General features: G+C 41.1%; 55 protein-coding genes (2 of these 55 cut by a window edge). 13 read left to right on the top strand and 42 right to left on the bottom strand.

All coding sequences use genetic code 11. The annotated features are described in order from the left end of the window. The 15 genes in view from AN391_RS06340 to AN391_RS06270 are tightly spaced (at most 19 nt apart) and all read right to left on the bottom strand, a layout consistent with a single transcriptional unit that may run on beyond the window. Window positions 1-41: the beginning of a hypothetical protein gene (locus AN391_RS06340; protein WP_055014623.1), read on the bottom strand. The gene continues 445 nt to the left of window position 1, outside the view; the window shows 41 of its 486 coding nt (coding positions 1-41); its start codon is at window positions 39-41; the stop codon falls past the left edge of the window. After that, window positions 31-870: a type II secretion system protein gene (locus tag AN391_RS06335; RefSeq protein WP_055014622.1), complete on the bottom strand. Its 840-nt coding sequence runs from the start codon at window positions 868-870 to the stop codon at window positions 31-33. The genes AN391_RS06340 and AN391_RS06335 overlap by 11 nt, the downstream gene beginning before the upstream one ends. Then, complete coding sequence (locus AN391_RS06330; RefSeq protein ID WP_055014621.1) at window positions 870-1,412, bottom strand: type II secretion system protein; 543 nt, start codon at window positions 1,410-1,412, stop codon at window positions 870-872. Before AN391_RS06330 ends, AN391_RS06335 begins: the two co-directional genes overlap by 1 nt. Continuing rightward, window positions 1,399-1,890, bottom strand: coding sequence for a Tfp pilus assembly protein FimT/FimU (locus AN391_RS06325; protein ID WP_055014620.1), 492 nt, complete (start codon window positions 1,888-1,890; stop codon window positions 1,399-1,401). Before AN391_RS06325 ends, AN391_RS06330 begins: the two co-directional genes overlap by 14 nt. A gap of 9 nt (window positions 1,891-1,899) precedes the next feature. Next, window positions 1,900-2,427, bottom strand: coding sequence for a prepilin-type N-terminal cleavage/methylation domain-containing protein (locus tag AN391_RS06320; RefSeq protein ID WP_055014619.1), 528 nt, complete (start codon window positions 2,425-2,427; stop codon window positions 1,900-1,902). 19 nt (window positions 2,428-2,446) lie between these two features. Beyond that, complete coding sequence (locus AN391_RS06315; protein WP_055014618.1) at window positions 2,447-3,031, bottom strand: prepilin-type N-terminal cleavage/methylation domain-containing protein; 585 nt, start codon at window positions 3,029-3,031, stop codon at window positions 2,447-2,449. Between the two features lie 5 nt (window positions 3,032-3,036). Next, on the bottom strand, window positions 3,037-4,254 hold the full coding sequence (locus AN391_RS06310; protein WP_055014617.1) for a type II secretion system F family protein: 1,218 nt from the start codon (window positions 4,252-4,254) through the stop codon (window positions 3,037-3,039). Then, on the bottom strand, window positions 4,241-5,968 hold the full coding sequence (locus tag AN391_RS06305) for a GspE/PulE family protein (RefSeq protein WP_055014616.1): 1,728 nt from the start codon (window positions 5,966-5,968) through the stop codon (window positions 4,241-4,243). Before AN391_RS06305 ends, AN391_RS06310 begins: the two co-directional genes overlap by 14 nt. Then, window positions 5,965-7,155 (bottom strand): M48 family metallopeptidase, encoded by a 1,191-nt coding sequence (locus tag AN391_RS06300; protein WP_055014615.1) that lies wholly within the window; start codon window positions 7,153-7,155, stop codon window positions 5,965-5,967. The genes AN391_RS06305 and AN391_RS06300 overlap by 4 nt, the downstream gene beginning before the upstream one ends. Further along, on the bottom strand, window positions 7,152-8,054 hold the full coding sequence (locus AN391_RS06295; protein WP_055014614.1) for an ExeA family protein: 903 nt from the start codon (window positions 8,052-8,054) through the stop codon (window positions 7,152-7,154). The genes AN391_RS06300 and AN391_RS06295 overlap by 4 nt, the downstream gene beginning before the upstream one ends. 2 nt (window positions 8,055-8,056) lie before the next feature. Continuing rightward, the gene (gene mshL / locus AN391_RS06290; RefSeq protein ID WP_055014613.1) at window positions 8,057-9,715 is read right to left on the bottom strand and encodes a pilus (MSHA type) biogenesis protein MshL; all 1,659 of its coding nucleotides are present in this window, start codon (window positions 9,713-9,715) and stop codon (window positions 8,057-8,059) included. Next, window positions 9,699-10,025, bottom strand: a complete 327-nt coding sequence (locus tag AN391_RS06285) for a hypothetical protein (protein ID WP_055014612.1) — start codon at window positions 10,023-10,025, stop codon at window positions 9,699-9,701. The genes mshL and AN391_RS06285 overlap by 17 nt, the downstream gene beginning before the upstream one ends. Then, entirely contained in the window at window positions 10,003-10,683 is a 681-nt protein-coding gene (locus AN391_RS06280) for a hypothetical protein (protein ID WP_055014611.1), read from the bottom strand. The genes AN391_RS06285 and AN391_RS06280 overlap by 23 nt, the downstream gene beginning before the upstream one ends. Then, window positions 10,680-11,279, bottom strand: coding sequence for a PilN domain-containing protein (locus AN391_RS06275; RefSeq protein ID WP_055014610.1), 600 nt, complete (start codon window positions 11,277-11,279; stop codon window positions 10,680-10,682). The genes AN391_RS06280 and AN391_RS06275 overlap by 4 nt, the downstream gene beginning before the upstream one ends. After that, window positions 11,276-12,208 (bottom strand): hypothetical protein, encoded by a 933-nt coding sequence (locus AN391_RS06270; RefSeq protein WP_055014609.1) that lies wholly within the window; start codon window positions 12,206-12,208, stop codon window positions 11,276-11,278. The genes AN391_RS06275 and AN391_RS06270 overlap by 4 nt, the downstream gene beginning before the upstream one ends. A gap of 77 nt (window positions 12,209-12,285) precedes the next feature. Between AN391_RS06270 and AN391_RS06265 the strand changes: the two genes are divergently transcribed. After that, window positions 12,286-13,194 (top strand): 1-aminocyclopropane-1-carboxylate deaminase/D-cysteine desulfhydrase, encoded by a 909-nt coding sequence (locus AN391_RS06265; protein ID WP_055014608.1) that lies wholly within the window; start codon window positions 12,286-12,288, stop codon window positions 13,192-13,194. Window positions 13,195-13,203: 9 nt separating this feature from the next. Here AN391_RS06265 and AN391_RS06260 read toward each other — a convergent pair whose 3' ends face one another. The 6 genes from AN391_RS06260 to AN391_RS06235 all read right to left on the bottom strand — a co-directional run bounded on the left by AN391_RS06260 (window position 13,204) and on the right by AN391_RS06235 (window position 19,713). Continuing rightward, on the bottom strand, window positions 13,204-14,928 hold the full coding sequence (locus AN391_RS06260; RefSeq protein WP_235576473.1) for an EAL domain-containing protein: 1,725 nt from the start codon (window positions 14,926-14,928) through the stop codon (window positions 13,204-13,206). Window positions 14,929-15,016: 88 nt separating this feature from the next. After that, window positions 15,017-15,439: an arsenate reductase (glutaredoxin) gene (arsC, locus tag AN391_RS06255; RefSeq protein WP_055014607.1), complete on the bottom strand. Its 423-nt coding sequence runs from the start codon at window positions 15,437-15,439 to the stop codon at window positions 15,017-15,019. A 9-nt stretch (window positions 15,440-15,448) separates the two neighbouring features. Continuing rightward, complete coding sequence (arsB, locus tag AN391_RS06250) at window positions 15,449-16,465, bottom strand: ACR3 family arsenite efflux transporter (RefSeq protein ID WP_055014606.1); 1,017 nt, start codon at window positions 16,463-16,465, stop codon at window positions 15,449-15,451. 9 nt (window positions 16,466-16,474) lie between these two features. After that, window positions 16,475-17,197: an arsenical resistance protein ArsH gene (arsH, locus tag AN391_RS06245; protein WP_055014605.1), complete on the bottom strand. Its 723-nt coding sequence runs from the start codon at window positions 17,195-17,197 to the stop codon at window positions 16,475-16,477. 429 nt (window positions 17,198-17,626) lie between these two features. Next, entirely contained in the window at window positions 17,627-18,325 is a 699-nt protein-coding gene (gene ssb / locus AN391_RS06240; protein WP_055014604.1) for a single-stranded DNA-binding protein, read from the bottom strand. A gap of 20 nt (window positions 18,326-18,345) precedes the next feature. Next, a complete protein-coding gene (locus AN391_RS06235; protein ID WP_055014603.1) occupies window positions 18,346-19,713 on the bottom strand; it encodes an MFS transporter in 1,368 nt (455 codons plus the stop codon). 163 nt (window positions 19,714-19,876) lie between these two features. Here AN391_RS06235 and uvrA point away from each other — a divergent pair, with 163 nt between their 5' ends. After that, window positions 19,877-22,696, top strand: coding sequence for an excinuclease ABC subunit UvrA (gene uvrA, locus AN391_RS06230; protein WP_055014647.1), 2,820 nt, complete (start codon window positions 19,877-19,879; stop codon window positions 22,694-22,696). Between the two features lie 85 nt (window positions 22,697-22,781). Here uvrA and trpS read toward each other — a convergent pair whose 3' ends face one another. The 3 genes from trpS to rpe are packed head-to-tail and all read right to left on the bottom strand — an operon-like array spanning window position 22,782 to window position 25,171. Continuing rightward, window positions 22,782-23,786 (bottom strand): tryptophan--tRNA ligase, encoded by a 1,005-nt coding sequence (trpS, locus tag AN391_RS06225; RefSeq protein WP_029771853.1) that lies wholly within the window; start codon window positions 23,784-23,786, stop codon window positions 22,782-22,784. A gap of 36 nt (window positions 23,787-23,822) precedes the next feature. Next, window positions 23,823-24,488 carry a phosphoglycolate phosphatase gene (locus AN391_RS06220; RefSeq protein ID WP_055014602.1) on the bottom strand — a complete coding sequence of 222 codons (666 nt, stop codon included), beginning with the start codon at window positions 24,486-24,488 and terminating at the stop codon, window positions 23,823-23,825. Beyond that, entirely contained in the window at window positions 24,488-25,171 is a 684-nt protein-coding gene (gene rpe, locus AN391_RS06215) for a ribulose-phosphate 3-epimerase (RefSeq protein WP_055014601.1), read from the bottom strand. Before rpe ends, AN391_RS06220 begins: the two co-directional genes overlap by 1 nt. A gap of 213 nt (window positions 25,172-25,384) precedes the next feature. Here rpe and AN391_RS06210 point away from each other — a divergent pair, with 213 nt between their 5' ends. Next, window positions 25,385-25,681: a hypothetical protein gene (locus tag AN391_RS06210; protein WP_055014600.1), complete on the top strand. Its 297-nt coding sequence runs from the start codon at window positions 25,385-25,387 to the stop codon at window positions 25,679-25,681. A gap of 3 nt (window positions 25,682-25,684) precedes the next feature. Beyond that, a complete protein-coding gene (locus tag AN391_RS20355) occupies window positions 25,685-25,870 on the top strand; it encodes a DUF2970 domain-containing protein (RefSeq protein ID WP_024032525.1) in 186 nt (61 codons plus the stop codon). On the opposite strand, the gene AN391_RS06205 is transcribed toward AN391_RS20355, so the two are convergent. From AN391_RS06205 to AN391_RS06165, 9 genes are all read right to left on the bottom strand, one after another. Continuing rightward, window positions 25,818-26,684, bottom strand: a complete 867-nt coding sequence (locus AN391_RS06205; protein WP_055014599.1) for a Dam family site-specific DNA-(adenine-N6)-methyltransferase — start codon at window positions 26,682-26,684, stop codon at window positions 25,818-25,820. The genes AN391_RS20355 and AN391_RS06205 overlap by 53 nt on opposite strands. Before the next feature lie 53 nt (window positions 26,685-26,737). Then, entirely contained in the window at window positions 26,738-28,108 is a 1,371-nt protein-coding gene (locus tag AN391_RS06200) for an AAA family ATPase (protein ID WP_055014598.1), read from the bottom strand. After that, the gene (gene aroB, locus AN391_RS06195; RefSeq protein ID WP_055014597.1) at window positions 28,108-29,178 is read right to left on the bottom strand and encodes a 3-dehydroquinate synthase; all 1,071 of its coding nucleotides are present in this window, start codon (window positions 29,176-29,178) and stop codon (window positions 28,108-28,110) included. Before aroB ends, AN391_RS06200 begins: the two co-directional genes overlap by 1 nt. 28 nt (window positions 29,179-29,206) lie before the next feature. Then, window positions 29,207-29,725: a shikimate kinase AroK gene (aroK, locus tag AN391_RS06190; protein ID WP_004589350.1), complete on the bottom strand. Its 519-nt coding sequence runs from the start codon at window positions 29,723-29,725 to the stop codon at window positions 29,207-29,209. A gap of 184 nt (window positions 29,726-29,909) precedes the next feature. Next, entirely contained in the window at window positions 29,910-32,000 is a 2,091-nt protein-coding gene (locus tag AN391_RS06185) for a type IV pilus secretin PilQ (protein WP_055014596.1), read from the bottom strand. After that, on the bottom strand, window positions 31,987-32,523 hold the full coding sequence (locus tag AN391_RS06180; protein ID WP_055014595.1) for a pilus assembly protein PilP: 537 nt from the start codon (window positions 32,521-32,523) through the stop codon (window positions 31,987-31,989). Before AN391_RS06180 ends, AN391_RS06185 begins: the two co-directional genes overlap by 14 nt. After that, on the bottom strand, window positions 32,520-33,125 hold the full coding sequence (locus tag AN391_RS06175; protein ID WP_055014594.1) for a type 4a pilus biogenesis protein PilO: 606 nt from the start codon (window positions 33,123-33,125) through the stop codon (window positions 32,520-32,522). The genes AN391_RS06180 and AN391_RS06175 overlap by 4 nt, the downstream gene beginning before the upstream one ends. Beyond that, the gene (locus AN391_RS06170; protein ID WP_055014593.1) at window positions 33,115-33,687 is read right to left on the bottom strand and encodes a PilN domain-containing protein; all 573 of its coding nucleotides are present in this window, start codon (window positions 33,685-33,687) and stop codon (window positions 33,115-33,117) included. Before AN391_RS06170 ends, AN391_RS06175 begins: the two co-directional genes overlap by 11 nt. Continuing rightward, entirely contained in the window at window positions 33,675-34,754 is a 1,080-nt protein-coding gene (locus tag AN391_RS06165) for a pilus assembly protein PilM (protein WP_055014592.1), read from the bottom strand. Before AN391_RS06165 ends, AN391_RS06170 begins: the two co-directional genes overlap by 13 nt. Before the next feature lie 131 nt (window positions 34,755-34,885). Between AN391_RS06165 and AN391_RS06160 the strand changes: the two genes are divergently transcribed. After that, window positions 34,886-37,402 (top strand): penicillin-binding protein 1A, encoded by a 2,517-nt coding sequence (locus tag AN391_RS06160; protein WP_055014591.1) that lies wholly within the window; start codon window positions 34,886-34,888, stop codon window positions 37,400-37,402. A 220-nt stretch (window positions 37,403-37,622) separates the two neighbouring features. On the opposite strand, the gene metL is transcribed toward AN391_RS06160, so the two are convergent. After that, window positions 37,623-39,968 carry a bifunctional aspartate kinase/homoserine dehydrogenase II gene (gene metL / locus AN391_RS06155; protein WP_055014590.1) on the bottom strand — a complete coding sequence of 782 codons (2,346 nt, stop codon included), beginning with the start codon at window positions 39,966-39,968 and terminating at the stop codon, window positions 37,623-37,625. A 6-nt stretch (window positions 39,969-39,974) separates the two neighbouring features. Then, on the bottom strand, window positions 39,975-41,222 hold the full coding sequence (gene metB, locus AN391_RS06150) for a cystathionine gamma-synthase (RefSeq protein ID WP_055014589.1): 1,248 nt from the start codon (window positions 41,220-41,222) through the stop codon (window positions 39,975-39,977). 268 nt (window positions 41,223-41,490) lie between these two features. Here metB and metJ point away from each other — a divergent pair, with 268 nt between their 5' ends. After that, window positions 41,491-41,811, top strand: a complete 321-nt coding sequence (gene metJ / locus AN391_RS06145; RefSeq protein WP_004589341.1) for a met regulon transcriptional regulator MetJ — start codon at window positions 41,491-41,493, stop codon at window positions 41,809-41,811. A 61-nt stretch (window positions 41,812-41,872) separates the two neighbouring features. Here the strand turns inward: metJ and AN391_RS06140 are convergent, their stop codons facing one another. Both AN391_RS06140 and rpmE read right to left on the bottom strand, forming a co-directional pair. Further along, complete coding sequence (locus AN391_RS06140; RefSeq protein WP_029771819.1) at window positions 41,873-43,114, bottom strand: malic enzyme-like NAD(P)-binding protein; 1,242 nt, start codon at window positions 43,112-43,114, stop codon at window positions 41,873-41,875. Between the two features lie 520 nt (window positions 43,115-43,634). Next, window positions 43,635-43,850, bottom strand: coding sequence for a 50S ribosomal protein L31 (gene rpmE, locus AN391_RS06135; protein ID WP_008115018.1), 216 nt, complete (start codon window positions 43,848-43,850; stop codon window positions 43,635-43,637). A 232-nt stretch (window positions 43,851-44,082) separates the two neighbouring features. Here rpmE and priA point away from each other — a divergent pair, with 232 nt between their 5' ends. From priA to AN391_RS06110, 5 genes are all read left to right on the top strand, one after another. Then, window positions 44,083-46,269, top strand: coding sequence for a primosomal protein N' (priA, locus tag AN391_RS06130; RefSeq protein ID WP_055014588.1), 2,187 nt, complete (start codon window positions 44,083-44,085; stop codon window positions 46,267-46,269). Between the two features lie 11 nt (window positions 46,270-46,280). Continuing rightward, complete coding sequence (locus AN391_RS06125) at window positions 46,281-46,808, top strand: SPOR domain-containing protein (RefSeq protein WP_055014587.1); 528 nt, start codon at window positions 46,281-46,283, stop codon at window positions 46,806-46,808. A 79-nt stretch (window positions 46,809-46,887) separates the two neighbouring features. Further along, window positions 46,888-47,406 carry an ATP-dependent protease subunit HslV gene (gene hslV, locus AN391_RS06120; RefSeq protein ID WP_004589336.1) on the top strand — a complete coding sequence of 173 codons (519 nt, stop codon included), beginning with the start codon at window positions 46,888-46,890 and terminating at the stop codon, window positions 47,404-47,406. Window positions 47,407-47,417: 11 nt separating this feature from the next. Beyond that, entirely contained in the window at window positions 47,418-48,746 is a 1,329-nt protein-coding gene (gene hslU, locus AN391_RS06115) for an HslU--HslV peptidase ATPase subunit (protein ID WP_055014586.1), read from the top strand. A 62-nt stretch (window positions 48,747-48,808) separates the two neighbouring features. After that, entirely contained in the window at window positions 48,809-49,183 is a 375-nt protein-coding gene (locus AN391_RS06110; protein WP_055014585.1) for a gamma-butyrobetaine hydroxylase-like domain-containing protein, read from the top strand. 31 nt (window positions 49,184-49,214) lie between these two features. Here the strand turns inward: AN391_RS06110 and AN391_RS06105 are convergent, their stop codons facing one another. From AN391_RS06105 to AN391_RS06095, 3 genes are all read right to left on the bottom strand, one after another. Then, window positions 49,215-51,095 carry a methyl-accepting chemotaxis protein gene (locus tag AN391_RS06105; RefSeq protein ID WP_055014584.1) on the bottom strand — a complete coding sequence of 627 codons (1,881 nt, stop codon included), beginning with the start codon at window positions 51,093-51,095 and terminating at the stop codon, window positions 49,215-49,217. An 88-nt stretch (window positions 51,096-51,183) separates the two neighbouring features. Further along, window positions 51,184-52,221: an MJ1255/VC2487 family glycosyltransferase gene (locus AN391_RS06100; RefSeq protein ID WP_055014583.1), complete on the bottom strand. Its 1,038-nt coding sequence runs from the start codon at window positions 52,219-52,221 to the stop codon at window positions 51,184-51,186. Further along, window positions 52,218-52,757, bottom strand: a complete 540-nt coding sequence (locus AN391_RS06095; protein WP_055014582.1) for a phosphatase PAP2 family protein — start codon at window positions 52,755-52,757, stop codon at window positions 52,218-52,220. The genes AN391_RS06100 and AN391_RS06095 overlap by 4 nt, the downstream gene beginning before the upstream one ends. A gap of 202 nt (window positions 52,758-52,959) precedes the next feature. Here AN391_RS06095 and rraA point away from each other — a divergent pair, with 202 nt between their 5' ends. Together rraA and AN391_RS06085 are read left to right on the top strand one after the other, a co-directional pair. Beyond that, window positions 52,960-53,457, top strand: a complete 498-nt coding sequence (gene rraA, locus AN391_RS06090) for a ribonuclease E activity regulator RraA (RefSeq protein ID WP_004589330.1) — start codon at window positions 52,960-52,962, stop codon at window positions 53,455-53,457. Window positions 53,458-53,532: 75 nt separating this feature from the next. Continuing rightward, entirely contained in the window at window positions 53,533-54,588 is a 1,056-nt protein-coding gene (locus tag AN391_RS06085; protein ID WP_055014581.1) for a formimidoylglutamase, read from the top strand. Window positions 54,589-54,677: 89 nt separating this feature from the next. Here AN391_RS06085 and AN391_RS06080 read toward each other — a convergent pair whose 3' ends face one another. Together AN391_RS06080 and hutI are read right to left on the bottom strand one after the other, a co-directional pair. Next, complete coding sequence (locus AN391_RS06080) at window positions 54,678-56,342, bottom strand: GGDEF domain-containing phosphodiesterase (RefSeq protein ID WP_055014646.1); 1,665 nt, start codon at window positions 56,340-56,342, stop codon at window positions 54,678-54,680. Window positions 56,343-56,464: 122 nt separating this feature from the next. Next, window positions 56,465-57,671, bottom strand: partial view of an imidazolonepropionase gene (gene hutI / locus AN391_RS06075; protein WP_055014580.1) — the 3' portion only. Its footprint extends 41 nt past the window's final position; 1,207 of the gene's 1,248 nt are visible here — the last part of the coding sequence; its start codon lies beyond the right edge, outside the window; it ends in the stop codon at window positions 56,465-56,467.

Here is a 57,671-nt window from a genome sequence, read left to right as displayed (position 1 = left end):
TGTTTTTTAGCTAAAGTGATGTTTTTTATCTTAGGGAACATTAGGCACATGCACCTCATGGCTAATACTTATTTGTTCGGTGTCGTTAAACCCCATTTGCGCAAACACATTAACAACCGCGCTGCGCTGCAGTGTAACCTCACTCAATATAAAAAAGGCGCTGCTCGTTAAGTCATTTGAAATATAATTACTCATTAAATCGCGTTTAACGCCGGAGCTAACCTGTAAGCTGGCAGCGTTTAATTGGCTTGTAGTAAAGCCGTAATTGCTATAGCGATACAGTGAATTGCCCTCTACACAAAAGCTAACGGGCTGATCTAATAAGTAAAGGCGCTTACTCGGTGACTCTTGAGCAAATGCTTTGCTAAATTGCCATGTATCGAGCTCACCTGTAACAGCGCTATAGCCGATGACTTTTAAACGCTTGTTTTGACTTTCATCGTATATATCGCTGCTATTTAATGGGTAGACACTTGCCCAATCGTTTATTTGTGGCTCAGTTAAATTATTAAGTGCAAAATTCACGGCGGTAATCTCAAAAGGAGCGCTAGTGGGTAAATAACCGGTATAGTGAGTGGCAGATAAAAATGGTGTAAATTCTAAACATTGCTGCGTGCTACACGCTCCATTGCTGGCGTTGTCGCAATTTAAGCGCAACGAATTAGGGGTTGCGTGGCGAAGCTCTTTACTTAATCGGGTTAAAATAAAGCGACTTTGCGCCACCGCTTCTTGGCGCTTTACACCTTGGCTATAAATATTAAATCCAGCGCTGATAAACGAAAATGACGCCACGGCTAAAATGCCAATAATTACTATGACAAGTAATAGCTCAACTAAGGTAAAACCCTGTTTTTGCTCTGCTCTATTCATTAATAATTACCTTTGTATGCACTAAAGCCGTACACTTGCCCCAAGGGTGAGGTTACTTCAATGGTAATTCGTTTAAAGGCAACGCCATCGTTATTGGTTGCCTCGTTTAGGTCGCTGTCGTATTGCACCTTCACAGCTAGTGAAAAATCGCTGTATTGCGCTAATGTATTCCCTAAACTATCACTAATAGGCTGCCCGGTGAGCGCAATATAATCATCAACATCGTTAAAATTTGTCCGTGTTTCTCCACTGTCTGCACCCAGTTCAGAGCTAGTACTACAAGGCTGTGCACCTAAGCTGGTCTCAGAGCAGCGCCTAAATGGTGGCGAACGTTCGCTATGTTCATCAAATGATTTAGCTAATATTTCGTTCATTAATGCTTGCCCAAGCTCTGACGCTCTCAGCGCGACAATAGGCTCAGCGCTTTGCTTTGCTTGCGGTGCTATAAGCGCTGTAATAATGCTTAGCGCAATAGCAAACATGACAATGGCTATAATCAGTTCTATTAAGGTAAAGCCTATTTGCTTTTTAGGGGCAGGCATAAATAAGCCCTTCACCGCTAATGCATACAGCTGCAAGGCCGAGATCAATTTTACAAAACACTGCGCAATTTTGATCAGCCCTTCCAAGTGGATCAAAGTTTATTTGCGAAAACGTATTGCCATTGCTATCTAAAGCATTAAAACGTACGTCACTACGCCCAGTGTTTATTTCGACAACTAAATGCTCGCTATTTTTGGTACTTGGGCCGCCCGCACAGGTTCCTGGCTCTGGCCCCGCAACCAAGGTAGGTGAAATATACAGTTTGTGGCAGCTGCTTGTTGCAGTATTTTGCATTGCACGTAATTGTACGGTGCGCAGGGCATTTAATACCCTATCTCTGTATGAGTATGCTTGCTCTGTTGAACTGCCCAGAAACTTGGGCACTGCCGTTACCGACAGTATGCCCAAAATAACTAAGGTAATAATTAGTTCAACAAGGGTGAAGCCACGCAATCGTTGATTACTACTGCTATTCATTTATATAAATTAACACCCACTCGTGATAAGCGTAACAGTAGGAGGCGTTACAGATACTGGCGGCGTGCCGCTGTTTGCATCTGCAGCTTGTGTATATTCAATACGGCAATCATCAGTTTGCACGTAGCTATTAGGGAAAATAATTGCTTTTTCATCAGCGGCAACCTCTACAAGGTTAAAATCAGCTGAGTCGTCAGATGCAAATGTAACATCTAAAAAAGCCTCAAAGGCTGCTTCTGTTGCCGCAGGGTAGCCATAAACAGTCGCTACTGCATCACCAGTATCAACGGTCACCGTGGCTGTCGCTTTTTTATGATCGCTTGCGATAATGGATTTACCATTAACGATGTTCATGCCGCTTCGAATTGAGCCTTGTAAACCTTCGAGTGTAGAAGCATTAGCATCACCTTGCAGGTTTAAAAAACGAGGGGCAGCGGTCACCGCTAAAATACCTAAAATCACGATTACAATTATTAGTTCAACAAGCGTGAAACCTGCTTGCTTATTCATTGGTTGTTTTAATGACTGCATTTTCATAAGTAAGCCTCTTTATTACTTAGTTTTTAAAAATTTGCACTTTGCCTGTAGTTGGAAAGTACGAAAACCCTACGTTTTTTGCTATCACAGCGCCATCGGTAGGTAAGTTGTTAGTGTTTAAATTATGTGTTAAATAATAAATACACTGGTTGTTTTTAGCGTTATAACGCACTAAATAACTCACCTCGGTTATTGCAGAAACCTCGGTACTTAATGTGCTTGTAGGCGCATCTTGTAAAATTACCTTTAATACTTTTTGGCATTTCAGTGCAGTCATTGCGCTGGCCCGCGTATCAGTATTAGTCGTTTTATCACCCGTTGGTGTGCCCCTATTTCCATCGACACCAACAATGACACCTCCGTAGTTAATATGTGTTGTATTATTAACGCCTTTCGGGCGCCCCGATAATTCCCAGTGACTTCTTATCATCGTTACCGCTGAAGCAAACCCACCAGCGACTACATCGACACTCGCGTTATGAGCCTGATTTTTAACCCCTATGTATTGAGGTATAGCAAAAGCCATAATAACTGCCAGTAAAACAACTACTAAAATCAACTCAAACAATGAGAAACCTGTTTCATGAGCGCGCCAGTTATTCACAATGGCTACCCTTTAATAGCCGACATCATGTTCCACATCGGCATAAATATGCCCAGCGCTAAAATAAGCACCATAATGGCAACAAACACGGTCAAAATAGGTTCTATTTTCGCGGTTAAACTGCGTAAATCGTAATCAACTTCTCGCTCATAAAAGTCGGCCGCCTCTTGCAGTAATTCATCTACTCGGCCCGTTTCTTCACCCACAGCCACCATTTGCAGTACCAGTTGTGAAAATAGCTCACTACTTCGCGAAGCACGCAGCAAACTGTCGCCTTTTTCGATATCTTGGCGCATAGTGATAATGGCTTTCTCCATGTAGCTGTTATCAACTGCATGGGCCGTTAACGACAGCCCTGTCGTCATAGGGACGCCGGAGCGAAGCACCATAGCTAAACTTTGGCTATAACGTCCAAGCAAGGTGCGCTTTAAAATATCGCCGACAAAAGGAATTTTTAGTTTGTGGTGATCCCACTTAAAACGTCCAGCCGAGGTATTTATATAGCGACGCCAAGCAAAGACTCCACCAATTAACATCAGCGCCAGCAGCCACCAATAATTGACAAAAAAGTTACTGGTACCGATGAGAACTTGGGTCATTAAAGGCAGCTCTGCATCAAATTTTTCGAACATGCTGGCAAAGGTTGGGATCACAAAAATATTTAAAATGATCATCGCGACTAAAAGCGCCAAAATAACAAACGTGGGGTAACGCATAGCGGCTTTTATTCGTTTACGCGTCTCTTGTTCTTTTTCAAAGTAAATAGCCAGTTGATAAAACGCATCTTCTAATCGCCCTGACCCTTCACCAACCTTAACCATAGAAATAGTTAAGCGGCTAAACACCTTATTGTGTATGGCCAAAGCACTCGATAATTCGCGGCCTTGCTCAAGTTGCCGGGTGACTTCAAGTAATACACTTTTAAACTCTTTATTTTGCGTGGTATCAGCCAAGCCTATCATTGCTCTAATGATAGGAATACCCGCTTTAAGTAATGAATACATTTGCCGTGAAAACATGATCATGTCATCAAGGGTTATTTTTTCACTAAACAAATTATCGAATAACTTAATATTGTTTTTTGTTTCAACCAATGAAATTGATATGGGTATGTATTGACGCTTTAGTAAGCTATCGGCTACACCAGCCTCGTTATTTGCCTCAACACGCCCCTTAACCAGCACGCCTTTGGTGTCTTTGGCTTTGTAACTATATAGCTGCATCGTCACCACCTACTACTTCAGGCACATATTCAGCCACTTTAAACACCTCATCTAACGAGGTAATTCCTTGCTTTGCATACGTTAAAGCCATATAAGATAGCGGTGCAAAATTAGCGCTACATTTAGCCGCTTCGGCAAAACGTTGCGTGTCGTTAATACGCAGAGCATCCATCATAGCGTCGTTCATTTCTAGCAGTTCAAAAATCCCCACCCGGCCTTTATAGCCACTATGGCTACAGGCAGTGCAGCCTTCACCTCGCCAAAACTGTGTGCTGTTAGCATCTTCACCTAAGTAGGTAAGCCAACTTTGTTCTTGTTTATCTGGATGGTATGGTGTTTTACACTCATTGCAGATGCGCCTAACTAAGCGCTGAGCAATAATAGCCCGTAGTGAACTGGCGACTAAATAAGCTGGCGCCCCCATATCAATTAAGCGCATTGCACTTGATATGGCATCGTTGGTATGAAGTGTAGAAAGCACTAAGTGACCCGTTAATGCAGCTCTTAGCCCTATATCTACGGTTTCTTGGTCACGCATTTCGCCAACCATAATAATATCGGGGTCTTGGCGTAGCGTGGTTCTTAGTACACTGGCAAAACTTAAACCAATTTTGTTGTTTATTTGCACCTGATTTACCCGCCCAATGCGGTATTCAACCGGATCTTCTACGGTAATAATTTTACTTTCTTGTTGGTTAAGTTCACTTAAAGCGCCGTACAAAGTGGTGGTTTTACCTGAGCCTGTAGGCCCAGTGACTAACACCATGCCATGCGGGCGTTTTATAATGCTGCGCAAGCGTTTTAAAATATGCACCGGCATGCCTGTTTCATCTAACGATAAAAGCCCTGCAGATTGGTCGAGCAACCGCATCACAACTGACTCACCATATTGCACAGGCATTGTCGATAAACGCACATCAATGCTGTGCGCGTGTACTTTTATATTAAAACGGCCATCTTGCGGTAAACGCTTTTCCGATATATCTAACCCCGACATAAGCTTGAGCCTAAGCACTAAGGCTGAGGCTATTTTTACTTGATTTAGTATGTGCTCTTGTAATACACCATCAACGCGTTGACGAATGCGTAATAGCCTTTCATCGGGCTCTATGTGGATATCTGAGGCGCGTACTTGCACTGCATCTTCAAATATAGATTGCAGTAGTTTTACCACGGTGGCATCAGAGGTTTCATCTGCTAAGGAATTAAGATCAAACTCTTCTACGTCTTCGTATTCTTCGTGTAGCTTTTCAGCAAAGTTAGTAATATCTTCTGTTCGGCGGTACACATTATCAAACGCAGCCATAAGTTGGCTTTCTTGCACTACAGCCAACTCAACTCGCTTAGGGGCTAGCATTGGCGCTAGCTGATCCAACGCTCTCAAATCTGCGGGGTCACTCATCCCGACTAAAACTGAGTCACCATTGTCCTCTATGACTAATGCTCGGTAACGCCTAGCATAAACCTCAGAAAGTAGCTTAGATACATCTGAAGATATTTTCCGCTGCGAAATATCTAAAAATGGTATTTGTAATTGTTGAGCTAAAAAGCGTAATAATTGCGGCTCACTTATAAATTCAAGCGCAATTAATGTAGCCCCTAACTTACGCCCTGACGCGGCTTGCACATTAAGTGCTTCACTTAGCTGCGCTTCGGTGATCATTTGCTCATGAACGAGTAAATCCCCTAAACGCATTTTTAAACTGGGTCTCATAACGCCTCCTTCAATGCAACTAAACGCTGTAGTGCATGTTGCGTCATTGCGGCATTTAAACCGCCTAAATCGAGTGCAACTTTATAAAGGTGCTTTGCATCAGCAAACTCTCCCAACGCATCTTTTGAAGTTGCTAACGCCAGCCACCATTTAGCCTGCTGAGGCTGAAGCTGTGTAAGTTGTGTAAAACACGCAAGCGCTATTTGATGTTGCTGCGTATTTTGTGCTGCAGTGCCTTTTAATACCCAAAACTCCAAGTTTGCTTGCGGCTCAAGTTTGGTTATAAGCAGTTTAAGCACGCCTTCGTACTCTTGTTGCATAATTAAAATTTTACTGAGCATTACGCGCCACTGCACAACCTCAGGGTTTATTTTTATGCCAGCAACTAATAACTGCTGAGCCATAAGTACATCTTGTTGCTGAAAGTAGGTTGCCGCGAGTAAGTTTCGCGCTTCTACATGCTCAGGTTGTGTTTGTAAAATAGCGGTTAAATCGTTAATCGCATCATCATATAAAGCAAATTCCAACGCTTGTTTAGCACGCTTTAATTGCTGTGCTATGCGCTGGGCTTTGCTTTGCTTAACACTGGCAGTTTTTACTAATTTATTTTCAACGGGTGGCTGCTCAGCCTGTGTAATACTTTTTACTGGTGCACTGCTTTTTGCTTCAAGTGGGGCATTTATCTCTGTACTAGCGGCTACTTTTACGCTTGTCTCTGTGGGGCTGTTTTTTTTGCTTAGTAGCGTGTCTTTCTCTACAGCGTGTTGCTGTATTACTTCGTCTTTTGCCTGCTTAAGCAACGCGTTATTGCTTTGCTCCTGCGCCAGTTTTTTTTGCGCAACTGCAGGAGTGTAAGCCGCTTCAGCAGCTGTTCTCTCTTCGCTTAATGGTTTTAAAGGCTTAATTACTGGGGTAATTTTAGCTTGAGCAATTTCAACCGGCTGGCTGCTATTATTAACAGCATGGGCTTTTTCAGCTGTGTCGCTACTCGTTTGAGGGGCTTGTGCAAAAGGCAAATAAAGGTAGGCTGTAAAAATAATTACAATCGCGAGTAACACACTCAATACTTTAAATAATACATCATGGTAGTCGCGTACGGGGGGAATAGCGACCCCAGCAATTTGCTGCTTACGCTGAGCATTTTGGCGCTGGTCGATGTTTTTGAGCATGTTATTAATCACACTCATAGCCATTGCCTCCATAACCACATAACTGCAATAGCAAACACACTAATAGCTAATAAGCTGTAAGTTAAGTAATGGTTAGCATGGTGCTTTTTGCAATCTTCGGTGTCTGCAATGGCAAGATGTACATGGCGCGGTGTTACTTTATTAAGGCCTTCGCCGTATGCTTGCAGTAAAGCTTTGTGGCATAAAATATTGACCAACCGTGGAATGCCTCGACTTGCACGCGCTATTTTTAATCCTAATCGATTAGTAAATAGTAGTGGCTGATTAAAACCCGCCACCTGTAAACGGTGATTAATATAATAAATAACCTCACTGGCGGTCATTGCACGCAATGAGTATGAAAAACTAATACGCTGGCGTAACTGCCTCACCTTACTATTAGCTAGCTTTTCATCTAATTCTGGCTGGCCAAATAGCACCACCTGAATAAGCTTTTCGGTTTCGGTTTCTAGGTTTGTAAATAATCGAAGTGCTTCAAGTGTATCCCAACTCAGGCACTGTGCTTCATCTATTAATAACACAACCCGTTCGTTATCTTCTTGTAGCTCAAGTAAGTAATGATTTATTTGCTGACTTAACGATTGCTGATCTAGCGTTTTATCTACCTCCATACCAAGCTCTACAGCAATAGCCCAGCGTAACTCTTCAGGGCTTAAATAAGAATTAGGTAAATAAGCCACGAAATAGTCTTCTTCAATTTGATTTAAAAGTTTTCTGCATAGTAAGGTTTTGCCTGTCCCTACTTCCCCTGTTACTTTTATAAACCCTTCACCCATTTCTAGCGCAGTGGTCAGCACTTGCATGGCTTCGTGGTGTGGTTCAAGCGCACAAAAAAACTCAGTGTTTGGGGTTAAGGTGAAAGGCATTTCACTTAAATTAAAAAAGCTTAAATACATAGTTAGTTCTCATACCATGTATTTAATAGCGCGCGACTATGAGCCTGTTGCTTTTTCCATGTGTCGGGCATCACCACCGTTGGCTTGATTAAAATAACGAGCTCTTTTTTCTCTTGGCGCTTACTAATACTTTTAAACAAGTTACCTAATATTGGCACATCGCCCAAAATCGGTGTTTTCGACTCTTCATCTTCCGTCGTGGTTTGCATTAACCCACCTATTACGACTATTTCACCACTTTGAGCGCGGATCACCGTATCAGATTCACGAATATTGCTTTGTGCAAGCGGCAACTCAAAACGCTGATCATCTAATGTAATCACCTTTAGCTGCTCTTCTGTTTCGGTTACCGAAGGATGAACATGTAAAATAACTGAGCCATATTTATCAATTTGCGGTGTGACATCGAGCGCAATGCCCGAAAAAAACGGCGTTAGGTCTATTTCTGGTGACGTAGTCGTTGAGGTACCCGTTACCGTTGTGCTCGAAACATTAGTAACAAAGTACTCATCTTGTCCTACTTTAATCACGGCTTTTTGATTGTTTGTAGCCGTTACACGGGGGTTAGAAAGCATTTGTAGGTCACCCTGGGTTTCAAGCAAGCTAATTACGCCGCTAAAGTCGCCTTTTTCAATCGTTAACGAGGAGACCCCTCCTAAAGTAGCTGAAATAGAATTACCTATGCTGCCTGCTGTTGTTGCAAACGACACCCCACCTTCTAACCCTCTAGAAATTCGCTCCCAGTTAACTCCTTGTTGGTACTCATCTTTTAGAGTTATTTCGACAATTTTAGCTTCAAGAATAACTTGTCGCTGAAGGTTTTCTTGGCTTTGGCGTAAAAAATCTTTTAACTGGTTTATTTCACTTGGCAAGGCATTAACCGTAACTAAGCTTGCCTGCGGGCTGGCAACTACATAACGTCCATCGTTTGAGCCAATAAGCGATTTAAGAGCAAGTTCAAGCTCCTTCCAAAAGTCGTTTTGATTAATTGTTTGGATGCGAGAGCCATTTAACTCAGTATTCTGATTATCGCTGCCAAACTGATTATTTTGGCTCGAATTATTGCTGCTGTATGAGTTTGAGTTTGAACTTGAGTTGTTTTGTGAGAACTGGCTTACCCCACCTGCAACAACACTTACCGTTGATTGCCCATGGCGCTGCATCATTAAATAATTAACCGGTATAGTTTCTGTGCGCATAATTGCAGGTAGCACCTGTACAATACGCCCTTCTTGAACAATATCTAATGGGTACATGCGTTTAATAACCGCTATCACTTCTTCAAAGGTTACGTTTTTTAAATTTAAAGAAATAACACCGCTTACCTGTGGGTGTACTGCAACGCTGTATGGCGTATCAGCCGTTAAGCCATTAAAAAATGAGCTTATTTCTACCTCTTTTGCGGCTACATCAAAACGTTTTACAGCTAACTCATTGGTTAGGCTTTGCTCACTATTAAGTGATGAAAGTAGGCTTTGTGTTAGCGCACTACTTACCTCTACCGGTGCCACACTTTTTGCTTTGTTACTGACAGGCGCAAGCTCTTGAGCAATATGTGGCTGAATCTCTTTTCCGGGCTTAAAACTATGGCACGCCGTTAAAAAAGGCGGTATTAAAATAAGCGCAAGCCATGGCTTTGTTGTATTATTTTTTAATTTCATAGTCGTATAATTCTAATTTTATTTGCTTATCATCATTTGCTAACAGCACTGAATTAGCGTTTATTGTTAGCACCCGAAACTCACCTACTACATCTCCTGGCTTATATACCTGCTTAGAAATAATCGCTTTGTATTGCTTTTCGGTTTTAATAATTGACTGTAACAACAGCGCTGTATTACTTACTGCTGCGCCATTTATTATTGGTGTTTTGCTAGGTTGTGTAGGGTCGCGCAGTATTTCAGCTGAACTAATAACAGGGAAAAAACATATGCAAATCACACACAAACTATAAAGCAATAAATTTTTCATTGGCGCTCACCGTGGCTATTTGTAATGTTAACTCTGCATTAGGGTATGTTTTCACTTGATAATTAAATTGCTGTATAAGCAGCTTTTGTTGGCTTGCTTTAAGGCCTTCTAAGTATCCTTGTAAACTAAAATAACGTCCCTGCAATGTAACCACCATTTGGTGCTCAAAAAACAGCGTTTGCGTATCGTGTTCACCCAGTTTTTCTACATCAATTGCTTTTGCTGGGTTTACCCTAAAGCTAACAACACGCACATCCGGTGTGTTTACGAATAGATCCCTTAATACAGCGGGTACTTTGTTAGCCGAAATAAAACCTTGGCTAAACATACTTAGCTTATTATTTATCTCTTCTAACTCGCGCTGTGTTTGCCCAACCTGATTTCTTAGTACTTTTGTGTAGTCATGCTCTAATGCCTGTGTAAGCATAGAAAGCTGTGCTTCATTTTGGTTTATTTTTTGCCACAATTCATTTTGCTTAATGCGTAAATTGTTTACTGCATCTTGCTGTGGGAACACTACAAACCATAATCCCAAGTAAACAATCAGAAATAAGCCAACAAATAGCACTGAATACTTTTCGCGCTGCTGCAACGTTGCGAATCTTGTTTGGTATTTAACAAATAATGGCCAGCCTTTTTTTTCACTTTGCTCACTCATTGCGTTACCTCACTTGAACTAAGTTCTGTAGCCACATTAAACTCGCTCACGCCATCTCTGCTCGACAGTTCCAGCACTGAAAACTCCTTCCCTTTGAAAAAGCTCGAATGCTTGAGATTAGCAAGCCAAATAGGTAAAAATTTGGCTTGCTGAGTACGCCCTTTGAGCATTACTTTTTGACCTTCAAACTTTATCTGATCGAGCCAAATTTGCGGCTCGTGGTACGCGGCCAAATCATGCATCACATCTGCGTAATCTGTTTTGGTATGCATAGATGTGTTTTCTAAATAATCAAACACCTGTTGTTTATGCAATATCTCTTGTTGCAGTACTTTTAGTTCATCAATCAAATGCGATTTATTTTGTTTATCAGCTAAGCGCTGCTTTACCACACTTAATTGCTGTTGTGTGTGTGTTAAATAGGCCTCGCTTTGTGTTACTAATTGCAGACTTTTATGCTCTTCGTATAAATAAAAAAGCCAAGTTAATGCAACTACACATAAGGTAGCTAGCCAAAGTACTAGCATGCCTTTAAAAGGAACGGGGTCGCGCCTAACCCTAATCGCTTTTTGGTAAAAGTTAATCCGTGTTTTCATAGCACCGAATCCGGACTGGTTAATTGATACGCGGCCCCCAATGCGTAATAGAAGCTTGGCTCAAGATCTTGGGCTAGATCGATATTAGGTTTGAAATCAACAACTTTTACTTGTAAAAATTCTGCAAGGCCAGCCCTTAAAGTCAAAGACGACAGGTCATCACAGTGCAGCTGAATACTTCTAATAGGAGGCTGCTTTAATTGGCTTTCAAAAAAGTCCATTGATCTTTGAATCTCAAGACCAAGGGCTTCTACTAGCCCGTGTGTACGCTCTTTATCCGAAATACCTAAAAACCCGTTCAATCGTCTAGCTAATAAAAGCTGACCATCGCGAATAATTAAAATACGTGGCTCGTGCCCTGCGTGTTGCACTATAAGCATGTGTGCACTTTTATCTTCACCAAACAAGGTTACTAAAATCATCTCTTCCGAGGTCATTGCCCTGAGGACAGGCTTTATTTTTGAAAAGCTATCGATAAAAGGCAGTAACTGAAGTTTATTGGTAATAAACACATTCATTTTACTGCTTTGCATAGGCTGAACGATTGGGTAATCGATAAAATCGGCAACAATGTTCTCTGGCGGAATATCAACTAAATCTTTTGTTGTCCAAGGTAAGGATTGAATGATTTCTTCGTCACTCAACATGGGTTTATCCATTTGCACTATTTGATAAAAATAGTGAGGCACCACTAAATTTACTGGGCACACCTCTGCACAAACTTCATTTGTGCAAGTTGCAATAGCAGCTGTATAATCTGTGAGGTCTTCAACATTCACGCTATATGAGTTATGAACGTACCACTGCCCTTGATTTTTTTTTAAACACACTGCTTTTACAGTATCTGCATAAGTAGCAATACCAATTGATGTGCTAGAGTCTAAACTGCGATTTAACCAAGATAACAACGAAAACAGCTTTTTTTTCATACAGCTACTATTGTTAATAAGAGATTAACTAAGTGTCGTACAAGATTGTTGGTTTGCAAGTATAAACACGAGAAATAATGCTTAATTTATTTAATATTGAAAAAGAAAGCCCAATACAACAAATAGATAGCAATTGTCTAAAAAAAAGAAACATACGCTTAAGCATTAAAAGAGATGACCTGCTCCACCCACTTATTAGTGGTAACAAATGGCGTAAACTAAAATATAATTTACAGCACATGCAAGCCACCAATAAAACACAGTTACTCACTTTTGGAGGCGCGTTTTCTAATCATATTCATGCCTGCGCTGGGGCGGGTAAATTATTTAATATAAAAACCCACGCCATCATTAGAGGACCCCATTTAGACACCCAAAACCCCACAGTGCGCTTTGCTAAACAATGTGCAATGGACTTACATGTGGTTACGCGTATTGAATATAAGCAGCGCCATGACCCAGATTACTTAGCTCAGCTGCAAGCACAATTCCCCTATGCATACATAATTCCAGAGGGTGGAAGTAATACACATGCCTTGCCAGGGTGTGCTGAGCTTGCTAAAAGCTTACCTAAGCATGATTACTTAATCTGTCCCACAGGCAGTGGCGGGACACTTGCAGGTTTAATTGAAGGCAGCTTTGAGGACACACAGCTGCTAGGAATTGCGGTATTAAAGCAAGCCGAATACCTTAACAAAGAAATTACAATACTTAGTAAAAAAGCCGCCCAGCAATCAAATTGGCAACTACTTACAGAGTTTCATGGTGGCGGTTATGGTAAGTTTACCAATGAATTGTGGCAGTTTTGCCAACGCATGCAGCAGCGCCATAACTTACCCCTTGAACCTATATACAGTGGTAAAATGATGTATGCATTATGGCAGCTGATCGAACAAGACTACTTTGCTGCTGGTAGTCATATAATGGCTATTCATACAGGCGGTTTACAGGGGCTCAATGGTTTAAAGTATCGTGGCTTGATTTAGTAATTATTCCTAATAAAACGTGGCATGTGTGTACTCTTGCAGAGGCTCAGAAAAGTAAAAGCCTTGTGCCGCAACTACACCTAGTTTAGCCAACATAAGTAGCTCTTTTTGGGTTTCTACACCCACCGCATACACAGGCATATTGAGCAACTTGCTTTGCGCTACAATATTTTTAACCTGTTTTTGTTGTTGAGCCTTTTCATCCACATTATGTACAAGCGCGTAGCCTAGCTTTATAGCACTGGCTATTGGTTGAGAAGCTATTTGGTCAATATGTTCAACACTCTGTACATTATCAATCACCACTACACTTTTTAGGGCCGTGAGTTTTTCAAAAGCGTAGGTCAATTTTGTTTGGTATTTAATAAAGTCAGCTTCACTAATTTCAAATTGTAGCTTACGCTCTTTTGTGAACGCCTGCATATTGGTTACAAACCAATCCCAAAACTTTTCGTTAAACCAATTACTTATATGTAAATTAATACTCACTGCAAGCTCGTTAGGCTCTGTCAAAATCAGCTTTTTAACCTGCAGGAGTACCGCTTTATCTAGCTCAAATGCCTGAAGATTATCAAAGCCTTGGTTAATAAAGTAACGTGCTGCTAATAAACCATGTGGCTGCTGCCTAATTCTGATTAACACCTCATGTTGTACAATATCGCCACTGGTGATCATAAATAATGGTTGAAAAAATAAAATAAACTTTTTCTTTTTAATATTTTCAATAACTTGGCCACAAGATATTAACTTCTCTTGATCGTGCTGCAAAGTAAGCCTATGCCAATGTTGGATCACGTTTTTTTCTGAAAAAAGCAAGGCAGACTTAGCTAACTTAAAAATAACAGGTTGCTCGGCTGCATACCGATAATCACACAAACCAACTTTTATGTTTTTACGTTTTACAGTACTTCGATAGCGCCTACAAATTTGATAAACGCATTCATGAAGATTTTCACTGTATGTATCTAGCTTTTCTACCGGAATATTATTTAAGGTGATAGCGACATTATTTGCATCAAATAAGTTTACAGATACTGAGGGGAGCTCTTTAAAATACTTTGCTATCATTACCTTAAAACTTGCTTGTATATCGGTATTTTCATCAAATACACAATCACATTTCACAATTGCGAATAAACTATGCCTTGCTGTAGTAGCCCCATACATAGATTTTACTTCGCAATTTAGCGTAGCTATTTGAGTAGAAGGTTTTTTAGCTGCTTTAGTCTGAGTGCGCGGTAGTGGTATGTTGGCAGTTGGCTTATTGATGATTACTTTCCACCATCTAACCCACCAGCTGGCAGCGCCCAACATAATAAGATTTAATAATAAAAATAAGTAAGCTTGTTCAACCCAAGCGGGCCAGTGATATAAACTTATGCTAAGTGTTTTATAGCTAAATACATCGTGTTGTATATTGACTAAGTATTTAAAATGCTCTGCATTAGAGTGTGCAGTTAGCATAAAGCCCTTACTCTGCACTAAAGCCTGCACTATTTCTTTATCAGCATTAGCGTTAATTTGCAGCTCATAAATTTGCTGTGTTAACTGCTGGCCATTTTTGTGGATTTTTTTATGGAGCGTATTATTTAAAAGCACATTAAAAATAATGACTACCAGCAAAAAACTCGTTAAGTACATTATTTTTTTTTGCTTACCAAGTTTTATAAAGGCTTTATGCATAGTGCTCTCTGTGGCAACGCGACTATTTAAAGTGTTGTTCAAAATAGTCATTAGCACAAGCACGCTAAGCAAGTTTAAATGTTTATAATTTTGCTAAACAAAAAAACCCCATGTAAACGGGGTTTTGGTAAATAATTTATTAATTTTTAGGTTGCTCGCCCTGCGCGTTCAATATCATTTCGCCGTCTTCTTTGTATAGCTCACCTTTAGGCCATTGCGCTAACAGCGTTAAAACTTGTTCACTAGGGCGACACAACTTAACCCCTTTTTCGGTGCACACTATAGGTCTGTTAACGAGTACTGGGTGCGCAAGCATGGCCTCTAAAATAGCTTCATCTGTTATGTTTTCATTCAACAAACCAAGTTTTTTAGCAGGCGATTTACTCACTCTCAACGCTGTTTTTGGTGTTAAGTTTGCTGCGGCAAATAACGCTAACAATTGAGATTTTGTCCAGCCTTCTTTAAGGTATTCAATAACAATGGGGTTATAGCCAGCGGCCTTAATAATCTGCAATACATTGCGCGATGTACCACAATCGGGGTTATGATGAATAACAACCATACCGCTCTCCTAGTTAAACCAATGACGCGTTTTATTAGCAAAATAAACTAAGCTAAGCATAACAGGTACTTCAACAAGCACCCCTACAACGGTGGCAAGCGCAGCGCCAGAGTGTAAACCAAATAATGAAATAGCCACGGCAACAGCCAGTTCAAAAAAGTTAGAGGTTGCAATCATGCAAGCAGGCGCTGCAATACTATGAGCTAGGCCCATTTTTTTTGCAGCTATATAAGCTATTGCAAAAATACCATACGTTTGAATAAGCAACGGAATAGCAATCAATACAATGGCTTCTGGTTTATCTATTAAAGTTTGAGACTGAAAACCAAACAAAAGCGCCACCGTTGCCAGTAAACCAATGATGGAATATGGTTTCATTACCTTTAAAAAGTGATTTAACCGTGTGTGATCTTCACCTTTATCCAACTTTTTGCGGGTAATAGCGCCTGCTATTAATGGAATAAGTACATACAAAACCACTGAAAGTAATAACGTGTCCCACGGTACCGTTATGTCTGTTACCCCTAGTAATAAGCCTGCAATGGGCGCAAAGGCAAAAATCATAATAATATCGTTAATAGATACCTGCACTAACGTGTAATTAGCATCACCTTTTGTTAATTGGCTCCACACAAATACCATTGCAGTACATGGTGCTACACCTAATAAAATCATACCGGCTATGTATTCTGTCGCTGTTTGTGGGACAACAAAGTCTGCAAAAATACCTTTAAAAAATAACCACCCTAGTAAGGCCATGGTAAAGGGCTTTATGAGCCAATTGATAACAACTGTCAGCACTAAGCCTTTAGGCTTTTTACCTACGTCTTTAATGGAGGAGAAGTCAATTTGCACCATCATCGGGTAAATCATAAACCAAATAAGTACAGCGATAACAATATTTACATGTGCATATTCTAAGCTTGCAACAACACTAAATATATCGGGTATCGCGTAACCAGCTATAATGCCTACCGCAATTGCCAGCGCTACCCACACCGATAAAAAACGCTCAAATAACCCCACAGTAACCTCCTAAATGTCTTTTTGATTTACGCGTTTGCTGAGCTGCTCTGCTGTTTCTACTCGTTCAGAATACCTATCAACAAAGTGTTCTTTTTGGTCACGCATTAATAAAGTAAATTTTACGAGCTCTTCCATTACATCCACAATTCGATTGTAAAAAGCGGAAGGCTTCATTCGGCCACTCTCTTCAAATTCTAAAAACGCTTTAGGCACAGATGACTGATTAGGTATTGTTACCATGCGCATCCAACGCCCTAGTACGCGTAACTGATTAACCACATTAAATGACTGCGAACCACCACAAACCTGCATTACAGCCAACGTTTTACCTTGCGTAGGCCTCACTCCTCCTAAGCTTAATGGGATCCAATCAATCTGATTTTTAAATACGCTTGTCATAGCACCATGACGTTCTGGCGAGCACCATACTTGCCCTTCAGACCAAAGCATTAAATCACGCAACTCTTGCACTTTAGGGTGCGTCTCATCTTCACTATCTGTTATGGGTAACCCCTCAGGGTTAAATATTTTAACCTCAGCACCAAAGTGGGTTAGCAAGCGCGCACTCTCTTCTATAACCAACTTGCTATATGAGCGGGCTCGCAGCGATCCGTATAACAATAAAATTTTAGGCTTATGAGATGAAAACGTTCGTGTGAAATCCTTAACGCTAGGAGGAATGCTTTGTGAGAGTGCTAAATTAGGTAGCTCGTGCTCAATTGATTTACTCATAACCTTTAACCTTATAGCTCTGTAGCGAACTAAACACATATGAAAAAACAGATATATGAAATTTCACATATGAAAACATCAGAGTCAACTCTATTTATACCCATCCGCTTAATTAAGTGAGCTATTTGGGGGATGGAAAAACGTGTTGATAGCTTGGCAAAAAATTCGCTATTTAGTTTCTCTCGGCAATTGCTCCTGCATTGCTCTACCTTCTGCTTCCATGCAGTTATAAATGAGAATTTTTAAACACTGATAGCGACACTTTTAGCCCCTCAAAATGATGAAGCATTATTGCGGACAGGTATGAGATTGGCATTTAACTTTCGATCGTAAAAAATGCTCTCTGGGCAGTGGTTGTCTGTAAGTAAAAACTAAAAAAGCCGCTTAGTAGCGGCTTTTAAGATTACATTTCAACATTTTTGTCTTTGTCTAAAACGGAATGTCATCATCAAAATCTATTGTTGGTTCCATAGGATTTGATGCGCCGCCTTGTGGGGCATTTTGCGGCTTAGGTGCAAAACCACCTTGCTGCTGTGGTGCACTATTTTGCTGTGGAGCGAAGCCGCTGTTGTTTGATTGCTGGTATTGGTTATTTTGCTGTGGTGCAGCCGCTGCAGCCGGACGCTGTGCTGGAGCCGCCTGCTGTTGTTGCCCATAGCCACCGCCTTGCTGACCTTGGTTATTTTGGCCATAACCACCGCCTTGCTGATTATTCTGGTAACCGCCACCTTGTTGGCCGCCTTGATTACCTTGATAGCCACCACCTTGCTGATCACCACCACGAGCGCCTAGCATTTGCATTTGACCTGTAAAGCCATCAACGACAATTTCAGTTGTGTATTTTTCTTGGCCTTGCTGATCAGTCCATTTACGTGTCTGTAGTTTACCTTCTACGTAAATTTGTGAGCCTTTACGGCAGTATTCGCCAACAATTTCAGCTAATTTGCCAAAAAACACGACACGGTGCCACTCAGTTTTATCAACCATTTGGCCAGTGTTTTTATCTTTATAGCTATCTGACGTTGCTAAGGTAATATTTGCTACACCATTGCCATTAGGCATGTAACGAACTTCAGGATCTTGTCCTAAATTACCAACCAAAATTACTTTGTTCACACCGCGTGCCATGGAACCATCTCCTATAAACGTTAGATTAAACCAGCTACTTTACGTGCTTGGTCTAGGTCGAATTCTTTATCATTAATCTTTAAATAGCTGCGGCTTTCGTCGCGTACTACTGTTGCTTCTATTACGCCAGGTAAAGCAACTAGCTGAGAAGCAAGTTCTTGAGCTTGCTCTTCAGAACTTAAATTGGTCATTAAACTAATAACTTTACTTTTCGGTGGGACTTGCATTTTCCACGCAATAATAAGCCATATTAACCCAACAAGTGCCGCTGCCGCAAACACAGCTTGTGTACTTGTTGTTTGTGCTACGTAACCCCCTAAAATACCACCTAAAAAAGCCCCTAAAAACTGGCTAGAGGAATACCCGCCCATCGCCGAACCTTTTTGGCTTGCAGGGGCTATACGCGATACAAGCGCAGGCATAGTCGCTTCCAAGAAATTAAATGCGACAAAATAAAGCAGCATACAAATGGCAATGCCAACCACACTATTTACCCAAATAGACATGGCAAACATACTGACCGAAAGCAGCGCAATTGAGCCAATAAAAGCCTGTTTTTCTTTTTCTTTTTTAATGGCAATAATCATCATTGGCACCATTAAAATAAACGCTAGCAGCAACACCGGAATATATAAATACCAGTGGTGGTTGGCAACTAAGCCGTCTTCTATTAGCTGGCTTGGTAGTACCACAAAAATAGTGGTGAGTGTTAAATGTAGCAGTAACACACCAGCATTTAAGCGCGATAATTGCGGATGCTTAATTAATTTTTTTATGTCGCTAAAGCTTGCCAAGGTATCGCCTTTAGGCGCTTTATTAACGGCATTAGGCACTAAAAATAAAATAATACCAATACCAAACACGGCAAGGATTGCTGTTAACCAAAATACCCCTGCTACGCCCCACGACGCTGCAACTATGGGCCCAAGTAACATAGCAAAGGCAAAGCTCATGCCTATGCTCATGCCAATTACAGCCATTACTTTAGGGCGTTGTTCGTCGCGGCTTAGATCGCTGGCAAAAGCAAGTAATGCACTGGCTATAGCGCCCATACCTTGTAGTGCTCGACCCAATGTAACCATTTGAATAGATTCAGCAAGGGCTGCAATAACAGAGCCCAACGCAAACACAACTAAGCCACCAACAATGACTTTTTTACGGCCTATTTTATCTGACAAACGCCCCATGGGTATTTGCAGTACTGCTTGGGTTAAACCATAAGCGCCAATTGCAAATCCTATCCACATAGGCGAAAACCCATCAAGCGATTGGCCATAAATAGCCAATACAGGCATCAGCATAAACAAGCCGAGCATTCTAAATGCAAACACACTCGCCAGCGATACTGCGGCGCGTTTTTCTCGTGAATTAAGTGAAGATGCGGTCATTATCTGCGTAATCTTACGATATGAAAAATTTAGGCTGGGATTCTACCACAAGCTTGGCAATAATTAATCGCCTATAAGTAAGGATTTTTTCGTTGATCATTGATTAATAATGTTTCGTATTATGCGATACTGGACAAATAATTTTGGTAATAAACGAGATAGCATGGAAAACATTGAAGTCCGAGGCGCCCGTACGCACAATTTAAAAGACATCAGCCTAACCATCCCACGTGATAAATTAATTGTTATCACAGGCCTATCTGGTTCGGGAAAATCATCACTGGCATTTGATACTTTATATGCAGAAGGACAGCGTCGTTATGTAGAGTCACTTTCTGCCTACGCAAGGCAATTTTTATCGTTAATGGAAAAGCCTGACGTTGATCATATTGAAGGCCTCTCTCCCGCCATTTCTATTGAGCAAAAATCTACATCGCACAACCCTCGCTCAACAGTGGGTACCATTACCGAAATATACGATTACTTGCGTTTAATGTTTGCCCGTGTGGGAGAGCCACGCTGCCCAACTCACGACTTACCCCTTGCAGCTCAAACAATTAGCCAAATGGTTGATACCGTTTTAGCACTGCCAGAGGGCACTAAGCTAATGCTTTTAGCCCCGGTAGTTAAAGACCGTAAAGGCGAGCATGTTAAATTACTGGAGCAGCTCTCAAGCCAAGGGTATATTCGTGCTCGTATAGATGGCGAAGTATGCGACTTATCCGATCCACCAACGCTTGAGCTTCATAAAAAACACACTATTGAAGTGGTTGTTGACCGCTTTAAAGTAAAAGATGGCCAGCAGCAGCGTTTAGCCGAATCATTTGAAACCGCACTAGAAATGTCTGGCGGTGTAGCAAATGTAGCCTACATGGACGACAGCACAATAGAAGAAATGCTGTTCTCGGCAAATTTTGCCTGCCCTACCTGTGGCTATGCAATGACCGAGTTAGAGCCACGTTTATTTTCGTTTAATAACCCTGCGGGGGCATGCCAAAGCTGTGATGGTTTAGGCGTACGCCAATATTTTGATCCTAACCGTGTGGTGCATAACCCCGAGCTAAGCTTGGCCGGTGGTGCTATTAAAGGCTGGGATAAACGCAGTTTTTATTATTTTCAAATGCTACAAGCGGTTGCCGAGCACTATAATTTTGATTTAGATGTGCCATTTGAAAAACTTGCTCAAGAATCACAAAAAATTATTTTAGAAGGCTCAGGTAAAACAAAAATAGCCTTTAACTACCGTAACGACAGAGGCGATTTAATAACTCGTAACCACGAGTTTGAAGGCGTGTTAAATAATATGAACCGTCGCTATCGCGAGACGGAGTCAAACTCGGTACGTGAAGAGCTCGCTAAATATCAAACTAGCCAAGCGTGCCCTAGCTGTCATGGCTCACGTTTACGCCAAGAAGCACGCCACGTATTTATAGGTCAAACAAACCTGCCTGCTATTACTAATATGAGTATTGGCGAGGCAATGGACTTTTTTGAAGGGTTATCACTCACCGGTCAGAAAGCCCAAATAGCTGAAAAAATCCTGAAAGAAATTCGCGACCGTTTATCGTTTTTAATTAATGTAGGCCTTAACTACTTATCGCTTGAACGCAGTGCTGATACCCTCTCTGGTGGTGAAGCGCAGCGTATTCGTTTAGCCAGCCAAATTGGCGCGGGCCTTGTAGGTGTAATGTACGTACTGGATGAGCCATCAATTGGTTTACACCAGCGCGATAACGACCGTTTATTACAAACCTTGGTGCATTTACGCGACTTAGGTAACACCGTGATTGTGGTTGAACATGATGAAGATGCCATTCGCGCAGCCGATCATATTATTGATATTGGCCCAGGCGCGGGTGTACACGGCGGGCATATTATTGCACAAGGTACACGAGACGATATTTTAGCGACCAAAGACTCGGTAACGGGCCAGTTTTTATCTGGCTTGCGTAAAATAGAAGTACCACAAGAACGTAACCCAACAGGCGACAAATGGCTTGAGCTGTTTGGCGCCACAGGTAATAACCTTAAAAATGTAGACTTAAAAATTCCATTTGGCTTATTAACCTGTATTACAGGGGTATCGGGCTCAGGTAAATCAACGCTCATTAACGATACACTTTTTAAGCTTGCGCATACTGAACTTAACGGTGCCACCACAGCGGAAGCCGCACCTTACAAGTCAATTAGTGGCCTTGATCATTTTGATAAAGTGATTGATATTGACCAAAGCCCGATTGGCCGTACACCGCGCTCAAACCCTGCAACCTACACAGGTATTTTTACCGGTATTCGTGAGTTATTTGCAGGGACACAAGAAGCCCGTTCACGTGGCTATAAAGTAGGTCGTTTTAGCTTTAACGTAAAAGGCGGGCGCTGTGAAGCTTGCCAAGGCGATGGCGTAATTAAAGTAGAAATGCACTTTTTACCTGATGTATATGTACCGTGTGATGTATGTAAGGGTGCGCGCTATAACCGCGAAACCTTAGAAGTACAATACAAAGGTAAAAACATTCACCAAGTACTCGAAATGACGGTTGAAGACGCGCACGACTATTTTGATAAAATACCCGCAATAGCCCGTAAGCTTAAAACCCTTATGGATGTTGGTTTATCGTATATTCGTTTGGGGCAAGCTGCTACCACGCTCTCTGGTGGTGAAGCTCAGCGTGTAAAACTGGCTCGTGAGCTATCTAAACGCGATACAGGTAAAACTCTTTACATACTTGATGAGCCAACAACCGGCCTTCACTTTGCCGATATTGAACAACTACTTGTTGTATTACATCGTCTGCGTGATCACGGTAATACCATAGTAGTTATTGAGCATAACTTAGATGTGGTTAAAACCGCAGACTGGGTGGTTGATTTAGGCCCTGAAGGCGGTGCTGGCGGCGGTGAAATACTCATTGCAGGCACACCTGAAGAGGTCGCTAAATGTGAGCGCTCGCATACTGGGCATTACCTAAAGCCATTACTTTAAGGTAGATAATAAAAAGTATTCATTAAAAGGAAAAAATGCCGCTAAATTTAGCGGCATTTTTATTTACTTATACTAGTAAAGCAATTTATGTACGAGGAATAAATCCGAGCGCATCGTATACCGATTTAAGTGTTTTTTCTGCACGTACACTGGCTTTTTCTGCCCCTGATTTCATGATGCTATCAAGTAGATTTTGATCTTCTCTGATCTCTTTAAAACGTGCTTGGATTGGCTCAATCATGCTAACAACTGCATCGGCTGTGTCTTTTTTCAAGTGGCCATACATTTTATCTTCGTACTCTGGCACTAAGTCTTCAATTGAGCGCTTAGTGGCTACGCTTAATAAAGTAAGTAAATTAGAAACGCCTGGTTTTTCAGTGCGGTCAAAGTAAATACGTGCTTGCTCGTCTGAATCGGTTACTGCTTTTTTAAGCTTTTTCTCAATCTTTTTAGGCTCATCTAATAGCATGATGTAGCCGTTAGGGTTTTCATCAGACTTAGACATTTTTTTAAGCGGATCTTGAAGGCTCATTACGCGTGCGCCAAATTCTGGGATATAAGGCTCAGGTAATTTAAATACATCACCGTATAAATTATTAAAGCGTGTAGCTATATCGCGCGTTAACTCTAAGTGCTGCTTTTGATCGTCCCCTACCGGTACTTGGTCTGCTTGGTATAATAAAATATCCGCTGCTTGCAATACTGGGTACGAAAATAAGCCGACGTTTACATTATTAGCATGTTTAGATGACTTATCTTTAAACTGAGTCATGCGGTTAAGCTCACCCATTTGCGCATAACAATTTAGCACCCATGCTAACTGCGCATGCTCTGGCACTTGTGACTGTACAAATAAGGCTGATTTTTCAGGGTCTATGCCACACGCCGCGTACAAGGCTATACCATCTAATACTCGAGAGCGAAGAAGTTCAGGCTCTTGACGAACAGTAATCGCATGTAAATCAACAAGCATAAAGAAACTTTCGTGGTCTTCCTGTAGCTTTAGCCACTGGTTAATAGCGCCAACATAGTTGCCTATTGTCATACCACCGGTTGGCTGAATGCCACTTAAAACTACTGGTTTACTCATGATTTTCCTTTAGTGTTGTTTAGTTAATTAAAAATTTTAACGCTGTGTTAGTGTTGGTATTATATCTAAGAAGTTCTCGCATAGGTACTGTGGATTAAAGTCGCTTAGGTTTTCGCCTTGGTTATAACCATAATCCACCGCTATGACATCAATTTTAGCGGCATGTGCTGCCAATATATCGCTTTTTGAATCGCCAATCATAATAGCCTTACTCGGCTCAACATTCAGCTTTTTACATGCATACAGCAAAGGCGCTGGCGACGGCTTTTTAGCCATATCGTCTCCACACACGATTACTTCAAAGTGGCGCGTAAGGGAAAGCTTATCAAGTAGTATTTCGGTAAATATGCGCGCTTTGTTGGTAACGAGGGCTTTAGGCATACCACTGAGCGCATTAAGCCCTGTTTCTACATGTTGATATAACACGCTATATTCGCCCACTAGCTGCTCATAATGTTGATAGAATAAAGCAATGGCTTTTGCACTAAGCGCTTCATCTAAATGTTCGCTAATTTGCATATCACCACTGAGTGCACGCTTAACTAGGGTTTCAATACCATTGCCTATCCAGCTTTCAACCAAGCTTTGGCTAACAATAGGGAATGCTAAATCACTCAGTGTTAAATTTATTGCTAGGTATAAATCGTAAACGCTATCAACAAGTGTGCCGTCAAGGTCGAACAAAGCTACATCATATTTCATTACTTTACGTTTCCTAACTGCTCACGCATTTGATCAATAACCACTTTATAATCAGGCTCATTAAAAATAGCAGACCCTGCTACAAACATGTCGGCACCTGCTTGCGCTGCTGCGGCTATATTATCAACCTTAATACCGCCATCAACTTCTAAGCGAATATCGCGACCCGACTCAACGATGCGCTGCTTAGCTTGGGCTAGTTTTTCAAGGGTGTGGGGGATAAAGCTTTGGCCGCCAAAACCTGGATTTACCGACATTAGTAAAATAGTGTCTAACTTATCAATAACGTGATCGAGATAGCTCAGGCTAGTGGCAGGATTAAATACTAAACCGGCCTTACAACCATGATCTTTAACAAGTTGTATGGTGCGGTCTATGTGCTCGCTCGCCTCAGGGTGAAAGGTAATTATTGATGCACCGGCCTCTGCGAACTGAGGGATTATACTATCTACAGGCTTTACCATTAGGTGTACATCGATAGGGGCCGTTACCCCGTAATTTCTAAGCGCTTTGCACACCATAGGGCCTATTGTGAGATTAGGCACGTAGTGATTATCCATGACATCAAAATGTACTACATCAGCACCTGCAGCGAGTACCTTATCTACATCTTCACCTAATTTTGCAAAGTCAGCTGACAAAATAGAAGGCGCTATTAAGTATTTTTGTTCAGGGTTTAGCATAGTAATCCGTCAATCAATAAAATATGCCTTAATGTACCGTAAATACTGGAGTTTCCCAAGTAATACACGGCAAATTGGGTATAACTAAAATAGCAATTTAAATACATAAGAATTTATTTATATAAAGCTTTAACTATCACAAGGAAATATTAGTTTGTTATTTATACAGCTTTTGTTATTATTAAAGGAGTAACTTACTTTTAGGCTAATATTATGCGTGCTTTTAAAACAGGGATCTTAATTGCGTCGGCATTGTTATTTATTGGGGCATTTAGTTTTGCGCCAAGTTCTGAGCAAGATTTAAGCTTAGTTAGTAACTGTCACCATCAGGCGAGTAGTAATAACACTCCAAGCGCCCTAACGTGTACGAAAGTAGAAGAAGATTCGTCGTGGTTTTCGTGGCTCACAGGCGATAGTCGCAGTGCGCAATTTCATTATTTAGATTTACTAGAGCTATTAACTAGCTCAGAAGACGCTAAAAATACGCCTTCAATAAAACCTCTATTTTAAATAATGCTGCACTTTATTAGCGCGTTGCAAAGTGTGCTAGCAGCATTTTTTGGTGTGCAATCAGAGCACAAACGCCAAGCCGACTTCCAACAACACTCCCCTCTTTTTATTATTGCTTTAGCTGTGCTGTTTTTCGTTATTTTTGTAGTGACAATTTATGCAGTGGTTGCTTGGGTGCTAAATACATAGCCATTAACTCGTCAACTTTATTGCGTGAGCCACCTTTAGGGCTGATAGTACGTTTTACCTGAATTTTACCAAGCGTAGCTTGGCTATAAATTTTTCGCGTCCACACGGTATCGTGGTTAGATATAAGCACTGGGGTATTGTTTTCAAACGCTGCTTGCTCGGCTAAGTTTGCTAAGTTTGCTTGATCGTCTAAATTAAACCCGCCTTTAGCATAAGAGGTAAACGACGCTGTTTTACTTAGCGGCACATAAGGCGGATCGCAATAAATAACCGCGTTGTTTGGCACAAGCTTAAACACATCATCGTAGCTTAGGCAGGTAAATGTGGCTTTTTGTGCTTTTTCGGCAAAAAAGTACATTTCTTTTTCTGGAAAATAAGGCTTTTTATACTTACCAAATGGCACGTTAAAAATGCCTTTAAGATTATACCTGCACAATCCATTGTAACCATGGCGATTCATGTATAAAAAGAGCATTGCGCGCTCATATACATCATTGCTTTTATTAAACTGTACACGGTATTCGTAGTAAGCGTCTGGATGGTTATTTAAATCAACAAACAGCTTTTTAGAGTCACTTATAAACTCATCAGGTGAGCGCTTGAGCTCTTTGTATAAGTTAATTAAGTCAGCATTTATGTCGTTAAGTAAATAGCGTTTAAAATTACTGTTTAAGAATACTGAGCCTGCACCTACAAACGGTTCTACCAAGGTTTCAGCATGTTTGCTGGCTTGAGATAATCGTGCATTAATATCTTCAACTAGGCTGTATTTACCGCCAGCCCATTTAAGGAAGGCTCTACTCTTTTGTTGCATTGGTTCTTAACTTCAATCTGCTGTAGCGCGATTTTACACTAAAGTGAGTCAGTTTACTGATCAAGTCGTGCAATTTCTTGTTTTATTTTGCTGATTTTTTTATAAAAAGGCTTGTTCTTTCTAAGCGTACTTGGCAAGGCAGACAACGCACTTTTAGCATCAGCGAGTGATACATAACTGCCAAGAGTAGCTACCCACCATACTTTATTGTTCCGCTTAGTTTTATATACCCTAGCCCGCTGGCTTAAACTATGTTGAATAATAAACTCACGAATGATTTTTTCCTGTGTCACAGCAAGCAGCTGCACAGTTGTATTATTATCTGGCTGAGCTAAATACCACGCGTTATCTGATACGTTATTTGAGGTTTTAGACTGTGGGCTTTCTTTATCGTCACTTTCAATTGGCTCAATAGTCTCAGGAGTGTTTGAGCTTTGTGGTAACGCCTCGCTTTGCTCACTTTGAGCGCTTTGTTGAGCCTGACGCGTTAGGCTTTGCATTATCGCCGGCACATCGTTTTTATGTGGCGCTTCACTCCCTTGTGATTTATCGCTGACCGGCTCTAAAGGCAAATCCGCTTTTGAAATATCAGCATTGTCATTACTGACTTCTTTATCCGCTCTTGGGATAGCGGTAATTTTAGAAGCAGGAATAGCGGTATCTATGTCTTGGCTTTGTTGATTTTGATAGTACGTTTGCCACCATTGGGTCATGTCATTTTTATAGAGCAGCCCAATAATTAGTAACATAATAATAATTAACAACGAGATTAAATGTATACGCCATGACACTGTATCTTTTTTTACAATATCAGCCACATGCTCCGTTGGCTGCCATGCTAATAATAAGCTGGGGTTGCCTTTTGCTTCATTTAAAAATGCGCTAAATACGGGGTCTTCATCGTACGGTAAATTAGGAAAATACCAGCTCATCAACTGTTTAGATTCTCTGGAAGATAAAGGCTCTAAGTAAATTTCAACGGCATTATTAATAGCCAGCTTTGATTGCGAGGCTAGCATAATATAAAGCGTTATAGGGCTATTTTTGGCAAGTAACTCTAACTCTTGTAATAACTCTTCAGATAAATGCCTTGCATTATCGAGCACCCATAAACAGGCCTCGCACGGCTGTTGTTCTAGCAGTTGGTAAAAGTTTTCACTTAACGATAAATCGTGGTCAATCAGCGGAGAGTTAAAGCTTTGCTCTAATATATCACTCATCAGTGATACATCATTTACACTGGCACTTACTTGTACAAATGCTTTATTAAAACTGTTGTATTTGTCGGTGATGAAGGTTTCGAGCATATAACTTTTGCCAAGGCCTGAGGTGCCTAGCAATACAATTAAGTTTTGCCCATATTCAAATTGCAGCGCGATTCTATCCACCAACGCCGCACGGCTTGGTAAAATTTGCGCCTGCATTATTGCTCGATTAACGCTCTAACGTGGTCATCTGATACGTCATCTACTAATGCGCATTGACCAAATTCTGTCGGTAAAATAAAACGGATAGTGCCCTTTTTATTTTTTTTGTCTTTGCGCATATGCATCAAAAACTGCTCAGCAGTCATTTCTGCTGGGATCTCAGTAGGCAAATTATAAAGCTTGAGTAGCGTTACAATTCTATCTACCTCATCTTGCGACAAATCACCGCGTGTATGGGCTAATTTAGCAGCCAGTACCATTCCGGTCGCAACAGCCTCACCATGCAGCCATACGCCATACCCCATTTGCGCTTCAATTGCGTGAGCAAAGGTATGCCCTAAATTGAGTAACGCACGAAGGCCATTTTCTTTTTCATCTTGTGCAACAATAAGCGCTTTAATTTCACAACATCTATAAATGATATGCTGCAAACTGGCTTCGTCTAATTGCTGTAGCTTTTCTGCATTTTGCTCAATAAAAGCAAAGAGCTCGGTATCGTAAATCAGACCATACTTGATAACTTCGGCCATGCCCGCTGCAAATTCACGCGCCGGTAATGTATGAAGTGATTCAGTATCAATAAAAACAGCTTGCGGCTGATAAAATGCCCCAATCATATTTTTACCCAGTGGGTGGTTTACAGCTGTTTTCCCCCCAACAGAGGAGTCAACTTGTGATAGTACCGTGGTAGGAATTTGAATAAACGGTACACCGCGTTGATAGCATGCAGCTACAAAGCCTGTTAAATCGCCAATAACACCGCCACCTAATGCTATTAAGCAGGTATCTCGACCGCAATTATTTTGCAATAAAAAAGCAGAAATTTTCTCAAACCATTCAAGTGATTTGTATTGCTCACCATCTGGAATGACAAAAGAAAGAGGGTCTAGCTCAGCTAACGAATCTAGCAGTCCTTGCAAATATAAAGGGGCAACTGTGTCGTTAGTGATAATGATAGGCCGACAATCACCAATGTGGTGAACAAGGCGGCCATTATCTTGAAGTGCAGATTGACCAATAAAAATAGGATAACTTCGCTCGTCCAAATTAACAGTTAATTCAAGCATGCTTTGTTATTTCCTTTATTATTGGTTTTTAAAAATCTAATTTCTCGATGATTTGGTTAGCAACAACTTTAGCGCTTTGCTCATCGGTGCGTACAACAAAATCAGCAACTTCTTTGTATAGTGGCTCGCGTTCTTCTGCTAAGCGCTCTAGTACATTACGAGGTGCTTCTTCAGTTTGCAGTAATGGGCGACGCTTGTCGCGTTGCGTGCGTGCAACTTGCTTTTCTATAGGTGTCTCTAGGTATACAACGATACCGCGAGCCGAAAGCTTGTTTCGAACTTCTTTACTCATTACTGACCCACCACCGGTTGCAAGTACAATACCTTGCATTTCGGTTAAGTCGCCAATAACAGATTCTTCACGAAGTCTAAAGCCTTCTTCACCCTCAAGATCAAACACCCAGGCAATATCTGCACCGGTACGGCGTTCGATTTCTTGATCAGAATCGACAAATTCAAGGTGTAATTGGTCAGCGATGTGACGACCAATCGTGCTTTTGCCAGCCCCCATGGGGCCAACTAGAAATATATTACGTTTCTCAGCCATATCTTTTAGTACAAACGAACTCTAAAATTTGAAATAAAACCCCGCCTAACGACCTGGCCCCAAAATTAAGGAGGGGATTATCTCAGTAATTGGCCGGGTATTTCAAGTCTATTACAATAAAAAGCCATATAACGAGCAATTATTATCAATAAACACTCGTTGGCGAACATAAAACCACTAAATTTTAGTCTATTTGTATTTTCGGTGTCACGAAAATAAGTAATTCACGTTTCTCATTAAACTCGCTGGTGCTCTTAAATAAGCGTCCAACATAGGGAATATCACCAAGTACAGGTACTTTATTTGTGGTATTAATGATTTGCTGCTGAAAAATCCCCCCCAGCACAACAGTTTGGCCGTTATCAACCAGCACTTGTGTTTCAATTTGTTGAGTATCTATCGACACCGCTTCACCTGTTCCGGTTTGGACCGTTTCGCCACGAGTATCTTGTGTGATTACTAAGTCTAAAATTACTTTGTTGTCAGGCGTTATATGCGGTGTAACCTCAAGGCTCAATACCGCTTTTTTAAAGCTTACAGTCGTAGCACCACTTGAGGCTGATTCGGTATAGGGGATTTCAGTACCTTGCTCAATACGTGCTTTTTGCTGATTAGCTGCAGTAATGCGCGGACTCGCAATAATCTCACCTTTATTTTCTTCTTCTAAAGCGCTTAGCTCTAAATCAATTAAGGTACCATTAGCCAGCTTAGCTATGTGTAAACCAATACTTGCCGCAGGGTTAGTAATAGGCAGGTTTACATTAAGACGGTCTGATAAATCAGGAATAGTGCCATTTGAGATAGACTCAGCTCCTTCAAGCGAGCCTGAAATACCATCACTATCTTGTTGGTCGCTAAATCCCCAACGTACGCCTAAGTCTTCTGTGACGTTATCGCGTACCGTAACCATACGTGATTCAATAACAACTTGTTGCACTGGGATATCAAGTGTTTCAATCATACGACGGATACTTTCAATACTCTTCGCTGTATCTTTAATAAGTAAGGTATTGGTACGCTGGTCGACCGATACACTGCCACGAGCAGAAATGATACTGTTCGTGTCGGTTTTAAGTAAATCCGCAAAGTCTTCAGCTTTAGCATAGTTTAAACGAATATACTCACTGTAAAGCGGCTCTAAATCCTCGACCTTTTGTTTAGCTAGTAAATCTTTCGCTTCACGGGCGGCTAGCTCTTCAGCTGGCGCCACCATCAATATAGAGCCATCCATGCGCTTATCAAGGCCTTTAATACGCAGCACAACATCTAAAGCCTGATCCCATGGAACGCCATCTAAACGAAGCGTGATGTTGCCGGTTACTGAGTCACTCGTTACTAAGTTAAACTCGTTATAGCCCGCTATTATTTGCAGTACAGCTCTAACCGAAATATCTTGGAAGTTTAAGGTCATTGGACGACCTTGGTATTCTTTGCCCCCATCTAAATAAGCATTTTGCGTTTCATCTTTTTCAATCGTTAACGTTAAAATGTTATCTATTTGCTGGTAGGTAAAGGTAAAAGCAGCATTAGGCTCAATAACCACACGACTTAGGCTATCTTCTTTAAAGGTTTCAATGGTACTTACAACAGTGCCAAAATCTAATACATCTAGTTCATACAGTAAGTCGTCTAAAATATCTGTATGATGAAACTCTGCAATTATTTTTCCACCGCTTTCATGTACTTCTATTGCAGCTTGCGTGTCTTGCAAAAATACTAAAACTTTTGCTTCACCTTTTTCACCACGGCGAAAATCAATAGATTGAATCCGGTTAATATAAGCGCTTGAGACATCATAACCATTGCTGCTTTCATCAGAAGCTTGTTCAGTAAGTGGGTTATCCGATACGCGCAACGACACTAAGTTATTATTAACTTGAGTTTCGTATATTTTTAAACGTTCCAAATTTACCGTAACTTTTAAGCCTTGCTCTGTCTGTACGCTGCTAACACTATTAATACCTGCGTGATCGACCGGTACATTTTCAAGGCCCTGCTCTAATTCAACACCATCAAACAGCATCTCTATACGCGCTGGTGTATTATGTACCTGAATTTTAGGTTGTTGTGTTAGCTCCTCGTCAAATACAAGTTGTAACTCGGTCTCGCCTTTAAGCAATGGGTTATAGCGTACATCGTAAAGTAATGGCGCTGCACTAGCTGTTTTCACAACAAAAAGAGTCAATATGACAAAGAACATCGTTTGAAAGCGATGATGCCAAAGTAAATCCTTATACATGTGTGTTTTACCTTTTTTATTATTAATTTGCGCCATTATTTGCCGCCTCTAACATTTCCAATTTAGTCAGCCGCTCTTTCCAACAACCCGACCCATCAGGGATTAATTCCACTAATTCTACATAATCACTACTTACAGACTTAACTTTACCGTCATAGGTCCCTAAGTAATTATTTATCGTTACTCTATGCAGCGTTTCATCTGCTGCGGTGATCAATGCCCACATTTGTCCGTTAGAGCCTAACGTCCCTTTCATAGATAGGTTATCGAGCGGGTATTTTTCTAGCGGCTCTCTCACTCTATCAGGGTCAGGGTGTAAACAATTTTTAATTTGCGTCAGTTTATTTTGAATAATTTCAGGTTGTGGTGCTACAAAAGGGCTTCGCAATTGTGATGCATTATATTCAAAATGTTCAAACTGAGTTAATTCGGGTATTTCCTCAACTTTAGCCGTGGTACTGGCTTTAACTTGATTAATAAACTCTTTTTGCTCAGACGTATCGTCATTACAACCTGCTAAAAATAAAATAGACAGCGATAATAAAGGGACTAATCTCACTTTTTAACCCCTTCTTCATAACGATATGTTTTTGCTACTACACTGAATGTTAGTTGTTTTTCACCAGATGATACAATCGAAAAGTCATGTAAACTAACAATTCGTGGTAATTGGGCTACTTTTCCAACAAATTCACCGAACTCATGGTAAGTGCCTATAACTTCAATTTTTATAGGGAGCTCTGTGTAAAACTCTTTTTCGACTTCCGGTAACCAACCAATTTTTAAAAATGTTAAACCGCTGGTAGTCCCTACATAAGATAAATCATCTAGTAGACCCGGTGTTTCATTTGATGTAGGTAGCCGCTTTAACAATTGAGAAAACTTATCTTCCATTTCAACCATTTGCTGACGATATACATCAAGTTTACTAGCTACGGCATATTTAGCTCTATAAGTGCTACGTAACTCCACTTCTTTTGCTACAGCACTGTGGTAGCTGTCTATTTCATCAGATACCAATAAGCTATAGCTAAAAAATAACACTAAACCGGCGACAAATAAGCAGCAAATTGCTTTTACTGCAACAGGCCATTCACCCACATTATCGAGCTCAATTTCATTCCAATCTATTTCATTTAGAGCTTTTAAATCAAGGTTCATCACTTACCTCACCAATTTCATCAAATGCTTTTACATAAAACTCCATATTAAAATCACTAAGTAACCGTGATGTCTGATCGCCTGCCACAATACCTTGCATGGTGGGCCTTTCTAATAAGTATGAGCTTTGCACCTGACGCAGCATCGTAGATAAGCGATTGTTTGATTCACTTCGACCAAGTACATGTATTTGTCTACCGCGGCGCTCAAGCTTAGTGAGATATACCCCTTGAGGAACAATTTTCGCCACCTCATCCATAATTTGAGTGCCTAAATTACGACTGCTTTGCAACTCTTCGATTAATCGCATACGTTGTTGTAAATTTTCTTTTCGTTTATCAAGATCACGAATTTCACTAATTTTTTTATCAAGCATGCTTATTTCTGAACTGAGATAGTTATTTTTTAAGTTTTGGCCATCTTTTAAACCAGCATAAAAAGAACTAAGCAGGTACATACATGCAAAGCAACCAATGACCACCGCAACTATAATTGTGATGAACTTCTTTTTAGACTCTTCACGTTGCAACTCGCGCCAAGGCAGTAAATTTATATGTGGCATGATGAAAAGCTCCTTAATGCCAAACCAGTAGCAATTGCAAACTGTGTTCTATTTCGCTGCATAATATTTCGATCTACTTTTGGTGAAATTTCCATATTTGCAAACGGTTCAGCTACAACAGCATGAATACCCAGCTCCTCTATTAATAAACGATCGAGCCCTTCGATCATCGATGTGCCACCGGTTAGTACAATATAATCAACTTGATCTTTACCTGTGGTTGTTAAAAACATTTGTACCGCACGTCGCACTTGCTGCAATAATGATGTTTGAAACGGTGCAAGTACTTCAAAGGTATAGTTAGGGGGTAAATCACCTGTTGTTTTACCTATCTCAGCCTCATCAAAGCCCTTGTTGTAGTATGACACGATACTATTGGTGTATTGGTCACCACCAAACACTTGGTCGCGGGTGTAAATTGTTTCACCGGCTTGCACCACACTTACCAACATCAACACCGCGCCAATATCTACCACTGCAACACACTTATTAAAGGCGTCACTTGGAAGTTGCTGATAATACACATCCATCGCTCGGCTCAATGCATAGCTTTCAACATCAACCACTTTAGCGGTTAAGTTGGCAGCTTCAAGTGCACCTACACGCGCCTCAACGCTCTCGGTACGCGCAGCAGAGAGTAGTACATTCATTTTACTGGGATCGGCTTCATTAGTAGAAAGCTTTTCGAAATCTAAGCTCACTTCGTCGAGGGGATATGGGATTAAGCTGTCAGCCTCAATTTCAATTTGTGACTCTAATTCAGCGTCACTTAATGAAACATCCATAAAAATTACTTTAGTGATAACGGTTTGTCCTGATACAGCGACTGCCGCAGATTTTAGCGATTTTGGTAGTTTTCTTTTTAATTTTGTAATCACATTACCAATTGCTTCAATATCTTGAATTGAGCGCTCGCTCATCGCGCCTTTAGGCATAGGTTCAATTGCAAGTGCTTCTAGTCGAAATCCCGTTTCAATTTCACTTAAAAGCACTGCTTTGATAGAGTGCGATCCGATATCAATTCCGACCATCGCAGCTGATGGCTTTTGAAATAGTTGACTTAGCATGTTTGCAACTTGACCTTTGTTTTAATAATAAACAAGTTATAATTTTTTTAGTAAAAAATATTATTCATTTTTTAATCAATATATACTAGCAGTCTAAACTCGCAATTGGGAGTCCATTTAGGGAAATATAAGTGATTTTATTAAAACGAACATTACAATTTTTTATCATTTGCACGTTAATTGGTCTGATCACTTTAATCAGCCTTTATTATTACGTTAAACCTGATATCCCCAGTGTGCAAGTTTTAAAAGACGTGCAATTACAAACCCCTATGCAGGTCTTTACAAAAGATGGACTGTTAATCAATCAATTTGGTGAAAAACGCCGCATCCCTGTCACCATAGACGAAATTCCGCAACCTTTAATTGATGCCTTTTTAGCAACAGAAGATAACCGTTTCTATGACCATATAGGCATTGATCCCATAGGTATTGTTCGATCCGCTATTGTCTTAATTTCAACAGGTGAAAAAAAACAAGGCGCGAGTACAATCACCATGCAGCTCGCTCGTAACTTTTTCTTAACACGAGAAAAGGCATATATTCGTAAAGTTAAAGAGATTTTTATAGCGCTACATATTGAAAGTGTATTAACAAAAGACGAAATTCTTGAGCTTTACCTTAATAAAATAGAACTAGGTAATCGTGCATTTGGTATTGGTGCAGCTGCTCAAGTTTATTACGGTAAAGAGCTAAAAGACCTCACTCTTGCACAAATGGCAATGATTGCAGGTTTACCTAAAGCGCCCTCTGCGCTTAACCCTATTCGTAACCCCATAAGAGCTAAAGCACGTCGTAATGTAGTGCTTGGTCGCTTACTTACAGAAAACTATATAACACAACAACAATACAACGAAGCAACCAGCCAACCTATCACCGCGTATTTTCACGGAGCCGAGATAGACCTGTACGCGCCTTACATCTCTGAAATGGTTCGTGCAGAGATGGTTAAGCGTTACGGTGTAGATAAAGCATATAATTCTGGTTTTAAAATATTTACCTCTGTAGAGTCTAAAGTACAAAAGGCTGCGCAAACGGCTTTAGTAAATAATTTACATAACTACGATATGCGCCATGGCTTTCGTGGGCCTGTAGACGTGCTATGGGACCCAGAAACACAACCAGCCTTAGGTGAGCAACAAATCCTAGAAAAGCTAAAACCAGTTAAAGAAATTGCTGATTTGCACGCTGCGGTGGTATTAAACGTATCTGAAAAAACCGCTGACGTTATTTTAAAAAATGGCCAATACACCACACTTAATTGGGATAATTTAAAATGGGCGCGCAAATATATTACTCGCTACCGTCAAAGTTTTGCTCCTAAAGCCGCTACTGACATTCTTACCCCAGGCATGCAAATATGGCTGCGTAAAAATAACGACGACAGTTACCTGCTAAGCCAAATACCTGAAGCGGCCAGTGCACTTGTTTCACTCGACCCACAAGATGGTCGTATTAAAGCCATAGTGGGCGGTTACAGTTTTGAACAAAGCCAATACAATCGAGCGGTACAAGCTAAACGTCAAGTTGGCTCTAATATCAAACCCTTTATTTATTCTGCTGCGCTTGAAAATGGCTATACATTGGCCTCTATTTTAAACGATGCGCCAATAAACCAATGGGATAAAAGTTTAGGTGTAGCGTGGCGGCCAAAAAACAGCCCTGCGGTTTATAATGGCCCTATACGTATTCGCCGCGCACTAGCACAATCTAAAAATGTTATTTCTGTGCGTTTGCTGCGCGGTGTAGGGCTGCAGCGCACGGCCGATCACTTACTTAAGTTTGGCTTTAAAGATGAGGACATTAACCGCAGTGAATCCTTAGCATTAGGGAGTGCATCAATCACGCCATTAGAGCTTGCTCGCGGCATGAGCACATTTGCTAATGGTGGCCACTTAATTGAACCTTACTTTATATCTGAAATTCAAGATGCCTATGGTAATGTACTATTTAAAGCATCCCCTGCTCTTGCTTGCGATGAAGACGAGCTATTACCCGTCTCTCAAGCAACGGATAGCTTTGCCAACAATAACCTAGATACCGATACAGCAGATGAGCAAGCCATACAACCACGTTGTGCACCGCGTGTTATATCAAAGCAAAATGCTTTTTTAATTGCTGAGGCAATGCACAGCGCTGTATGGGGTGGCGGTAGCTGGACACATAAAACAGGCTGGAGCGGGACTGGTTGGCGTGCGCAAGCATTAGATAGGCGCGATCTATCGGGTAAAACAGGCACAACGAATGACTCTGTTGATACTTGGTTTAGCGGCTTTAACCGCAATGTAGCAACGTCTGTATGGGTGGGTTTTGACAACCCAGGAAACTCGTTAGGACGCTCAACCTATAATAACAACCTAGATAGTAGCCAGATCTCTGGTGCTGAATCAGGTGCTAAAACGGCACAACCAGCTTGGATTGATTTTATGAAAGTGGCCCTTGAGGGCACACCAGAAGCGCCAATAGAGCCCCCTGAAGGACTCGTTTCAATTCGTATCGATTTAAAAACAGGTTTGTTAAGTCATAAAAACGACTACACCAGTCGCTTTGAATATTTTGAAAAAGGCACAGCCCCAACAAAATATGTACTGTCTCAGCCAACTGATATTTTTGAAGAAGATACAAAAACAGAAGAAGAGTTATTCTAAAAATCAAAAATGGCAGCTTATAACAATCCACATAATTAAGTGATCTATTTTGAGGATGGATAAACGTGTTGATAGCAAGGCAAAAAATTCGCTATTTAGTTGTTCTAAATGAGAACTTTTTTAACGCAGATAGCGACACGTTTAGCCCCTGAAAATGATTAAGTGTTATTGCGGATTGGTATAGCACACGCTGCCGTTTTACTATTAATATTTGGCCCCGCTATTTTAGGTTTTTAACTAACCAAAATAAATCAGAGTGCACTCCCGCGGCGGTCACTTCTTTGCCTGCCCCAGGGCCTTGTATTACTAAGGCGTTTTCGTTATACCACTGGCTATTAATAACAAAGATATTATCGCCAGGTGTTAAGTTAGCTAAGGCATCCCCTTTAGGCGCGTAAGTTATACCTACCTTCGCCGTTACTTTTCCCGGCTCTAATGCCAATAAGCCTGTATACCTAAGTACAGCATTTTGCGTATTTGCCGCATCGCCATGGTGCTTAATAAAGGCATTTAACTTATCTTTATTCGCTAAAAAATCATCCCATGAGCCTTGGGCTAACTCATCAGGCATCAATGCTTGTAAGCTTATATCATCTAAATCTAATTCAATGCCAAGCTCGCGCGCAAGTATCAGTAATTTACGTTGCATATCGCGACCTGATAAATCCTCGCGCGGATCAGGCTCTGTAAAGCCCATTTTTTGCGCTTCAAGAACAAGATCAGAAAATGCCACACTGCCATCGTACTTACTGCACAACCACGAGAGTGTGCCCGAGAACACACCTTCAATACGCGTAATTTTATCGCCACTATTTTGTAAATCGGCCAATGCAAAGTTAATTGGTAGCCCAGCCCCTACACTGGTGTTATAGCGCCAATGCAAGTTACGCTCGCTAATACTTTGGCGCAGCGCGTTATACCAATTTGTTGCAGCCGTGCCCGCGTACTTGTTAGCACTTATTAAATGACAGTCTCGCTCTACAAAGTCTGTGTATAATTGGCTAAATTGCTCGCTTGCCGTTATATCAACAACAACTTTGTGCTCGTAATCAAGTTCGTTTAATGCACTTAATAAATCCGTCTGCTCATAAGCAACGGCATTATGCTGCCATTGTTTTTTCCATTGCCCAAGCGTAATACCCGAGGCATTAAATAGCATATGTTGCGAGCGAATTAACCCAACTAGCTTAATACTATAATCGCCCGACAAACGCTTAAATTGAGCTTCTAGCTGGCTTAAAAATTCATCGCCTACATTACCTAAACCAGCCACAACTAGGGCAATCTCTTGGCCTTTATTAATTAATTTTTCGTGTAATAAACTCAATACATCGCTTTCTATTAACTGATCAGTTAACAGCAATGTATAGCCTGTATCTTGATGAATAAAACGAGGGTGAATACTTTGCTGATTTAAAACCTCAGCCGCTAATGTACTTAGGGTGTAAACATCTTGCGTAGGTGCAACAACCGCGCAGCCATTTAAATTAGACTCGCTTATGTTTGCTCGCCCAGCAAAATAACTCACTACTTGATGCGTTGCTCCCGCGGGCACAACTAAGTATGTATCGCCGTTGTGTATAAAATGATGAAGGCTGTGTTGAATAAGTTGGCTAACATGCGCCACTTCACCCGCGTTAATACCTTCTACAAGTAGTAAATCAACGTTTTGTAATGTAGTAATGAAACGTTTTTGCTTAGCTTTGCCTTGTTTTACAATATTGGTAGGGGCAGTTTGCACATCAAAACTGCTACGCACAGCCAGTTTAATATTACTATGTTTTAAAGGCGAAAGCGTTTTTGCATGTAACACAGGGTTACCCAACCGAGCTAATAGGTTAGCTTGTTCACGGCACACCTTGTTGTACTTAATCGCCTTTTCAACTTTACGGGGATCTGCACTAAACACGCCAGGTGTATCAGTCCAAATACATACATTGTGTGCGTCGCAATAATTGGCTAATAAAGTGGCACTGTAGTCACTGCCATTACGCCCAAGCGTAACTGTTTCGCCATCAGCACTTGCTGCGATAAACCCTGTTACTACATTAATTTTATTTTCATCAATAACTTGGCTGCATTGCTGCTTGTTTTGCGCATGCAAAAGCTCCCCGCTTGTTACACTAAACAGCGCTCTAGCATCATGAGCACACGCTTGAATGTTTAATTGCGTTAAATAGGCCGCCAATAACCGCGCAGACCACAGTTCGCCATGCGCCAGTAGCGCCGCCTCTTGCAACTGCTGCTCATTGGCTTGCTCTGCCACATCACTTAGCTCTTGCGCTAACACAGCTAAAGCTGCGTGTTTAGCATCGGCTTTTAATAACGCTTCAATTAATGCTGTTTGGTGGTTACTCAATTGCAGTAAAATATCAGCAACGGCTTGCTTATCTTGTTGTTGATAACTTTGCCACAGCGAAACCAAGGTATCAGTGGTTTTACCCGCAGCAGATACAACCACGCAGTCGCCTGGCTGTGTGTGAGCAATAATAATTTTTGCCACGCTCTGATAGCGCTCGCTCGAACTTAAGCTCGAGCCACCAAATTTATGTACACTATTTACCATACTCAATCACCACAAAGCTGGATGGGCAGCCTGCTGCTTTACATCACCATTGGCATTGCCTGCGGCTTTACCAACGCGCCCTACATTTTTATTTTGTCCAGGTTTAACTAAGTTAAAAACACGCTCAAAATCAGCTAATAGATCTTCTACATCTTCAATACCGACCGAAATACGAATTAACGTATCGCCCACTCCCGCTTCTAGACGCGCTTTTGGCTCCATACCTGCGTGAGTCATGGTCGCAGGGTGACAAATTAAACTCTCAACCCCACCTAGCGATTCAGCTAAGCTAAACTCTTTAAGGCTTGTTAAAAACGCGGCAGCATCATCCACATCCCCCTTAATATCAAAGCTAACCATGCCACCAAAGCCAAGTTGTTGGGCTTTAGCAAGCGTATGTTGAGGGTGCGATTCAAGGCCAGGGTAGTAAACTTGGCTAACATACTCAGAGCTTTCAAGGTATTTAGCAATCGCCAGAGCATTTTCTTGGTGCTGCCTTAAGCGCACATTTAAAGTACGTAAACCACGTAACGTTAAATAGCTATCAAATGGAGCGCCGGTAATGCCAATGTTATTGGCCCACCAAGCAAGCTCATCACCAAGCTCTTGTGTTGCAGCAACAACTGCACCGCCTACAACATCAGAATGGCCGTTGATATATTTAGTGGTTGAGTGCACCACAATATCTACGCCAAACTTAATTGGGTTTTGTAATGCCGGTGATAAAAAGGTGTTATCGGCAGCCACTAATGCACCGCACTGTTTTGCTATATCCGTCACGGCTTTAATATCCGTTAGGCGCAGCACAGGGTTACTGGGTGTTTCTATCCAAATTAATTTAGGTTTGATGGTTAAAATTTGTTCTAGGCTTTCTGGTTTAGTTAAATCAAGTACTTTAAGTTTAAGCAAGCCGCGCTTTTCTAACGACGTAAATAAACGGTAGCTGCCGCCATAACAATCGTGAGGGATAACCAAGGTATCATCGTTATTTAATAACTGTGTGGCTAAATGCACAGCAGCCATGCCCGTAGCAGTAATAATGCCCCGCGCGCCACCTTCAAGCTCTGCTAGCGTTTCTGCTAAAATATCGCGATTAGGATTGCCACTGCGCCCATAGTCATATGCGCGCTTAGTATCAAAATCGGCAAACGAATACGTCGTCGATAAATAAATTGGCGGTACAACGGCGCCATGATGTTTATCGGCATCAACCCCATTTCGTACAGCAATGGTTGCTTTGTTTTTTTCGCTCATATTCGTCACCTGATTAATTTGGATGTTTAGACGTCTAAAAGAGTAAGTTATCCATTATAATAAGTCAAAGATTTTAAAGCTCTAGATGGCTAAAAATAATATACGTGTAAAGCCCTCATAAATCTTTATTTGCCGTTACAACCAGCTTATTAAGATAGATTGCTATCTATTATTTGACTATCTTTTTTAAAACGATAGAATTTCACGCATATTTACACGCTTTTTACGCCGTGTGAGAAATTAATAATCTGAGGCAACGATACATCTTATGGCTAAATGGAATGGTGAGTATATTCACCCATACGCAGAACACGGGAAAAAATCAGAGCAAGTTAAAAAGATCACCGTTTCGATCCCGCTAAATGTATTAAAAGTATTAACTGATGAGCGTACACGTCGTCAAATAAACAACCTGCGTCATGCAACAAATAGCGAGTTACTATGCGAAGCGTTTTTGCATGCTTTTACAGGCCAACCATTACCTAATGATGATGACCTACGTAAAGACAACGCAGAAAAAGTACCTGAAGAAGTTAAAAAAATAATGCAAGAAATGGGTTTAGAAGTGCCTATTTTAGACGAAGAATAAAACGTCTTTTTAAACAAAAAAACCTCAGCATGCTGAGGTTTTTTTGTTTAAGCGCTATATATTATGCCATGTAATTTTCAGGTAAGTCGATTTGTGCCACGCCCGATTCAACAGCCGCAATCGCAACCGCCTTGGCTATACGTGGTAATAAACGCGGGTCCATCGGCTTAGGAATAATGTAATCTGCACCAAATTCGAGCTTTTCTACACCCGCTGCTTTTAATACTTGCTCAGGCACTGGCTCTTTAGCAATACTACGAATAGCTTCAACAGCAGCTATTTTCATTTCATCGTTAATTGCGCTTGCACGCACATCTAAAGCACCACGGAAAATAAACGGGAAACATAAAACATTATTAACCTGGTTAGGGAAATCAGAACGCCCTGTGGCCATAATTAAGTCTTTACGTGCACTGTGCGCAAGCTCAGGTGCAATTTCAGGATCTGGGTTTGAACATGCAAATACCACTGGCTTATCGGCCATTAACTTTAGGTCTTCAGGTGCTAGCAAATTAGGGCCCGATACACCTACAAACACATCTGCATCAGCAATTACATCTTGCAGCGTGCGCTTATCTGTATTGTTAGCAAAAAGCTGCTTGTATTCATTTAAGTCATCGCGGCGGGTATGAATAACCCCTTTTCGGTCTAGCATATAAATATGTTCGCGCAGTGCTCCACACTTAATTAACAGCTCCATACACGCAACTGCTGCAGCACCGGCACCTAAGCATACAATAATGGCATCTTCTATTGATTTGCCTTGCACTTCTAATGCGTTAAGCATTCCTGCTGCAGTTACAATAGCGGTACCATGTTGGTCATCATGAAAAACCGGAATACTGCAGCGTTCAATAAGCGCTTTTTCAATTTCAAAACATTCTGGCGCTTTAATATCTTCTAAGTTAATACCACCAAACGTGTCGGCAATGTTGGCCACTGTATTTATAAAATCTTCGGTGGTGCGATGCTTAACTTCAATATCAATAGAATCAAGGCCGGCAAAACGCTTAAATAAGAGCGCCTTACCTTCCATAACAGGCTTAGAGGCTAGTGGCCCTAAATTACCTAAACCTAAAATTGCCGTACCATTACTGATAACTGCAACCATATTACCTTTACCGGTGTATTTATACGCATTGGCTGGATCTGCTGCAATTTCTCGCACAGGCTCTGCTACACCTGGGCTATAGGCTAATGCTAAATCTTGCACCGTTTCAGCTGGTTTTGTTAGCTCAATGCTGATTTTGCCTGGAACGGGGTGAGAGTGGTAATGTAATGCTTGTTCACGAAAATCTGACATAACGCGATGGTATCCTGCAATTTAAGTTAAGTGAGAGGGAGTATGGGGCTAAGATACTCTTATTAATTTTAAATTCCAAGCAATATCAGGTCTATCCTGTTATATGCTATATCCGTTAATTTTAAGTGATTTATCAGCAACTTCGCTAAAAGTTATCAACATTAAAAAATAAAAATTCATTTAAAAAGTGCTTTTTGAGGTTCATTTTACCTAAACAATATTTTTAGTATTTTGCATGATATTAGTCTATCAAACTGCACCATTATGGCGCGTTAATCACTGTTAAAAACAAATATCGCCACGATTAGCGCTTTTAGCAACTTGGTTAAAAATTAACGTATAAAAAATATAGAGAAGAATTGTCTGTTTGTCTGCAAAGCTTTATGCATATTCAGAATAAGAACAGGAAATAGTTATGCAGTGGGAATATGGTAATAATTGGTAGTTTTCTACCCAAAAAGGTGAATTTTAGACACAAAAAAAGCATCCGAAGATGCTTTTTTTTACTAAACAGCAATAATTATTTTTTGCTGCTAAGTGCACCGAAGCGCTTGTTGAAGCGATCAACACGGCCGCCAGTGTCTAAAATCTTTTGCTTACCAGTGTAAAACGGGTGACACGCTGAACATACGTCTAGGTGAATGTCTTTACAAAGAGTAGAACGAGTTTCGAATTTGTTTCCGCATGAACATGTTGCAGAAATTACTTCGTACTTAGGGTGAATACCTTCTTTCATAGGAACCTCTAGTTAAGGCCGCATCGCTCTCCAAACCCGAAGTCTGGCACCATACGTCGTTAAAACAAATTTATAGGCCGCGGATTTTATCCAACTAGCCTGCCCCGCACAAGCTTTAATTACGCTTTTTGTCAAAAAAGTAACCAACTAGCCTTAGAGCGACTATTTGAGTATAGGTTTTTAGCCTTATTTTTAGTACATTAAGCTATTACCCTTTATCACATGAGTTGTTATGCGCTTTGTTGAAGTTGCTATAAAAGTTCCGTTACCACGCACCTTTGATTATAAAATAGATGAACAACTTATCTCGCCCTCAGCGACAATTATGCCAGGGATGCGTGTTTTGGTGCCTTTTGGGAATCAAAAGAAAGTAGCTGTTGTTCTTGCACTTAAAACGCATACCGATGTACCCGAGAACAAAATTAAAGCGGTTAGTGAAGTTATTGACCAAACCCCCATTTTATCATCGCAGCATTTAGAACTGCTTAGCTTTACCGCCCGCTATTATTGCTACCCACTCGGTGAAACTATACACATTGCGCTGCCTAGTGCGCTTCGCCAAGGTGAGCACCCTGATAAAACCAGCATAAGTATGGTTAGTCTTACCGAAAAAGGCGCAAAAATACCGTCATTAAAAGCGAAAACCCAATTAAACTTGTTAAAGCAGCTCGCACAATCAGGTAAGTCATCATTAACCGAACTAAAAGCGCTCGGCTTTAGTAAAAAAACAATAGATGCCTTAATAGATAAAGAATTTATAACCCAAAGCATTGAGCACGACAACCAATGGCAAAGCGTTGCGCCCACAGTCGGTACTAAGCCAGTACTGAATAAAGAGCAAGCCGTAGCGTGCACAACAATAAATCAAAGCGTTGGTTTTAATAGCTTTTTATTAGAAGGTGTGACCGGCAGCGGTAAAACCGAAGTATATTTACAATGCTTAGAAGAAGTCCTCAAACGTGGCGAACAAGCCCTAGTACTAGTACCTGAAATAGGGTTGACGCCACAAACCGTCAACCGATTTCGTCGTCGCTTCCCTGATACCCCAATAATGCTATGGCACTCAGCCCTCACCGATAACGAGCGCTTGCAAACATGGCGTTTTTGCGAAAAAGGCAGCTGCGCAATTGTAATAGGTACCCGTTCAAGTATTTTTCTCCCTTTTTTAAAGTTAGGAATGATAGTGGTTGATGAAGAACACGATTCATCATTCAAACAGCAAGATACCTTACGTTACCACGCACGCGACTTAGCAGCTTATCGGGCATTTCAGCATAAAATACCGCTTATTTTAGGCAGTGCCACCCCAGCACTGGAAACACTGCACAAAGCTATAAACAATAAATACCAACTTTTAAGCCTTACAGAGCGCGCGCAAACAGCAACCGATAATAAGTTTATGTTGCTTGATATGAAAGGTCAGCCCGATCAAGCGGGTATTGCTCATGCAAGCCTTGCCACTATGCGCCAACATTTAAACCGCGGTAAGCAAGTTATGGTGTTTTTAAATCGTCGCGGTTTTTCTCCTACGCTTATTTGTCACGAATGTGGCTGGCTCAGTGAGTGCAATCGTTGCAGCACTAGTGCCACCTTTCATAAAGCCATTGGTCAAATGATTTGCCATCACTGTGGTGAGCAGCACCCTGTACCTCATCAATGCCCTGATTGCGGTAGCACGCAAATTTTTCCTAACGGAAAAGGCACAGAGCAAATTGAAGAGTTTTTATCGAGTGAATTTCCCGATACGCCCGTAAGTCGCATCGACCGCGACTCAACCCGCCGTAAAGGAAGCTTAGAAAAAGCCTTAGAGGAAATAAACCAAGGTGGAGCGCGTATTTTAGTGGGCACACAAATGTTAGCTAAAGGTCATCATTTTGCCGATGTTAGCTTAGTGCTTATATTAGATGTAGATAGTGGTTTGTACTCGTGTGACTTTAGAGCTACTGAGCATTTAGCCCAGCTAGTGACTCAAGTTGCTGGGCGCGCGGGTCGCTCGGGGGAGCCTGGGCAAGTATTACTGCAAACGCACTTTCCAGAACACCCTCTTTTACAAGATTTAGTTAATAACGGCTATCAAGACTTTGCCCGTTTTGCTTTAAGTGAGCGAGATGACGCTGATTTACCACCCATCACTAATATGGCTATAGTCAGGGCACAAGGGCACAGTATTAAGCAAGTTGTCGATTTTTTGACGGATTTGGTTCCTGTTAACGGTGTATCTGGTATACAATTGCTCGGTCCAATCCCTGCTCCACTTGAAAGAGTGGCGGGTATGTATCGATTTCAATTACACATTCAAGCGCAAGACCGCAAAGTATTGCATCAGTATCTTGCGCAAATGGTTGACTATTTAAGCACCAGCAAACTCGCACAAAAAGTGCGCTGGAGCCTTGATGTTGACCCTATAGACATGATTTAGGTTAAAGCCAAATGGCACAGCACGATTATATTAATAAAAAACCATCGGGTAGAAAAAACACCAAGCAGACCCCTGCTAAAAAACCATTTCCTATACTTTTAGTTGTTATTACTGTTTTGCTTGTAGGTGGGTTTGCCTACGGCTTATGGTTTATTAAAAATAATGCTGATCCTGAGCTTGTTGAGCAGCAGGCACACCCTAAAACAGCTGAAAAAGTAGAAATAGCTAAACCTCGCGCCCCTAAGTTCATTGAAGAAATTAAAGAGCATGAGATCCAAGTAGAAGTGAGAGAAATTGAGCAAAAAGGCCCTTATGTTATGCAGTGTGGGTCGTTTAGAACACATGAGCAAGCTGAAACCCTTAAAGCTAAAATTGCTTTCGCGGGCTTAATTTCTGAAATTAAAAAAACCACCGGTACTAACGGGGTTTGGTATAAAGTGCGTTTAGGCCCATACAAAACAAAGCGCCAAGCCGAGAGCGACAAAAACAAACTCAAGCGAGTACACGTTGTTAGCTGCGGAATTTGGGGCTGGACTTGAAATTAGTGCATTCACCCATATAACCTCTTCATAATCGTTTTTTACAAGCTGCCCTCGCAGCTTGATGATGAGGAATAACATGACCACTATCGTAAGTGTACGCCGCGACAATAAAGTAGTAATTGGTGGCGACGGCCAAGTATCGCTTGGTAATACCGTAATGAAGGGCAATGCCCGCAAAGTTCGACGCCTTTATAATGGCAAAGTAATTGCTGGTTTTGCCGGCGGTACTGCTGATGCTTTTACCCTTTTCGAACGCTTTGAAAGCAAACTAGAAATGCACCAAGGTAACCTCACTAAAGCCGCTGTAGAAATGGCCAAAGATTGGCGTAGCGACCGAGCTCTGCGCAAGCTTGAGGCGTTGTTGGCAGTTGCAGATGAAACTGCTTCACTAATTATCACAGGTAACGGTGACGTAGTGCAGCCAGAGAACGATTTAATTGCTATTGGTAGCGGTGGTAACTTTGCTCAATCAGCAGCCACTGCCCTATTAGAAAATACCGATTTAAGCGCTCGCGATATCGTAGAAAAAAGCCTGACCATTGCTGGCAATATCTGTGTATTTACCAACAACTTCCAAACAATCGAAGAACTATAATAGGACCCATTATGTCTGCTATGACCCCAAGAGAAATTGTACACGAGTTAGATCAGCATATTATTGGTCAAGCTAAAGCTAAAAAAGCCGTGGCTATTGCCTTGCGTAATCGCTGGCGCAGAATGCAATTAAACGATGACCTACGTAGCGAAGTAACCCCTAAAAACATTTTAATGATTGGTCCAACCGGTGTTGGTAAAACTGAAATTGCCCGCCGTTTAGCTAAACTAGCAAATGCGCCTTTTATTAAAGTAGAGGCGACTAAATTTACTGAAGTAGGTTATGTTGGTAAAGAAGTAGAAACTATCATTCGCGATTTAGTTGATGTATCAATTAAAATGACCCGCGAGCAACAAACTAAAAAGTTTAAACACCGCGCAGAAGAAGCAGCAGAAGAGCGTATTTTAGATGCACTTTTACCACCCGCTAAAGATCAATACGGTGAAACGCAGCGTGATGACAACTCATCGACTCGCCAAACATTCCGTAAAAAATTACGCGAAGGTCAGCTTGATGATAAAGAAATAGAAATAGATTTAGCGCAAGCGCAGCCAAATGTAGAGATTATGGCACCACCTGGTATGGAAGATATGACCAACCAGCTGCAAAGCATGTTCCAAAACATGGGTGGCGACAAACGTACTAAGCGTAAGTTAAAAATTAAAGAAGCCTTCAAACTATTAACTGAAGAAGAAGCCGCTAAGCTCGTTAATCCTGAAGAGTTAAAAGAGCAGGCTATCTTTGCTGTAGAGCAAAACGGTATTGTGTTTATTGATGAAATAGACAAAATCTGTAAGCGTGGCGATTCGTCAGGTCCAGATGTAAGCCGTGAAGGTGTGCAACGCGACTTACTACCACTAATTGAAGGCTCAACTGTAAATACTAAGCACGGTATGGTTAAAACCGATCACATGTTATTTATTGCATCGGGCGCGTTCCAAATGGCTAAGCCATCAGACATGATCCCTGAGTTACAAGGCCGTTTACCTATTCGTGTAGAACTTGAAGCGCTCAGTGCTAATGACTTTAAACGTATTCTTACCGAGCCACATGCTTCACTTACTGAGCAGCAACGTGAGCTACTTAAAACTGAGCAAGTTAACGTTGAGTTTAGTGATGATGCAATAGATCGTATTGCCAAAGCGGCATGGCAAGTTAACGAGAAAACCGAAAATATTGGTGCGCGTCGCTTACATACGGTAATGGAAAAGCTAATGGAAGAAATTTCATACGATGCATCTGAGCAGGCAGGCTCTACCCTTACTATAGATGCCGCCTACGTAGAAAAACACTTAGGTGCACTTGTAGAAGACGAAGACTTAAGCCGCTTTATTTTATAAGGTAGGCAAAAATACTATACTAAAAGCCTCCATATTGGGGGCTTTTTAATGGGACATATAAAATGAAACACGTAACAAAAGTGCATTATCATAGCGTGAGTAAAAACCTAGATGTTTACTTTGATGATGACAGTATGGCTGTATTTAGCTGCGAGTTTTTACGCGTTCACTCCCCCTCTGCCGAAGTGCAAGGACATGGTGCAGAGCCAATGAAGTTGGTACTTAATAAACAACATGTTGGTATAAAAGAGATTGTACCGGTGGGGCATTACGCAATTAGGTTAGACTTTGATGATGGCCACAACAGCGGGCTATTTAGCTGGAGTTACTTTGAAGCACTACAAGCGCAGCAAAAAACCTTGTGGGATAAATACCAAGCGCGCCTTACCGAGCACGAACAAAACAAAGATAGCGTACCAATAAAGTTTGTTCCCTAAACCTTATTGGCTTTTTAAACGCTACGCTGTATTACACTTTAAACTTATCAATAGCCGCAAATAATACGCGCGCTTGTTCAGAGACTTCTTCACTGGTTTGCGCATTATTCACTGCATGCTCAGAGGCATCTTGGGCAATGTCTCTAATGCGTACTACATTTTTGTTTACCTCTGATGCCACCTGACTTTGCTCATCAATGGCAACAGCAATTTGCGTGCTCATTTCCATTATGGTTTGCACATCCTCGGTAATAGCGCCGAGTAAATCACCCGCTTTAATAGCTTGTGAAGCACTCTCATCGCCTTGAGAACGACATTGATGCATAATGCTGACGACCTCTTGCGTGCGCTGCTGAAGCGTATTAATAATGCCTTCAATTTCACTGGTAGACTCTTGTGTGCGTTGCGCAAGCGAGCGCACTTCATCTGCCACTACAGCAAATCCTCGCCCTTGCTCACCAGCACGAGCGGCTTCTATCGCGGCATTCAATGCCAGTAAATTGGTTTGCTCTGCAATGCCTCTGATTACATCGAGTACTGAGCCTATGGTTTCACCGTCTTTTTCAAGTTGCGATACCACACTTGATGCATTGCCTAACGACGAAGATAAATCGCGTATGTGCATAACCGTAGAATCTACTTCATTGCGCCCTTGCTGCGCGCTTAGATTGGTTGACTCTGCTTTTTTAGCAGCAGCTTCGGTGTTATGCGAAATATCTTGAATCGTTGCCTGCATTTGCGTAGCCGCAGTGGCCACCATATCCGCTTCGTGTAATTGCTCTTGCATGCCTGAACTTGTTGCAGAGGTGCTTTCAGATAAGTGCTCTGTTGCTACATTTAACGTATTAAGCGCAGTATTAACTTCGTTTATGAGGTTTTTAAAATCGCCTATTAAGCTATTAAAGTCTGAGGTCATGATGGTAACTTCGTCATTACCTGTTTGCTCTATCATTACGCTTAAATCGTTATTGCGGCGTATGTCGTTTATGGTGTGATACACTCGTTCAATAGGTACAATGATTGAATGACTAGTTAAGTACACCAACGCCAACACGATAACCCCTGAAAGAACAAAAACTATAATGGCTATAAGTTCTGCTTGTTCAACACTTGTTTCAACTTGTGACTTAGTTGACTCAACGATTTCACTTACAACTTTGTCACTTTTTTCTACGTTAATACGCATAACGCCTAGTGCACCTGAGTCTAAATCTAGTCCTAACTCAGTTTGTGCTTTAACTAGGTTTTGAAAAGCGACCTGATAAGTATCTATTAACGGGTTTATTTGCGACTTATAACTACTTTGCAAATTAGCTTGCGTAATTTTTTGCTTAAACGTACTGATAAGGTTATTAAAGCGAGTTAAGTATTTTGCATCAAAGCGCAGCATAAAATCTTTCTCAGCACGTCGAAGCTGAAGCATTACTGATAAAAGCTCAAAGTTATCTTGCTCTTTTAATAGTTCTTCAACTTCATGTACTGCATTTCTAAGCTTGCCATATAACCCATCTTTAGGGTTTAAACCTATCTGCTGCTGTAACCTAACAACCTCTGAAAAATTGTTGTTGTAGTTAGTAATAAGCGTATGAAAATGCTCAACTTGCGCTGTGGTAATACCCTGCTTTTGCATTACCTCCTGCAGCTCTTTGATTTTAGTGCTTAGCTGTTTAAAATCCTTATCAAATGATGTAAGTGCTTCCCGCTGCTTGTAAAAAAGAAAGTTTTTTTCATACTTTCTAAGCTCTAGTGCATGTACGTTGAGCTCTTCTGCAAGCTGAATTGTTTTGTTCAGATTAAGTGTTACACGTGACTCATAAATTATCACACACAACAAAATGACCATTGCCAGACCGACTACCACTGCATTAAGTTGTAAACGTCTTTTAATAGTTAAGTTTTGTAAAAAATTCATTGAAAACACCTATATTAAATATGCACTATTAGTGTAGTACGTTATGGCGCTTTTTTTTAAACTTTTTGTTAATTTTATTGTATGTAAGTCATGCCATTAGATTGACACTACCCCATAAATTTTTATGCAATGAGTGAGTGTTATGCCATTGTTTTTTAAGCAACCAGTGCACTAGAGGAGCTGGATCACTGGGAAAGTTGATCTGCTTGTTTTGCGGAGCACTATTCCAGTCATCTAAGGCTTGGGGGTTTAAGTAGTTCATTACATGAGCCATTTTCATCGCCCGTAATGTTTGCGCATTTGCATCTTGTTCAAACTGGCCATCGAGTGGTTTAAGTAATAACTTTTTCCCAAGCTTTAAAGCCTCACTTGCCAGTTCAAAGCCTGCATTACCAATAACACCGCTCGTGTTTGCTAAATCGTTTAAAAACCCCGCCCGTGAAGGAGCGCGTAAATGAATGTGTCCAAGGGATTTATCTTGCGCGTGTGGGTGGTAACAATAAAACTCTTTTTCAGGGAAGTCCTTCAAATAATCAATAATGTTGTCGAGGTTTTCAAAGGGTAAGTATACAAGCACTTTATTCATAACCGCGACTGGGTTGCCATGGTTATGGTTTGCAATGAAGGGCGGTATAATATTATCTGCAAAAGGCTGCCAATGTACGCCTAAATAGGTGTTTGCTGGCGCATAGTGCTTAATAAGAGATTTTCTAAATAAACCTCGACCAAACATAGGCACACTATTAGATAAAAAAGCCGCCTGGTGACTAATACCAACTACAGGTACGCCTGAGCACTTTGCAGCCCAGGCTGAAATAGGCTCAAAGTCATTTAAGACAAAGTCGTATTTTTTTACATCAAATGATTTTATATCGTTAACCAACTCGCAGACACGGGCATTTTTTAATGTTTGATAGCTTTTTACTTGGCCGTTTTTAGTGCTGAACGATAACCCCCGAAACGTTTTGTAATCATCAAAGTCCTGCATATCAAAGTATTCTTTTTCAGGGCGTCCTGAAAAAACGTAATCAACATTTATACCTAACTCTTTAAAACAACTTGCCATAACACGGGCACGCGTAATGTGGCCATTACCTGTCCCTTGTATGCCGTATAGTATCTTCATACTGGCACCACCAAAGCTAGCGCAAATAAACCACATGAACTGCCAATAACGGCGCCTATTATTATATCTGCTGGAAAATGTACGCCTAATACCACGCGAGAGACAGCCACACCTGAGGCCCAACTAAACCATAGCCATGCATACTCTGCAAAAAAGTGGCCCAATATTACCGCAACTAAAAAAGCAGCCGCACTGTGCCCAGAAGGTAAGCTGAATTTATCACTCGGGACAATATACGCATTGCTCACAAGGCAATCGCAGGGGCGGATACGGGCAAAGCTACGCTTTGCTAAAAAATATATCGGTCTTTCAATTGCAAACCCCAGTAACACCGATATTGGCAATAACTGATGCTGCTCATTGGTACTTAGCCACCAAACTGCGCAACACATAAGTAAATATAAACCACCATTACCACTTTTAGATAAACCAAGCGCAGCCGTTTTTAACCATTTGGGCGAGTTATAATTAAACAAAGTTAAAAACAGTTGTTCATCTATTCGAGCCATTTTTTTAAACACATTGTTGTCATTCATAATTCACCTTCAGCTGCACAATATCTAACCATAATGAAAGCTTAGTGGCAGAAAATAACAATTGAGTGACGCTTTTAAGACACTATTGTTGCCATTTCTAATTTCGTTATTTTTTGAATAAATTTACTGCGATTAAGTCGTTGTTATTGCATATAAGGAGGGTATACTGAGGGTAACTTATGTACCCTTTGAGGATAAAATAATGGATTACAGCACTTCTGACTTATGTGATTTTTTTGCCGATGTGGTTGATGTGCTTGAACCGATGTTCATCAACTTTGGTGGTCGACACACGTTTGGCGGCCGAATTAAAACCGTTAAATGTTTTGAAAATAATGAACTGATCCGTGAAATACTCTCACAAGATGGTACTGATCAAGTACTACTTATCGACGGAGGCGGATCAACACGACGCGCTCTTATCGACATTGAACTTGCAGAGCTTGCGCTTGATAATAACTGGAACGGCATTATTGTATTTGGTGCTGTACGTCATGTAGACGAGCTAGAAGAAATAGATTTAGGTATTCAAGCAATTGCATCAATCCCTGTTGCCGCCGACAGCGAAGGCGCTGGTGAAGATGGCATTGGCGTTAACTTTGCCGGTGTGTCGTTTTTTGATGATGACTTTATCTATGCAGATAGTACTGGCATTGTATTATCAGCCGAAGAACTTGAACTAGAAGTTATCGAAGAATAAAGTAACACGCTGTGCTTGAAAAAGCACAGCTTACTCCACCCCTGTTTATTTACTGCTCAATACGGATTCAACACAGTGCACCCTACCTTAAAAGTGTATGATGAAAACGCCGTTAAACCCTATTGCTCCACACGCACTAACGAAACAAAAACCTGGCAGTCTGTTGCTCTATTAGACACCCACGTAAATGTACAACAAGCACTTAATGATGCAGCGCAATTTGGTATTCGCTACGTATTAATTGGTGTATGTGAAGATATAGGCCCTCGCGCTAATTTAGGCCGGGGTGGCTCGCATCAGGCATGGCCCGCTTTTTTACAATACTTTTTAAACCAACCTGTTAACCAGTTTAGCGCAGCACAGCAGGTACTGCTGTTAGGCGAAATTGACGTTGATGATGTAATGGCGCAAGCCCAAGGCTTAAATAATCAGCACACTGAAGAGCTGGCTCAACTACGCAAGTTATGCGCAACAATAGATGAGCGAGTAGAGGCGGTATTAATGCTTATATTTAATGCTGGCCTTGAGCCTATTGTTATTGGCGGCGGACACAATAATAGCTTTGGTATACTCAGTGCTTTAAGCAAGCATATTGGGGCTGCTGTTAACGCTATAAATTTTGACCCCCATGCAGACTTACGCCCTTGCGAAGGCCGTCATAGTGGCAATGGGTTTAGCTATGCTTTGAAAAAAAATGCATTGCAGCAATATCATATTATTGGCCTGCATGAGCAAAAAAATAACCAAGCCATTTTTGATTTGATCGCGCAAAATCAATGTCGTTATCACAGCTATCAGGCCATTAATATACGTCGAGAAATATCACTAACTGATGCCGTACAGCACGCCTTAGCAGGGTTTAATAATGCGCCACTGGGTATTGAACTCGACCTAGACAGTATTTCATTTTTACCAGCCAGCGCTTACACATGCTGCGGTTTTAGTGTCTGTGATGCTGAGCACTATGTATATTTAACAGCAAAACACAGCACTGCCCGTTACCTACATGTATGTGAAGCTGCACCGATAAATCACCCTGCAGGGTTAAAAGCCGGTATGCAAAGCTGTGGGCAAATTATTAGTGCGTTAGTAAATGCATACTTACAGGCAAAATTAGTTAGCACGAAATAGTAACATTGAGTACTCTGAGCAATCTCATAAAGCGCGGTGATTAAACGGGCTTATCGAGATGATAAAGCGCCACTTTTAAAAATGATAACTCATTGTGCTTGATGAGCCTGCCACTGCTTCAGCCAACTCATTAAACCAATACTACTCAACGGGTGGCCAAAATAATAACCTTGTGCCGCATGGGCTTTTAAGCTTTTTACAAACTTTAATTGATCTAAGGTTTCAACGCCCTCAAAAATAACCTTGGTATTTTGTTGGTTATGCATTTCAACCATACCGCCAACTAGGCTGCGAATATTATTCTGATTGCTAAAATCGGCGGTTAGCGATGGTGCCACTTTAATGTACTCAACCGCTAAATTTGGCAGCTTAGAAAGCACAATTGGGTTATCGCCTAACCCATCAACACATATTTTTAAACCTAAATTGTTTAATCGCGCAATCATGGCGCGTCCCTTATTATCTAAATCTGTGAATATATGCAGAGGGCATTCAACAATTAAATCTCCATGCTGTAAGTTGTGTTCACTCACCACGCCATCAACAAACTCAATAAACTCTTCGTTAAGCATTTCAGGGCCAAATAAGTTAATGCTCAGTGGTATAGCAATACCCTCAATGCGAAGTGCCATGGCAAGCTCTGCAGCGCGCTCTATAACAAATTTAGCTAGTGGGTAAGCTAAGCCCGCAATACGAATATCATCAATAAATCGGTGGGCAGATAAAATACCTTGCTGGGGATGCTGCCAACGCAGTAGGAGTTCTAAAAATTCAATTTGGCCGTCATCGTTACGAATAATAGGCTGAAAATAAAGCTCAAGTTCGCTTACAAAATCAATATTAGCCAGCTCTTTTAAGCGGGCTTGCTGCTCGAGCTGTTCAACCATCATTTGTTGATGGTACACAACCACTGCTTTTTTAGGCTGTCTATCAAGAGCTAAGTAAGCACACGATACTAAGTTATCAAAGTTAGCATCTTGCTCATCGCAATTAACGTAACTGGCTCTTGCTTTTACCTCTACTGTACAATTAGCAACATTGAACGGCTTGAGTGTTGCGCCAATAATTTGCTCAATAATGTGTTCATGAGTATGTTTATGCGCAGCTAGGCTACAAATAAACGCAAAGTTAAGACCGCCTAAATGCGCCAGCTTCTCATAGCCCCCTAAATCAATCACATCGTCGTTATTTAGTAAGCCTTTTATTCTATTAGCTGATTGTGCCAACAACAAATCACCAAAGTCTCTACCAATATGTTGATTAACTTGCTCAAACCCTTCTAAACGCACAATTACCAGTGCAGCTTCTAGCTGTTTTTCTTTACACCAGCTGTAATAACCTTGACGTAACTGTTGTTTATCAGCAAATGCAGCAAGGGGAGAGTCATCTTGGTACGGTTCAGGCTCGTTGATATTATGCAAATCTTCAACTTTGGGCTCTTCTTCATCGTTCATTAGCCCTACAACCGCCTGCAGGATAATTGCCACCACCACCCAAAATAGAGGCACATTCATGAGTAAATGCGCCGAAAACAACACCACAAATAGCAAGCCAGAAACAGCACTTGTGATAATCATGCTCCAACTATTACGTTCAAATGTCAGCCATAAGTGAAAGCAAAAACCAAAGGCGAGCAATATTGCCAACCAAGCAGCGCCACTGCTTAAAATGGCTAAACCAACAACTGCTGTACATAAATAACTAAATTTAATACTGGTATTCTTAACCGCAACTAACGTAGCCACCATCGCCATTAACAGCGCGCCGCTAAAAAATATAGGAAAGTTACTATCAGTCAAAATACTCAAGCTTACGCCACTCCATTAGCTATAAAATTTAATAAAAGCATGTTTAATATGAACAAAAATAATACAAACTAATTAATTCTACCCAAAATCCATAGATTTAACAGTTTATTTACGCCAAATTGGTAACTTAATTGTGAAGGGTGACTTATTTGCCAATGTGCAATATCAGCCCTTGCACCCACCTTTAGTACACCTCTATCTTTCAACCCTAACGCTTGCGCTGCATTGCGCGTTACACCCGCAAGAGCTTGCTCGGGGGTAAGCTTAAATAAAGTACAAGCCATATTCATCATCAATTGCACAGAGCATAAAGGCGAGGTCCCTGGGTTAAAGTCACTGGCAATGGCGATAGGCACTTTATACTTTTGCAGCAAATCGATGGGCGGAAGCTGCGTTTCACGTAAAAAATAAAAAGCCCCAGGTAATAAAACAGCCACAGTACCAGCCTCAGCCATAGCTTTTACACCGTTTTCATCAAGGTATTCAATATGATCAGCTGAAAGGCCTTTATACTCAGCCACCAACTGCGCGCCCTGCTGATTAGAAAGCTGCTCAGCATGGCACTTTACCGGCAAGTTATGTTTTTTAGCTGCATCAAACACCTGCTTTGTTTGTGCATGACTAAAGCCTACATTTTCACAAAACACATCCACAGCATCTGCAAGGTTATTAGCCACTATTTGCTCAAGCATCTGTGTACATACTAAATCAATGTATTCATCTGCACGGCCTTTGTACTCAGGGGGTAACGCATGCGCACCTAAAAACGTGGTTTTAATATCAATAGGGTGATGCTCATTAAGCAAACGCGCCACTTCTAAAATTTTTATTTCGTTTTCAACATCAAGTCCGTATCCCGACTTTATCTCAGCAGTCGTCACGCCCTCAGCAAATAAAGTGTTTAAGCGATCTTTTGTATCAACAAATAATTGCTCATGGCTTGCCGCGCGAGTGGCTCTAACGGTACTGGCAATACCGCCACCTTGTGCAGCTATTTGTTCATAGCTTGTACCTTGTAAGCGCTGCTCAAACTCCTCTGAACGGGAGCCTGCAAATATTAAATGTGTATGGCAATCAATAAGCCCAGGTGTTAACCATTGCCCTTTAATACTTAATGTAGGGGTAGCAAAGGCATCAAAACTGGGTAAGTTTGATTGCTCACCTAACCATACAATTTCGCCATTTTTAATCGCCAGTGCCGCATTTTCTATCGCCCCATAAGGCGCAGCAACTGTGCTATCCATGGTTGCTATGTTGGCATCTGTCAATAATAAG

It is taken from the genome of Pseudoalteromonas sp. P1-13-1a, assembly GCF_001401875.1.
In the GTDB taxonomy this organism is placed as follows: Bacteria; Pseudomonadota; Gammaproteobacteria; order Enterobacterales; family Alteromonadaceae; genus Pseudoalteromonas.
The sequence above is the reverse complement of the archived record's forward strand: the minus strand, read 5'-3'. Positions and strand labels throughout refer to the sequence as shown.

Excerpts from the sequence above, each read along its gene's own strand:
- AN391_RS06335 (WP_055014622.1), bottom strand. The coding sequence starts at position 870 with ATGAATAGAGCAGAGCAAAAACAGGGTTTTACCTTAGTTGAGCTATTA.
- AN391_RS06330 (WP_055014621.1), bottom strand. The coding sequence starts at position 1,412 with ATGCCTGCCCCTAAAAAGCAAATAGGCTTTACCTTAATAGAACTGATT.
- AN391_RS06325 (WP_055014620.1), bottom strand. The coding sequence starts at position 1,890 with ATGAATAGCAGTAGTAATCAACGATTGCGTGGCTTCACCCTTGTTGAA.
- AN391_RS06320 (WP_055014619.1), bottom strand. The coding sequence starts at position 2,427 with ATGAAAATGCAGTCATTAAAACAACCAATGAATAAGCAAGCAGGTTTC.
- AN391_RS06310 (WP_055014617.1), bottom strand. The coding sequence starts at position 4,254 with ATGCAGCTATATAGTTACAAAGCCAAAGACACCAAAGGCGTGCTGGTT.
- AN391_RS06305 (WP_055014616.1), bottom strand. The coding sequence starts at position 5,968 with ATGAGACCCAGTTTAAAAATGCGTTTAGGGGATTTACTCGTTCATGAG.
- AN391_RS06300 (WP_055014615.1), bottom strand. The coding sequence starts at position 7,155 with ATGAGTGTGATTAATAACATGCTCAAAAACATCGACCAGCGCCAAAAT.
- AN391_RS06295 (WP_055014614.1), bottom strand. The coding sequence starts at position 8,054 with ATGTATTTAAGCTTTTTTAATTTAAGTGAAATGCCTTTCACCTTAACC.
- mshL (WP_055014613.1), bottom strand. The coding sequence starts at position 9,715 with ATGAAATTAAAAAATAATACAACAAAGCCATGGCTTGCGCTTATTTTA.
- AN391_RS06285 (WP_055014612.1), bottom strand. The coding sequence starts at position 10,025 with ATGAAAAATTTATTGCTTTATAGTTTGTGTGTGATTTGCATATGTTTT.
- AN391_RS06280 (WP_055014611.1), bottom strand. The coding sequence starts at position 10,683 with ATGAGTGAGCAAAGTGAAAAAAAAGGCTGGCCATTATTTGTTAAATAC.
- AN391_RS06275 (WP_055014610.1), bottom strand. The coding sequence starts at position 11,279 with ATGAAAACACGGATTAACTTTTACCAAAAAGCGATTAGGGTTAGGCGC.
- AN391_RS06270 (WP_055014609.1), bottom strand. The coding sequence starts at position 12,208 with ATGAAAAAAAAGCTGTTTTCGTTGTTATCTTGGTTAAATCGCAGTTTA.
- AN391_RS06265 (WP_055014608.1), top strand. The coding sequence starts at position 12,286 with ATGCTTAATTTATTTAATATTGAAAAAGAAAGCCCAATACAACAAATA.
- AN391_RS06260 (WP_235576473.1), bottom strand. The coding sequence starts at position 14,928 with ATGACTATTTTGAACAACACTTTAAATAGTCGCGTTGCCACAGAGAGC.
- arsC (WP_055014607.1), bottom strand. The coding sequence starts at position 15,439 with ATGGTTGTTATTCATCATAACCCCGATTGTGGTACATCGCGCAATGTA.
- arsH (WP_055014605.1), bottom strand. The coding sequence starts at position 17,197 with ATGAGTAAATCAATTGAGCACGAGCTACCTAATTTAGCACTCTCACAA.
- ssb (WP_055014604.1), bottom strand. The coding sequence starts at position 18,325 with ATGGCACGCGGTGTGAACAAAGTAATTTTGGTTGGTAATTTAGGACAA.
- AN391_RS06235 (WP_055014603.1), bottom strand. The coding sequence starts at position 19,713 with ATGACCGCATCTTCACTTAATTCACGAGAAAAACGCGCCGCAGTATCG.
- uvrA (WP_055014647.1), top strand. The coding sequence starts at position 19,877 with ATGGAAAACATTGAAGTCCGAGGCGCCCGTACGCACAATTTAAAAGAC.
- trpS (WP_029771853.1), bottom strand. The coding sequence starts at position 23,786 with ATGAGTAAACCAGTAGTTTTAAGTGGCATTCAGCCAACCGGTGGTATG.
- AN391_RS06220 (WP_055014602.1), bottom strand. The coding sequence starts at position 24,488 with ATGAAATATGATGTAGCTTTGTTCGACCTTGACGGCACACTTGTTGAT.
- rpe (WP_055014601.1), bottom strand. The coding sequence starts at position 25,171 with ATGCTAAACCCTGAACAAAAATACTTAATAGCGCCTTCTATTTTGTCA.
- AN391_RS06210 (WP_055014600.1), top strand. The coding sequence starts at position 25,385 with ATGCGTGCTTTTAAAACAGGGATCTTAATTGCGTCGGCATTGTTATTT.
- AN391_RS20355 (WP_024032525.1), top strand. The coding sequence starts at position 25,685 with ATGCTGCACTTTATTAGCGCGTTGCAAAGTGTGCTAGCAGCATTTTTT.
- AN391_RS06205 (WP_055014599.1), bottom strand. The coding sequence starts at position 26,684 with ATGCAACAAAAGAGTAGAGCCTTCCTTAAATGGGCTGGCGGTAAATAC.
- AN391_RS06200 (WP_055014598.1), bottom strand. The coding sequence starts at position 28,108 with ATGCAGGCGCAAATTTTACCAAGCCGTGCGGCGTTGGTGGATAGAATC.
- aroB (WP_055014597.1), bottom strand. The coding sequence starts at position 29,178 with ATGCTTGAATTAACTGTTAATTTGGACGAGCGAAGTTATCCTATTTTT.
- aroK (WP_004589350.1), bottom strand. The coding sequence starts at position 29,725 with ATGGCTGAGAAACGTAATATATTTCTAGTTGGCCCCATGGGGGCTGGC.
- AN391_RS06185 (WP_055014596.1), bottom strand. The coding sequence starts at position 32,000 with ATGGCGCAAATTAATAATAAAAAAGGTAAAACACACATGTATAAGGAT.
- AN391_RS06175 (WP_055014594.1), bottom strand. The coding sequence starts at position 33,125 with ATGAACCTTGATTTAAAAGCTCTAAATGAAATAGATTGGAATGAAATT.
- AN391_RS06170 (WP_055014593.1), bottom strand. The coding sequence starts at position 33,687 with ATGCCACATATAAATTTACTGCCTTGGCGCGAGTTGCAACGTGAAGAG.
- AN391_RS06165 (WP_055014592.1), bottom strand. The coding sequence starts at position 34,754 with ATGCTAAGTCAACTATTTCAAAAGCCATCAGCTGCGATGGTCGGAATT.
- metL (WP_055014590.1), bottom strand. The coding sequence starts at position 39,968 with ATGGTAAATAGTGTACATAAATTTGGTGGCTCGAGCTTAAGTTCGAGC.
- metB (WP_055014589.1), bottom strand. The coding sequence starts at position 41,222 with ATGAGCGAAAAAAACAAAGCAACCATTGCTGTACGAAATGGGGTTGAT.
- metJ (WP_004589341.1), top strand. The coding sequence starts at position 41,491 with ATGGCTAAATGGAATGGTGAGTATATTCACCCATACGCAGAACACGGG.
- AN391_RS06140 (WP_029771819.1), bottom strand. The coding sequence starts at position 43,114 with ATGTCAGATTTTCGTGAACAAGCATTACATTACCACTCTCACCCCGTT.
- rpmE (WP_008115018.1), bottom strand. The coding sequence starts at position 43,850 with ATGAAAGAAGGTATTCACCCTAAGTACGAAGTAATTTCTGCAACATGT.
- priA (WP_055014588.1), top strand. The coding sequence starts at position 44,083 with ATGCGCTTTGTTGAAGTTGCTATAAAAGTTCCGTTACCACGCACCTTT.
- AN391_RS06125 (WP_055014587.1), top strand. The coding sequence starts at position 46,281 with ATGGCACAGCACGATTATATTAATAAAAAACCATCGGGTAGAAAAAAC.
- hslV (WP_004589336.1), top strand. The coding sequence starts at position 46,888 with ATGACCACTATCGTAAGTGTACGCCGCGACAATAAAGTAGTAATTGGT.
- hslU (WP_055014586.1), top strand. The coding sequence starts at position 47,418 with ATGTCTGCTATGACCCCAAGAGAAATTGTACACGAGTTAGATCAGCAT.
- AN391_RS06110 (WP_055014585.1), top strand. The coding sequence starts at position 48,809 with ATGAAACACGTAACAAAAGTGCATTATCATAGCGTGAGTAAAAACCTA.
- AN391_RS06105 (WP_055014584.1), bottom strand. The coding sequence starts at position 51,095 with ATGAATTTTTTACAAAACTTAACTATTAAAAGACGTTTACAACTTAAT.
- AN391_RS06100 (WP_055014583.1), bottom strand. The coding sequence starts at position 52,221 with ATGAAGATACTATACGGCATACAAGGGACAGGTAATGGCCACATTACG.
- AN391_RS06095 (WP_055014582.1), bottom strand. The coding sequence starts at position 52,757 with ATGAATGACAACAATGTGTTTAAAAAAATGGCTCGAATAGATGAACAA.
- rraA (WP_004589330.1), top strand. The coding sequence starts at position 52,960 with ATGGATTACAGCACTTCTGACTTATGTGATTTTTTTGCCGATGTGGTT.
- AN391_RS06080 (WP_055014646.1), bottom strand. The coding sequence starts at position 56,342 with ATGGCGATGGTGGCTACGTTAGTTGCGGTTAAGAATACCAGTATTAAA.